Below are 56,882 nucleotides of genomic sequence, written 5' to 3' on the forward strand. Positions count from 1 at the left end.
GAGATTAACCCCTGGAGCTTGGAGTCTGTGAGTCAGTTGGTTCGACACCTGGACCACAGCGGACATGACGGCAGCCGCCTCAGTGGTGCCGATGTCTGACAGACCGTTTCGATGCTCTCGAGGTACTACAAGAGTGTGGCCCTTAGTGGCCTGAGCGATGTTCAAGAAGGCGACCGCGTCATCGTCTTCGTAAATGATCTCTGCGGGCTCGCTTCGTTCGATGATTCTGCAGAAAACGCAAGACTTCGATGTGGTCATGTCAGTCTGCTCGACCGGCTTCAGTTCCCCGAACCTGGAGCCGACGACGAGCACCGGCCTCCCGCGGCGTACTCGCATCCGCAGGCCTATCGTCACCCAGGAGGGCACTCGCCCAGCTTGACCATGGGTTCCGACAGGCTGAACTTCGCTGCGTACTCGCGGGCCATCGCATCGACCTCATCGATTTCCACGGGACGCATGATTGCAGAGGCCGACCCACCGCTGACCTCCCGGCTGCTCACTTCCCGGGACGCAGGGAGATGACGGCCTTGGATCCGTCGGCCGGGTTCGTTCGCCCCTGGTGCGGGGAACCTACGGCGACCCCGTTATGGGTGCAGGTCCGTTCTCGCCTCGCCGGTGGCCGGGTCGTACGGGATCGACAGGTGCTGATGGACCACCACCCACGCACCCTCCTGCCGCCGGAACACCCGGGTTCCCCGTGACCAGGCCTCGATCGTCTCGCCCGTACCCTGCTCGGCGCGCACGTGGTTCAGCCCCCACGCGACGGCGAGATCCTCCCGGGCCAGGATCGTCAGGTCTGGAACGTCCCAGCCGACGGCGCCGGAGGCCGCGTCGAGGCCGCGCTTGCACACCGCTCGTACGGCGTCCAGGCCGACGTACTGAAGGGGCTCCTCGTGCTCGTAGGAGACGATGTCCTCGCCGATGGCGGCCATCAGGCCGTCCAGATCCTTCGCGGCGGTGCGGTCGTACCACTGCTGGTGCAGCAGGCGCACCTCACGCTCGGATGCGACGTCCCCGCCGCCGGCCTCGGTACCCATGTCCGTGTCCGTACCGGTGTAGGGGAACGAGTGGTGTTCGTGCGCGACGACCCATCGGCCGCTCTCCTTGCGCAGGCCGAGCGTGAGCCGCAAACGGTTCTCGGGCCTGTCGGCGAGTTCTTGCGGCGTCCCGCAACGCAGCAGGGCGTGGGCGAAGGCGACGTCGTCACCAGCGGTGACGTCCAGCGATTCGATCTGGAACGACGCACCCTGTTCCTGCCACTCGAAGAACTGCGGCCACGCCTCACGGTAGGCATCGATGCCACGTACGCCGTCGTACGGTGGCGGCACATCGAACATCACGATGTCCTCGGAGTGGTCCGCGAGCACACCGCTCATATCGCCGCTGCGGACCGCCTCGGCCCAGCGCTCGATCAGAGTACGGATCTGTTCTTCGTCAGCAGGCATTCTTCAGCCCAGTCCTTCCGGGTCGTCGCTTCCGTCAGGACTACAACCCGCGCCGGGACGGAAACTCATCGCGCGCCGCGGACCGGTCTCAGCCGGCGAGCTCTACCGGCAGGCCGTACGCCGGAAGCTCGGCGTCCAGGAACGACACCACCTCGGCGACCCTCGTACCGCGCAGCACGAGCAGGTCCAGGCCCGCCGCGACAAAGACGGCCTTGTCGTCGTCCCACAGGTAGGTACCGAAGGCGAGCTGCCCGTTCGCCCGTGTCGGCAGGAAGCGCCAGCGCCGGGCCGACAGCGCCTTGACCAGAAACCCCCGGATGTGGTCAGGGCCCTCATACCAGGCGGTCAACGGTGGCATCGAGTACTTCGCGTCGCCGGTCAGCATCGCCACGATGGCCTCGATGTCCCCGGCCTCCCACGCGGCCATGTACCGCCGCGCCATGTCACGCCGCGCCGCCTCACCCATCGCGTCCAGGGTCGCCTGCTGGGTGGCCTCTGGGAGCAGGCCGTCGAGGACCTTCCGGGCCCGCTGCAGCGCGCTGTTGACCGCCGCGACCGTGGTGTCCAACAGGTCGGCGACCTCGCGGGCCGCGAATCCGAGGACATCGCGCAGCAGCAGGACGGCTCGCTGCAGAGCCGACAGGTGTTGCAGCGAGGCGACGAACGCGAGCTCCACGCTCTCCAGGGTCACGACGCGAGCCTCCGGGCTCAGCTCCGCCGTCCAGCGCAGCCGGTGATCGGGGTACGGCTCGAGCCACACCGTCTCGGCCAGCGGCGCGGCCTCCGGGCTCAGATCAGTGGGGAGCTCACGACGGCCCCTGCCCTCGATCAGCGTCAGGCACCTGTTGGTCGCGATCTTGTACAACCACGGCCGGATCGAACCGCGGTCCTCGAACCGCTCCAGATTGCGCCAGGCTCGTACCAGGGTCTCTTGTACGGCGTCGTCGGCATCGTGAACCGACCCCAGCATCCGGTAGCAGTGCGCGTGCAGCTCGTCCCGCAGCGGACCGACCAGGCGTCCGAAGGCATCGTCGTCGCCGGCCCGGGCGGCGACCAGCAGTTCCGCCGCGGTGGACTCGTCCGTCCAGTCCCGATCGATCCGCACCCAACCGCCCCATCCTGGCCGACCGGAGCCAGGGTACGGCACGACATCCGCGACCCGATCAGAGCTCACAGCCGAGAACCGGGTCGTGTGGGAAGACGATTCGGCCTTGCGGTGGAGTACTGGTGACTGTGGACCACTTCGCCCGGAAGGAAGCTGCATGACGGAGACAGTGTCTTGACCGCCGACGTGGGCGAGCAGGTGACCGACGCCGAGTTCGCCGCCCGGTTCCGGCGAGATCCGGAGACGTTCACCGCCGTCTACGACCGGTACATCCGTGCCATCCACCGGTACGTGGCCGGGCGGCTGGACGCGCAGATGGCCGAGGATCTCGCCGCCGAGACGTTCTGTGTGGCGTTCGACCAGCGTGACCGGTTCGATCCCGAACGCGGGAACCTGCGGCCGTGGCTGTTCGGTATCGCCACCACCCTGGTGGCCCGGCACCGGCGCAAAGAGGCCCGCCACTACCAGGCGCTGGCTCGTGTGGGGGCCGAGCGTGCGGCCGACAGCCACGAGAACCGTGTCGTCGCCTCGGTGGCCGCCGAACGCATGAAACCGCAGCTGGCCAAGGCCCTGGCCGTGCTCTCGAGGGGTGAGCGCGACGTCCTGCTGCTCGTGGCCCTGGGCCAGCTCAATTACGAGGAGGTGGCCGAGGCGCTCGGCATCGCCCCAGGCACGGTGGGTTCCCGGCTCAGCCGTGCCCGTACGAAGCTCCACGAATCGATCGACCAGGAGGCGCTCAATGAATGACGACGACCTGAAGATGCTCGCCACTGCGCTGGCTCCACCGGACATGCCCGATGACGCGATCGACAGCGGCCGGCACCGACTGCAGAAGAGGATGCGTGGCCCGGTGCGCAAGCGCCGTACCGGCTGGCTGGCGGCCGGTCTCAGCCTGACCGCCGCCGCGGCGGCGGCCGCGATCGTGATCGCCTCGGGTGCGACGGCACCCACCGCCACCCCCAACAGCCCTCCCGTGGCGGCCCAGCCGTCCTCCCGGCAGATCCTGCTCGCGGCCGCGGCCACCGCGGAGCGGACGCCGGACGGTTCCGGTACGTACTGGTACGTCAAGACGGTGACCAGGGGGGCCAAGGGCGCTGAGCCGAACCAGTTCGAGACCTGGACCCGGCGCGACGGCCAGACCTGGTTCAGGGGAGCGAAGTCGCAGGGCAAGGTGGTCCGGCTCGCCATGCCCACCCCATCGCGGCTGGGCGGCGCCGAGGTGAGCGTCGCCCAGCTCGAGAAACTGCCGACCGAGCCGGACGCCCTACGGGCCTGGATCGCCGACGCCGTGAAGCGCGGTGACGTCAGGACGAGTGCCGGTCGTCCGAACGCCGCCATGCGAGAGCAACTCGTCTTCCACGGGCTGATCTCGCTGGTCTCTCAGCTGCCGGCCCCGCAGAAGGTCCGCGCCGCCGCCTTCCGCGCGATCGCCTCGTACCCGGACGTCAAGGATCTCGGCACGGTAGAGGGCGGACACGGTCTGTCGATCTCCTACGGCGGCCTCACCCCGGCACGGCTGGTCGTCGATCCGGCGACCTCGCGGGTTCGCGACACCAACGTCCTGGTCACCGCCGATGGAGCACTGATGGGGGTACCGAGCGGCGGAGGTGCGACGGTCGTCACCGAGTGGACGAACCGGCTGCCCGAGTAGGCGGTCCCGGCGACCGGTCATCATCGCCCGCGGAGACCTGTGCGGTCACTCCCACCGCACAGGTCTCCCGGCGTGTCCCGGTGTCATGTCCGGTGCTCGGTGCCTCGCAACATGGCTTGACTCGTCGCAGGTCGAAGAACCACGTGTGGGCGACGACCGCTCTCGTGAGTTGCCTGACCAGTTGTGAGGAATCATCCATCCGCACATCCTGCCCGGCCGCATCCGCCCTCAGAGTCCGGGTTCGCCCTGGCCGCAGTGCGACAGGCGGACGAGATCGGCCCAGGAGAGGGCGTCCGGCAACCGCTCGCCCGGCTCGGCTCGTGCCGTCGGAGGGGCGATTGAGCCGGGTGCGCCGGAGGACGATCCGTCCGCTCCCTCGCGGCCGCGCAGCGAACTCGCCGCCCCGCACTCCAGATACGCCTGCGGGTCGAGGTTGTACCAGCGGACGCCGGTGGCCCGGACGACGCCGGGTGGCCGGGGTACGTTCGCGCCCGAGGCGGGGGTGTCCGCCGGGACCGCGCCGCCCACGCCCGCCTCATCGGCGAGGTCGGCGAGGTCGGCGATCTGTGACAGCACGACCTGCTCCCAGCCGGAATGGTCCGCGGGAACGGGGGTGGACTCGTACGACGCCGTCCGCCATGCCGCGCGCAGCGGTGGCGGGTCGATCACGGTCGCTGCGGTGATCATGGCGGCGACCGCGTCCGGTTCCAGCCGTGGGCGGGCCGCCATCGGCCGCCCGACGAGCCACCAGGCTCGCAGGAACTCATCGAGGGTGCGCCCGGCGGCGACCATGCGCCGGCCCGCGCCGACGAGCCGTACGTACAGGTCGCGATCCGTCCGGCAGACGGGACCGGGCGGGCCGGCCACCCAGTACATCTGCTTGTGCACCGGGCCCGCCTCCAGTGCGAGCACCCGGGCGAGCGCCTCGATCCGATCGTGGTGCACGCTCATCCGGTATTCGTTCCCGCCGTCGTCCTGCCGCCAGATCACCCACTCCGTCACGGTTCGTACGATAACCGGCGGCCGCCCCGGCCACCGTGGAGCACGGCCGGCGGTCCCGGCCTGTGCACTGGGAGTGTCACCTCGGGTCCGGCTGTTCAAGCTATCGCCGAATCGATCAGTACGGCGGCCGAGCGGCCTAGACTGCCGCGCATGGAGCTCAAGGACGCGACGCGCGTGATCCTCATGGAGTCGGCCGCCCAACCGGACCTGCTCAGGCACGCCAGCAATGTCTACGATGAGTTCGCGGCCGATCGGCAAGTGCACTACAGCAGCCTGTCGTGGATGCTCAAGCGGGCGGTCGTCACCAACGTGCTGGCGGGGCTCAAGGAACGCGACAACGCGACCTTCACCGACGTCGTCACGACGTTGACCAGGGAGATCGACCGGCAGGCGCCGGTGCGCCGGTGAGGTGTCCGGGCGGCACCTGATCGGCCGGCTCAGCGCGGACCCGAGAACGGCGGTAGTTCCTTGAACCGCGGGTCGAGCCGGATGGTCGGAGTCAGCGCCAGCTGGGCTCGGCGGGCGCGCGAGAGCGGGTGGCCGGGGAAATGGGCATCCCACTGCGGGTCGTCGGCGGCATTGCGCGGAAGGCCGCCCCGCACTCCGGGGTCGTACGGGTGCCGGGTCCATTCCGCCATGAGCTCCGGTACCCCCATCCCCTGGCGCGAACGCTCGGCCATGAAGTGGTTGAGCACCGTGGAGTCCCGGATGCCCGTGACACCCTGCTCGACGCACTGGACGCGGAGCACGACGCTGCAGTCGGCCCGCGGCACGATGAACGAGGCGATGTAGGCGACTCCCGTCTGCTGATCCGGCATCGGCAGCTTGGCTATCTGGCGGACGGCGGCCAGCCCGTCGACATCGATCACGTCGAGTTCGACGAGTCCGCCGCCGCGGGAGACGGTGTGGGCCGCGGTGCGCCCGCGCAGGGTGTCGAGATCCTCCAGAGGTGCCGGCAGGTCGGGCGGGAGATCGAAGAAGTCCACGATGGCCGGGTCGCCGTCGGCGTTGACCCAGACGTTGTCCTGGACCTGCTTCCAACTCCGGGTATCGAAGATCAAAGGACCCATGTACGGAGACTTTAGGGCAGACGGGTGATCCGCCATCGTCGATATGGCGTCAGTGGTCTCGCGGTGCGGTCTCTAGGTGCGCCGGTTCGCTGAGCCGCGGCGCGCGGTCGCGCCCGCCGGCCGTTCCCCGGGGCGAGCGCACATTCGGCCGGTGACGTGCCGGTACGTGGTGATCTGCGAGAACAGTGGCGAATAACCGTTTGTCTCGCCATTGGTGCGGGAGTCGGCGATAACCTCATCCTTGTTACCGTAACCCGTGATTTGCGGGCCTCGCTGCATTGCGCACGACCATTCGGGCACCTCTCCGCCAAGCTATTTTGATCTTTCTTCCGAGGTGGCGCGCTGTACGATTTGTCGGAGTTAATCTGCTCCTTTTCAGCGGACGGTAATCGCTCTGATGCGAGCTGTTACTCCGCTGAATTCGATGATCCATGAGGTGCCGTCGGAAGGCATTCTTCGCCTGTCCAAGGGGTACTCTGACATCAGGCGCGCTCCAGCGATCTCGAGGCGGGGGCGGCCGGATGCCCCGCTGTGGCGACCGTCACGACGGGGGTCCGGCTCCGCGGAAGAGATCGGTGAGCAGTGCGTTCCCTGAACGGCACAGGCACTGAATGCGGCACTGAATGATGACCGAACAGAGACAAGGGGCCACCGGATTACCGCCATCCCGGTCCTGACAAGGACTGGACGGCCGGGCATTCTGAGCCACTTCAAGGTTGTTGCACAAAGACTCGTCACAAGTTGAGGGCCGTCCCCCTACCGCCGGTTGTTGGCACAGTTGACCGGTAGCGGGACGGCCCTCATCCATAGCGACCAAAGCCCGGTGACCGCTCGCGTTCGCGAGCCCGGTAAAGCCCTATGGGTGGTGCTGATGAACCGCACGATGATCTGCACTGGAGCAACTCCGGTGCAAACTGCTTACGACTATATCTCCGCTCTTCACTGCGGCAAGGTTCTCTCTACCGAGTGCCGTCGTGTCTTTACCATCCGGCTTTCTCGGGCGGCGTTCGGCGACGCCCGAGGCGATGAGCAGGAGCACTGACATGGCCCGGTTGCGCACCGCGGCGACCGCGCTCGTCGCCGCGCCATCATCGGTCGCCGCGGTGACCGCCGTCACGGTGCATTCGGCGGTGGGCCCCGTGCCGGCGTTCCGCCTCGCCGCGCTCGCCGGAGCGCTGACACTGCTCGCGCTGATCGCGGCGCTCTCGCAGGAGACGCTTCGTAGCTGGATCTCCCACCGCGCCGAGCAGCGTCGTGCTGCCGCCGAGGCGCACGCCATCAGGACGCTGTTCATGGCTGCGACCGGCGGGCCGGCCCGGACGGCCGAGGACGCGCGGCAGAAGCGCAGGGACGCCCGCGCGTTCGCCCAGGCCATCGGCCTGACCAACGTCGGGCCGACCAGCCTGGGCGATGCCATGCAGATCACTCGTGGCCGGGCCCCCGAGAGCGCCGCGGCGCCCTCGGGCGGGCCGTGCGCCGGTGGCCCGTGCGCCGGTGGTCAGGGCGGCAGTGGCCCGTGCGCCGGGGGCCAGGGCGCTGGGGGCCAGGGTGCCGGTGGTCAGGGGGACGGTCGCCCGAGGCGGCGAGGAGCGGTGGCCACGGCCACTGGTCTCGACCTGCCCGCGGTCGCCGCCGACAGGCCGGTCAGATCCGTCCCGCCGGTGACCGGCGAGGCGTGACGGGTGCTCGATCACGCCTCGCCGGCCGCCGTCGCTCCGCCGGCCGTGGCTCCGGCGCGTCGCGCGACGGCGTCCGTCACCGGGCGGCCGGCTCCGGCGGCAGGTCGACGTGGCGCACCGTGTAGCCGCCCTTGGTCACCGGGGCGTACGGCGCCGGGGCCATGCAGGTGCCGGCCCGGCCCGGCCCCCATTCACCGGCCTTGTTCTGGTCGGCGTTCACCACGGACCAGGAGAACCCGACCCGCGCCTTGTCACGGCCGCCGCGCCCGTCGTACACGCTGAGGCCGAGCCGCGTGCCGATCTGGTCCGCCACCGGTTCGTCGGCCTTGGTGACGACCGCGGTAAGGGTAGCCACGCCGGGACTGGTCACCAGGCAGTCCACCCGGCCCTCCATCCGCACGGCGACGTTCTCGTCGGCCACCCAATGTGAGATCTTCACCGTGCCCTTCGCGTCGGTGGGCAGGCCGGCGGGCGCGCCGGGCTTCGGGCTGCTGTACGGCGTCGCGCGCGCGTCGAAGGTGAAGGTGCGGACATCGTCGTCCGGCCAGTAGGTCAGGCGCACCTGCGCCGAACCCGTCACGCTCGCCGTCGCCGGCTGGGGCGTCGACGCCGTCGCGGTCGGAACCGTGAGGGTCATCGCGGCGGCCCCCGCCAGTACCGGCACGGCGATCGCATGGCGGATCTGCACTTTCATCGAGTCCTCCTGATGGGAAGGCGAATGGCTCGCCGCCATGCTCTGATCCGCGCCGGGGCGGCCGCTTCCCCCACCGGCGCCAGATCGCGCCGTGCTGCTCCGCCGCGGGGGTCAGGGGGTGCTCACCCGGACGGTGGGGTGGCGCGGTCCGCGGTTCCCGAAGGTTGACGCGGGTGGGCGCGGATGCTGACGTGGATCCATGGCCGTCCATTCCACCGCCGAGGCGGCGGAACTGGTGGAGCGGGCCCGCGCGGACATCGCCGCGCGACCGGCCGCCAACCGGTTCCTCGACCTGCTCGAAAGCCGCGAGGTGCCACCGGAGAGGCTCGGCGCCCTCGCGGGTGAGGAGTACCGGATCGTCGGCAGTGACCGGCGAAGCTTCGCCCTGCTCGCCGCCCGGTTTCCGAATCCGCCCGCCGGGGACCTGTTCCTGTCACTGGCCCAGGGCGAGGCGCGGGCGCTGCGCCTGCTGCTCGACTTCGCCTCGGCGCTCGGCTGGGGCGAACACGAACTGACGACGTACGAACCGCGACCGCAGGCCCAGTCCTATCCCGCCTACCTCGCGTGGAACGCGGTGTACGGCACCAGCAGCGCGGTGGCGCTCGCCATGCTCGCCAACCTCGCCGAGTGGGGGGCCTACTGCGCGCGGGCGGCCGCGGCATTGCGCACCGGTTATGACCTGTCCGACGAGGCCGTCGGGTTCTTCCGGTTCTTCGCCGAGCCGCCGCCCGGCTTCGGCGAGCAGGCCACCGCCCTCATCGCGGCCGGGCTCGGCGCGGGCGAGGATCCGCGCGAGGCGCTGCGGGCGGCCCGCATGCTGCACGCCTACGAGACGGCCTTCTGGGACAGCCTGGCCGAGGGCCTCGGCTGAGGCCGGCCGAGCCCGTACGGCCGGTGGACCCGTACGGCCGATCGGGTCCGTACGGCCGGTCGGGCGGCCGCCGCTCGGGGGCACCTCAGCCGGCGAGCCGTCGCGGCTTGGCCGGGCAGCCGTCGGTGTGATCGTCGACCACGCCGACGGCCTGGAGATACGCGTAGACGATGGTGGTGCCGACGAAGGTGAAGCCGCGGCGCTTGAGGTCCTTGCTGAGCCGGTCGGACAGTTCGGTGCCGGCGGGCAGCGCGTCGGCCGGGCCGGGGTGGTTGACGACGGGGGTGCCGTCGACCCACTCCCACAGGTAGGCGTCGAACGAGCCGTACGTCTCCCGTACGGCGAGGAAGGCACGGGCGTTCTTCACCGTCGACTCGACCTTGAGGCGGTTGCGGACGATACCGGGGTCGGCGAGAAGCGAATCGAGCTTCGGCCGGTCGTATGCGGCGATCTTCTCGGCGGCGAAGCCGTCGAGCGCCCGGCGGTAGTTCTCCCGTTTGTTGAGCACTGTCGACCAGGACAGGCCCGCTTGGGCGCCTTCGAGGAGAAGCAGCTCGAACAGGTAGGTGTCATCGTGGGCCGGGCGGCCCCACTCGGTGTCGTGATAGGCGGTCATCAGCTCGGAGCCCAGCGCCCAGGCGCAGCGCGGGTCGGCGAGGGTGGTCACGTGCGGTCGTCCTTGGGGGTGAGCGGGTAACGGGTATGTCGATCAAAACTTGCCGACTGTTTGTAGTACTACGAGTTGTAGTATTAGACTGGCCCCGCCGAACTCGAAGCGCGAGGAGGCGCTGTGAGATACAAGACGTACTGGGTGGAGGGCCGCCCGGTCAACCTTCGTCGCACCGACCGGGACCAGGACGAGCACTGGACCGACGACGCCGCCTGCCGCGGCTCCGATCCGGAGATCTTCTACCCTGTCGGCTTCGCCGGGCCGGCGCTTCAGCAAGAGGCGGCCGCCAAGTCGATCTGCGCCGGTTGCGTCGTGCGATCGGACTGCCTGACGTGGGCCCTGCGTGCGGGCGAGCCCGCTGGGATCTGGGGCGGCACCACCCCCGAGGAGCGCCGGCTGCTCCGCAGAATGTCCGCCTGACGATCGGCTGATCGGCTGACGATATTCACCGTCATTCTTGTTATACGCTGGCAAGCGGGTGCCGGTGGTATTAAGCGGCCGTTCCCCCCATTTTCAATGCGGTCGAACGACGGTGACGGTTATGAGCGACGGTCTGGTCCCGCAGAGAGCCCGTAGCGAAGGGCTCACCACCCACGCGACTCGAGCGGTGGCCGCGCTCGCGGTCACCGCCTTCATGCTGACCGGCATGTGGGCGCTCGAGGTGGCCGACTACCTGGTCGACCACCGCCTCGACGAGTACGGCATCCGATCCCACGAGGTCTCGGACCTGCCGCAGATATTCAGCGCGCCATTCCTGCACGCGGACTTCGCTCATATCATGGCCAACTCACTGCCATTCCTCGTGCTCGGATTCCTTGCCGCCGCGCGTGGACTGAGCAAGTTCGCCGTGATGAATCTGCTGGTCATCGTGGTCGGCGGTGCCGGAATCTGGCTGACCGCCCCACCGCGGACCGAGACCCTCGGCGCGAGCATCCTGGTGTTCGGCTACTTCGGCTACCTGCTGGGACGCGGGCTCTTCGAGCGGCACGCGGCCGATATCGGCATCGCCGTCGTCGTGGTGCTGCTGTACGGAACGATGATCCTGGGTGTGCTTCCGAGCACCCCCGGAATCTCGTGGCAGGGTCACCTGTTCGGCATGATCGGCGGCGTGCTCGCCGCCTGGACGCTCCGCCGCCGCCTCGGTCAGGGTGCCGGCTGACGGCGGATGACCAGATCGGTGACGACGGCGTCCCGGGGCGTCTCCATCGCGTCGAGCACGAGCCGCGCCACCGTGCCCGGCTGGATATAGGACTCCGCCTCGTATCCCGCGTTCTCCTGCGCCCGGACCTTGCGCTGCATCTCGGTGGCCGTACGCCCCGGATAGACGCTGATCACCCGCAGTTCGGGCTCCTCGGCCCGCAGTGAGTCGGCCAGCGCGCGCAGGCCATGCTTGCTCGCCGCGTAGGCCGCCCACCCGGGGTTGGCGTTCAGCCCGGAGCCGGAGTTGACGAAAACGACCTGTCCCCGGGCCGCGCGCAGTGCGGGCAGCAGCAGCCGGGTCAGTTCGGCCGGCGCGACCAGATTGACCATGAGCTGGTCGATCCACTCGTCCGCTTCCAGATCGGCCACGCGACCGAGTTCGACCACGCCCGCACTGTGCACGACGCCGTCGAGCCGGTCGGGCAGCCCGGCCTCGGCGAGAGCCGCCTCTATCCGGGGCGGCTCGCTCAGGTCGAGCACGAGGGTCCGTACCCGTGACGTCCGCGCGGCGGAGGCGGGGTCGTTCGGATCGAACGTCTGCGTCTTGGCCGCCGCGCCGGAGCCGAGGTCGGTGACCGTCTTGGCGAGCCGGTCGGCGGAGCTTCCGACGAGGATCAGCTCGTGCCCGCGCGCGGCCAGCGACTCCGCGATCGAGGCGCCGATGCCGCCGGTCGCGCCAGTGATCATGTACGTCCCCACGGATTCATCCTCGTCCATGGCCGCGGTGACGGCAAGATCGCCGCAGCGGTGCCGCGTCCGGCGGCCGGGTCAGTTGGGGCGCAGCACCCGGGTGGCGCCGGCGATGAGCGCGGTGGCGAGGATCCAGCCGGCGGCGATCAGGGCGTACGCCAGCCACTGCGTCCACCCAACCGGTTGCCACATGTCCCGCTGGCCGAAGGTCCCGATGGGGATGAGCAGGTCGAGGGTGAAGATGAAGGCGTGCAGCTCCGGTCGCTCGTCCGGCGGCTTGAGCGGCCGCGGCCGCTGCGCCGAGAACACCGTGGTGCCGACGGCCACGAGCAGCGAGAGCCACATCGCCGCCAGCCACGGCCGGTAGCCGTAGCCCACCGTCCAGTCGAGGAGGTGGTTCCAGGCCCGCCCGGTCCACGGCAGGGTCCGGCGGCGCGCCCTCAGCTTGGCCAGCTGGACCTTCCTGGCCAGGTCGTCGAGGCCCGAACCGCGGAACCACGTGGCGAGCTGCTCGTACACCTGCGGGTGGAAGACCTCGTCGCGGCGCACCCAGCCGAGCCGGCTCTTCGGCTCGCCGCCGCGCAACGTGTCGTACGTCAGGCCGTTCAGCTGCAGTACGTCCGGCCAGGTGGCCGGCTGGTCCAGGATCAGCCTGATCCGCGAGTACGACAGCGACACCCACCCCACCACCGGCTCGGCCGGCGTGAAGATGAGCTCGTCGATCTGCGCGTGGCTGGCGTGAACGGCGCCGCGCCCCGGTGACGACCGCAGGATCGCCTGGTCGAACGACAGGGTCCCGTTCACCCGGACGCCGCGCAGCCGCACGGTGCCCTCGGCGGTGAAGCCGTGGCTGAACTCGGCGGCGTCCTCGACGACCATGTTCTGCGCGTCCAGGGCCAGCCGGCCCGGGTTGCGCAGCGTCGTGCCCTCGAAGAACAGGCCGCCGTTCATGCGCGCGCCCACGAGCCGGACCCCGCCGGTCAGCTCGGCCTTGCGGAAGAAGGCACCGACCTCGACCACCATGCCGCCGGTGAACAGCGCCCACTTCTCCGGGTCCGACTCGGTGACCTTCGTGCCGTTCATTCGCAGGCCGCCCATGAGCTGTGCCCGCGGCAGCCGTACCTCGCCCTCGATCACCGAGCCGGACAGGCTCAGGTAGCCGTCGGCGCGCAGCCCGCCGCCGTCGAAGCCCGGCAGCCGGCAGTCGGCGATCCGGATCTGCCGCGACTCGGCATTGGCGAAGGTCGGTCGCTCGGCGAGCCGGCACAGTTCCAGCCGCAGCTCGCAGCCGACCGAGCCGCCCGTCACATTGAGCTCGCCGGAGATGTACGCGCCGCGCAACCGCACCGCCGGCACGAAGCCGGCCCGCTGCTCGCACCGGCCGAGCAGCAGTTGCGCGATCACCTCGGCGCGTACGGTGCGCTCCGGGGTCGCTTCGGACGGGACGTCATCGCCCAGGTCCACCCGTGTCCCCGTGGGGTACGCGTCCCACAGCCGTTCTTCCGGCCCGGTCATATCCGCCGGCCGGTCGTCGGTGCCCTCAGGCACAGGCGTCCTCTCCATCAGGGTTCACTCCGGCCCCACGCCGGATCGCCGGACCGCCGGTCATGCCGCCCGATCAGAAGAAGCCGCGGCGCCGGCCGGCCTGCTGGAGGTAACCGTCGAGCTGCTGCTCCCAGTTGGTCTGCTCCACGGTCGCGTAGTCGACGGTGAACCGGCCGAACGAGTCGCGGCCCTCGGTGAAGACGCCGCCGCGCTTGTCCAGCTCAAGTACGACCTCCATGGAGTGCGGGCCGGCGACGAAGGTGACCTCGATCTGCTTGATCCCGCCGGAGTACTGCGGCGGAGGGTAGAACTCGATCTCCTGGTAGAAGGGCAGCTCCTGGTGCACGCCCCAGATCCGGCCCTTCTCGCAGTCGGCGTTGCGGAAGTGGAAGCCGAGATTCGCGAACGCGGCCAGGACACGCTCCTGCGCGGGCAGCGGGTGAACCGCCACAGGGTCGAGGTCGGTCGCGTCGACCGCGCGGGCGACCTCGAGCTCGGTGGCCAGGCCGACCGTCGTGCCGTGCAGCTGCCTGCCGTACAAGTGCGTCAGCGGCGCCTCCCACGGGACCTGCAAGGAGAAGGGGATGCCGTTGCGCACTCCCGGGCCCAGCTGGAAGCCTCCCGCGATCCGGACCTTGGCGTACTCGATCTTCGCGTTGTACTCGCTGTCGCCCGACTCGACCTCCACCCGGCTGGCCAACGCGATGTTCACGCCGATGATGTCGGTCGGGTGATCGCCGCCGAGGATCGTCACGTCACCGGTGACCGCGCCGCCCGGCCGCACATTGGGGTTGTGCAGCACCGTCTCGACCGACGGGCCGCCCACACCCATCGCGCTCAGCAGCTTTCTGAAGACCATCGTCATCCTCCTGGGGGATTACGCGCATACAGACGCCATCGTCCATTAGTCGATGTTGGTGGGCGATAAGTTCCCCAAGATCGTCGGACATTCGGCCGGATCCCGCCACACTCCGTCCGTCCTGCTCCCGGCCGAGATCGACGATTCCGACCGGGGATGGGGGGTTGTCACCGGTTACCCGCTGGTAGCATCATGTGTGTTACTGACCAGTACGTAAGCAGGGTGCAAACCGTTCGCCGGCCGATCCCGCGGGTGGCGGGGCGTAGCCGGTGGGGGCGAAAGGAAGCATTCCATGGGTCACTACAAGAGCAACGTCCGTGACCTCGAGTTCAACCTCTTCGAGGTGTTCGACCGCCAGAAGGTCCTCGGCACCGGGCCGTACGCCGACCTGGACGAGGAGACCGCGCGGAACATCCTCGAGGAGGTCGACCGGCTGGCCACCGGCGTGCTCGCGGACTCGTTCGAGGAGGGTGACCGCAATCCACCGGTGTTCGACCCGGCGACCGGTCAGGTCACGATGCCGGCGGGCATCAAGAAGTCCTACAAGGCATGGATGGACGCCGAGTGGTTCCGGCTGGACCTGCCGGAGGAGCTGGACGGCACCAACGCGCCCCGCACGCTGGCCTGGGCGGTCGGTGAGCTGGTCCTCGGGGCCAACCCGGCGGTCTGGATGTACAGCGGCGGCCCGGCCTTCGCCCTCGTACTGCACGGCATCGGCACACCCGAGCAGAAGCGCTTCGCCGAGCTGGCCATCGAGCGCCGGTATGGAGCGACGATGGTGCTGACCGAGCCGGACGCCGGCTCCGATGTCGGCGCCGGCCGGGCCAAGGCGGTGCAGCAGCCCGACGGCACCTGGCACATCGAGGGCGTCAAGCGCTTCATCACGAGCGCCGAGCACGACATGGCGGAGAACATCTTCCACCTCGTGCTCGCCCGGCCGGAGGGTCACGGCCCCGGCACCAAGGGCCTGTCGATGTTCCTGGTCCCCAAGTACCACGTGGACCTGGAGACGGGCGAGCTCGGTGAGCGCAACGGCGTGTACGTCACTAACGTCGAGCACAAGATGGGCCTGAAGGCCTCGACCACCTGCGAGCTGACCTTCGGAGCGAAGCACCCGGCCGTCGGCACCCTGGTCGGGGACGTTCACGAGGGCATCAAGCAGATGTTCCTGATCATCGAGAACGCCCGCATGATGGTCGGCACCAAGGCGATCTCCACGCTGTCGACGGGCTACCTCAACGCGCGCGACTACGCCAAGGAGCGGGTGCAGGGCGCCGACCTCACCCAGCTGACCGACAAGACCGCGCCGCGCGTCACCATCACCCACCACCCCGACGTACGTCGCAGCCTCATGACCCAGAAGGCCTACGCCGAGGGCATGCGGGCGCTGGTGCACCTGACCGCCACGTACCAGGACGCCGTGCAGATCGCCAAGCACGAGGGGCGCAAGGACGAACTGGCGGAGAAGCTCAACGACCTGCTGCTGCCGGTGGTCAAGGGCTTCGGCTCCGAGCGGGCGTACGCGCTGCTCGCCGAGTCGCTGCAGACCCTCGGCGGCTCGGGCTTCCTGCAGGACTACCCGATCGAGCAGTACATCCGGGATGCCAAGATCGACACCTTGTACGAGGGCACGACGGCGATCCAGGGCCAGGACCTGTTCTTCCGCAAGGTGCTGCGCGACAACGCGGCCGCGCTGGGCCACCTCACCGGCGAGATCAGGGCGTTCGCCGAGAGCGAGGCCGGCAACGGGCGTCTCAAGAACGAGCGCGTGCTGCTCGGTGAGGCGCTCCAGGACCTCCAGGGCATCCTGGAGGCGATGGCCGGATGGGCCCTCGGCTCCCTGGAGCAGCCGAAGGAGATCTACAAGGTCGGTCTCAACAGCACCCGCTTCCTGCTCGCGCTCGGTGACCTGGTCGTCGGCTGGCTGCTCTGCCGGCAGGCCGAGATCGCACTGGCCAAGCTGGACGGCGAGGGCGTCTCGGACGCGGACCAGGCCTTCTACACGGGGAAGGTCGTGTCGGCCCAGTTCTTCTGCGTCAACGTGCTGCCGAGGCTGACCGCCGACCGCAAGGCGACCGAGGCCACCACGCTCGACCTGATGGAACTCCCCGAAGACGCCTTCTAGACGACCGCAAGAGTCGTTCTGAGCGACCGCAAGAGTCGTTCCCCCCGTGATCATGCACTTATGCGCGGTGGCGCTGCCTCGGGTGGGCGAGTGGTGCGCTTAACTGCATGATCACGGCGGGGAGAGGGTCGCGGCCCTCCGTTTCTGGCGTGGTGTCCCCCGTGATCATGTAGTTGTGTGTCGTCACGACACCCTGGGGGCGGGCTTAACTGCATGATCACGGGGGTGGGTCGCCGCTTGGCCCTCGATTACTCGCGGTGGGGGCTGCCGGTCTTCTGGGTGAGGACGGGGGCAGCGTGAGGACGGGGGCGGCGTGAGGACGGGGGCGGCGTGAGGACGGGGGCGGCGTGAGGACGGGGGCGGCGTGAGGACGGGGGCGGCGTGAGGACGGGGGCGGCGTGAGGACGGGGGGGGGTCAGCAGCAGCTGACCTTGGGGTCGGTGTCGCGGGCGTCGATGTGGCGGCGCCAGAACTCTCGTTCGCTCATCACCGGCTCGCCGGGGTGGGTGCGCTGGTGGTGCTCCACGTAGATCTCGTACGCCCGTTCGCCGGAGAACTCCCGGAAGAGCCGCCACGCCGTGCGCAGCCTTCCACGCGTGTCCATTTCCGCTTCCTCTCCTCCTCCGTCGTGATCATGCAGTTGTTCGCGTGCCGTGGTCGCCGGGGCGCGGCGTCGGCAGGAACAACTGCATGATCACGGCGGGGTCCTATCGGCTGGTCATTGGTCGGCGGCGGCTCCGGTGCCGACCTTCTCGGCTTCCCGGGCTCGCATGATCTCGCGCTCCTCGGGTGTGGCGATGAGTCCGGACGGTGCCCAGATCTTCGACTCGATGTGCGGGTCCTCGGTGGTCGTGAGTCCCCGGTCCCCGGACCTCAGCGCCTTGATCCACACTCGGATCGAGTCCACCAGGATGATCACGACGAGGAGGGCGAAGAACGCCGCGAGAATGCCGTCGACCGTGGTGTTGACCACCACCTGTTCCATCTGCTCCCTGGTCTTGGCGGTGCCGAGTGAGGTCTTGCCCGCGTCGAGGGCGTCCTGGAACTGCGAGCGCTGGGCGAAGAAGCCGACCTTGACGTCGTCGGAGAACACCTTCTGCCACGACGCGGTGAGCGTGACGGTGGCGTCCCAGGCCAGCGGCACGAGCGTCACCCAGGCGTACTTCGCCCGGCCCGACTTGATCAGCAGCGTGGTGCACACGGCGAGCGCGATGGCGGCGAGCAACTGGTTGGCGATGCCGAACAACGGGAAGAGCTGGTTGATGCCGCCCAGCGGGTCGTTGACGCCGGCCCAGAGGAAGTAGCCCCAGGCGCCGACGATCACGGCGCTGGAGACGTACAGCCCGGGCTTCCAGCTGACGTCGCCGGCCTTCTTCCAGACGTTGCCGACCGTGTCCTGCAGCATGAACCGGCCGACCCGGGTGCCCGCGTCGACCGTGGTCAGGATGAACAGCGCCTCGAACATGATGGCGAAGTGGTACCAGAACGCACGGAGCGAGTCGCCGCCGAAGACGTCCGAGAAGATCTGGCTGATCCCGACCGCCAGTGTCGGCGCGCCGCCGCTGCGGGCCACCAGCGTGGCCTCCTCGACCGACTTGGCGGCCGCGGCCAGCTGGTCCGGGGTGATCCCGAAGCCGATGCTCGCGACCGCCTGGGAGGCGGAATCGAGTGTCGGCCCGAGCGCCGGGCCCGGCATGTTCATCGCGTAGTAGAGACCGGGGTCGATGATCGACGCCGCGATCAGCGCCATGACGGCGACGAACGACTCGACGAGCATGGCGCCGTAGCCGATGACCCGGACCTGCGACTCCTTCTCGATCAGCTTCGGCGTGGTGCCGGAGGCGATCAGGGCGTGGAAGCCCGAGAGCGCGCCACAGGCGATGGTGATGAAGACGAAGGGGAACAGCGAGCCCGCGAAGACCGGGCCCTGCCCGTTCGTCGCGAAGTCCGTGACCGCCTCGTTCTGCATGGCGGGCAGCGCGAAGACGATCGCCACCGCGAGCATGACGACGACGCCGACCTTCATGAAGGCGCTGAGGTAGTCACGCGGAGCGAGCAGCATCCAGACGGGCAGTACGGAGGCGACGAAGCCGTACCCGATCAGGGCGAGCGTCAAAGTCTGGGGCGACCACGTGAACGCGTCGGCGAGCCCCGACTCGGCCACCCAGCCGCCGCTCACGATGGCGAGCAGCAGCAGCACGATGCCGATCGCCGAGGTCTCCAGCACCCGTCCCGGCCGCATGTAGCGCATGTAGAAGCCCATGAACAGGGCGATGGGGATCGTCAACGCGATGGAGAAGGTGCCCCAGGGCGAGCCCTTCAGCGCGTTGACGACCACGAGTGCCAGCACCGCCAGCAGGATGACCATGATGGCGAGCACGGCGATCAGCGCGGCGATGCCGCCGATCGGGCCGATCTCGTCGCGCGCCATCTGCCCCAGGCTGCGCCCGCCACGGCGCATGGAGAAGAACAGCGTCACCATGTCCTGTACGGCGCCCGCGAAGATGACGCCGAGGATGATCCAGATGGTGCCGGGCAGATAGCCCATCTGCGCGGCGAGCACCGGGCCGACGAGCGGGCCGGCGCCGGCGATCGCGGCGAAGTGGTGGCCGAAGAGCACCCGGCGGTCGGTCGGGTTGTAGTCGATGCCGTTGTTCACCCGTTCGGCGGGCGTCGCGCGCGTGTCGTCGGTCCGCAGGACCCGGCGGACGATGAAGCGCGCGTAGAAGCGATACGCGATCGCATACGAGGCGAGCGCGGCGAAGACCAGCCAGACTGCGGAGATCTCCTCCCCGCGGGACAATGCGATGATCCCCCAGGCGACCGCGCCCACGAGGCTGACCGCGCTCCAGATCACGATCTGCTTGACTGTCGGCTTGCGCCTACTTGCCACGTCCGTCACGGGCACCTCCAGCGACCGTATGTGTTGTCACATGGTGACAACGCGCGAGGTTCCATTCAAGTGAAGAACGTGACAAATAGGCAATAGAGGTATATCGGTTCGTCTACGGCGTCGTGATCTCGCGAGCGCGCGACGGAGACGCGCCCGCGAGATCACGGCAGGACTGCTCCGATCAGGTCCAGGCGAGCATTCGCAAGGGGTCCTCGAGGAGCGACCCGACGTCGCGTAGAACCATGGAACCGAGCTCACCGTCGACGACGCGATGGTCGAACGACAGCGCGAGCGTCGTCACCTTACGGATCTTGATCTCGCCCTCGTGGACCCAGGGCATGTCCCGCACCTGACCGAAGGCGAGGATCGCGACCTCGCCGGGGCTCAGGATCGGGGTCCCGGTGTCGACGCCGAACACGCCCACATTGGTGATGGTGATCGTGCCGTCGGACATGTCCGCGAGCGGTGTGCGCCCGGAGCGGGCGATCTCGGTCAGCCGGGTCAGCGCCGCCGCCAGCTCGGCCAGTGTCAGGTCCTGGGCGTTCTTGACGTTGGGCACGATCAGGCCGCGTTCGGTGGCGGCCGCGATCCCCAGGTTGACGTAGTGCTTGACCACGACCTCCTGGTCACCCCAGCTCGCGTTGATCCGCGGGTGGCGCCGTGCTGCGAGCACCAGGGCCCGGGCGACCAGCAGCAGCGGTGAGACCTTCACGCCCTCGAACTCCGGCAGGTCGCGCAGCCGCTTCATGGCGGCCATCGTCTCGGTGACGTCGACCTGGAGGAACTCCGTGACGTGCGGGGCCTCGAACGCCGACCTGGTCATCGCGGCGGCCATGTTCTTGAGGACGCCGCGGACCGGGATGCGCTCCTCTCGGCGTTCGCCCGCTGACGTGGCCGGGATCGCGGGAACCTCCCGAAGGCCCGTGGGCCGCGCCGACGAGCTGGCGGCTTGGACGTCCTCGCGGGTGATCGAACCCTGCGGACCCGATCCGGCGATCGTGGTCATGTCGACCCCGAGGTCCCTCGCGAGCTTGCGCACCGGCGGTTTCGCCAGTACGGCCACCCGCCCGGGCGGCATCGGGGCGGCCGGTGCCGCGGGGACGGCCGGCGGCACCGGAGCGGGCGGCGCGGACGGCGCCGCCGAGGTGGTCGCGGCCGCCGCGGCCGCGGAGGACACGGGCGATCCGGCCGGCCGCTTGCGCGGGCGGCGCGTGGTCGTACCGGCCTTGACGCCGTATCCCACCAGGACCGGCTGGCGCTTCTGCCCCCCGGCCGACGGATCGGCCTTCGGCGCCGGGCTGCCGTACGTGCCCGGCTCGACGGCGCCCTCGGCCGGCGGCCGCGGTACGAGGTCCTCCTTGAGCGCGGCGGTCCGTACCGACGGTTCCGCCTCCGGCGGCGCGCCCGGCGCGTCGCCGGACACGTCCACGGAAATGATCGGAACGCCAACGTCCACGGTCTGGCCCTCGGCCACGTGCAACTCGGCGACGATCCCCTCGAAGGGGCAGGGCAGTTCGACGATGGCCTTCGCCGTCTCGATCTCGACGATCGTCTGGTTGACCTCGACCTGGTCGCCCGGGCCGACATGCCATTTGACGATGTCGGCCTCGGTCAGCCCCTCGCCGACGTCGGGCAGCTTGAACTGTTTCAGATCGGCCACGTCACCACTCCAGGCTGCGGTCGACGGCGTCGAGCACACGATCGAGGTCGGGCAGGTAGTGGTCCTCCAGCCGGGACGGCGGATAGGGCGTCGAGGGGCCGCCGACCCGGAGCACCGGGGCCTCGAGGTGGTAGAAGCACTTCTCGGTGATGCGGGCGGCCAGTTCCGCGCCGTACCCGCTGAACACCGGCGCCTCGTGCACGACCATGCAGCGGCCCGTCTTGCGCACCGACTCGACGACCGTGCCGACGTCGAGCGGATTCAGGGACCGCAGGTCGATGACCTCGAGCGACCGGCCCTCCTCCTCGGCGGCCGTGGCCGCCTCCATGCAGGTCTTCACCATCGGACCGTACGCCAGCACGGTCACGTCCGTGCCGGGACGCGCCACACGGGCCTGGTGAAGAGGCGTCCAGTCCGTGCCGTCGACGTCGACCGGGGCCTTGTCCCAGTACCGGCGCTTGGGCTCGAGGAAGATCACCGGGTCGGGCGAGGAGATCGCCTGCTGGATCATCGTGTAGGCGTCGGCCGGGTTGGAGCAGGTCACCACGCGCAGCCCGGCCGTGTGCGTGAAGTACGCCTCGGGCGACTCGCTGTGGTGCTCGACCGCGCCGATGCCGCCACCGGTCGGAATCCGGATCACCACCGGGAGTGACACGGTGCCGAGTGAGCGCATGCGCATCTTCGCGAGCTGCGTGATGATCTGGTCGGCGGCGGGGAACACGAAACCGTCGAACTGGATCTCGCACACGGGGCGGTAACCCCTGAGGGCCAGCCCGATGGCGGTGCCGATGATGCCCGACTCCGCGAGAGGGGTGTCGATGACCCGTTCCTCGCCGAAGTCCTTCTGCAGCCCGTCGGTCACCCGGAACACGCCGCCGAGCTTGCCGACGTCCTCGCCCATGATGAGGACCTTGGGGTCGTTCTCCATGGCCTTGCGCATGCCCTCGCCCAGGGCTCTCGCCAGGCTGAACGTCGTGGTGGCGGTGCCCTGACCGCCCGCGGTCTCGGTCATGACGACGCCTCCTCGAACGACTCGAGGTAGGCCGCGAACTGCTGCTGCTCCTCGGTGATCAGCTCATGCGATTCCGCGTAGACGTTCTCGAACATCGCCAGCGGCTGCGGGTCGGGCAGCTCCAGGCAGGCCTTGCGCAGGTCCTTGCCGATCTGCTTGGCCTCGGCCTCGATCTCCTCGAAATAGTCGGCCGTGGCCAGCTGGTTCTTCACGAGATAGGACTTCACCCGCTCGATCGGATCCTTAAGTTTCCAGGATTCGAGCTCGGCCGCCAGCCGGTAGCGGGTGGGGTCGTCGGTCGTGGTGTGCGCCCCCATCCGGTAGGTGTAGGCCTCGATCAGCGTGGGCCCCTGGCCGCTGCGGGCGGCCTCCAGGGCCTTGCGTGTGACCGCCATGCAGGCGAACACGTCGTTGCCGTCGACCCGGACGCCGGGGAAGCCGAAGCCGTTGGCCCGCTGGTAAAGCGGGACACGGCTCTGCCGCTCCAGCGGCTCGGAGATCGCCCACTGGTTGTTCTGGCAGAAGAAGACGATGGGTGCGTTGAACACCGACGCGAACACGAACGCCTCGTTGACATCGCCCTGCGAGGTCGCGCCGTCGCCGAAGTAGGCGATGGTGGCCGCGGCGTTCGGCGTGCCGAGCACGCCGTCGCGCTGGATGCCCATGGCGTAGCCGGTGGCGTGCAGCGTCTGGCTGCCGATGACGATCGTGTACAGGTGGAAGTTGTGCTCGGCCGGGTCCCAGCCGGCGTGGTTGACGCCGCGGAACAGACCGAGCAACCGGACCGCCTCGACCTGGCGGCACCAGGCGACGCCATGCTCGCGATACGTGGGGAAGACCATGTCGTTGTCGGACAGCGCCCGGCCGGACCCGATCTGCGCCGCCTCCTGTCCGAGCAGGGAGGCCCAGATGCCCAGCTCGCCCTGGCGGGTCAGGGCGACCGCCTCGAGATCGATGCGCCGGACGATGACCAGGTCACGGTAAAGATCGCGGATCTCTTGATCGCCAAGATCCAGCGGATAGTCGGGATGTTCCACGCGCTCGCCCTCGGGGGTGAGCAGTTGGACCAGCTCGGGGGAGACATCCTGGCCGGCGCCGGTCGGCGCGCCGCGCACGGAGTCGATGGTCACGTGCCGCTCCTCTTGCAACTCGGGGCCGGCGAGCGGGATCGCCGTGAGCCGGCCGACGTAAGGCCACCGCCCCTGGTAAGAGGCGTGAGGCTCTCTGGCCATGGTGTCAGACGTCACTTAAGGGGGCGCAAGCCCCAACTTGCCGGATGTCTACCCGCATCGTTGTGCGCGGCACCGAAGCGGAACGCATAGTTTCCGGGATAGCGGCTATCTCAGCAGGATCCGAGGCACTCCCCCCGGGGTGAGGAAGGACCGCTGACATGAGGACCGCCGAGACCACCACGACTGAACCGCAGTTCAGCGTGCCCGGCATGCTGATCGGCGGGGAGTGGACGCCGACCGGCGAGAACGGCCTGAGAGAGGTACGGGCACCGTACGACGGCCGGCTCGTCGCCCGGGTTCCCGCCGGCGGGCCCGCGGACGTGGCCCGTGCCGTCGAGAGCGCCGTGAACGCGTTGAACCGTGACGACTTCGCCCGGGTGGACCGGATCCGGGTACTCGAACAGACCTCGGCCGCCCTGAACGACCGGCGAGATCATTTCGCCCGGGCCATCGCGATGGAGTCGGCGAAGCCGCTCAAGACCGCCAAGGTCGAGGCGGCGCGCGCCGTCGACACCTTCGCCTTCGCGGCCGCCGAGGCCCGCCGGCTGGCCGGCGAGATGGTGCCGATGGACGCGTCGGCGTCCGGAGCAGGCAAGACCGCGTTCACGCTGCGGGTGCCGGTGGGGGTGGTGGCGGCGATCTCGCCGTTCAACTTCCCGCTGAACCTCGTCGCCCACAAGATCGCGCCCGCGTTGGCGGCCGGCTGCCCGGTCGTGCTGAAGCCCGCGTCCCAGACTCCGGTCAGCGCGCTTTTGCTGGCCGAGCTGCTGAACGGCCTGGGTGTGCCCGCGGGCTGGCTGAACGTGGTGACCGGCGGAGGGTCGACCGTCGGAGACGCGCTGGTCACCCACGATGACGTCGCCTACGTGACCTTCACCGGATCGTCCGAGGTCGGCTGGGCCATTGCGGGCAAGGCCCCGCGCAAGAAGGTACGGCTGGAGCTCGGCTCGAACTCACCGCTGATCGTCGACGACCCGGCCGACTGGTCCAGGGCGGCCGCGAAGGCCGTGAACGCCGGATTCGCCCATGCCGGGCAGTCCTGCATCTCCACCCAGCGGATCTACGTTCACGCCGACGTGGCGGAGGACTTCATCGAGGCGCTGGTGCGCCGCGTCGAGAACCTGGTCACCGGCGACCCGCTCGCCGGGGACACGGACGTGTCCTCACTCATCTCCGCGGAGGACACGGAACGGGTCAAGGAGTGGATCGACGAAGCCGTCGCCGCCGGCGGCAAGATGCTCGCCGGCGGCGACGTGATCGACGGGGTGCTCCGGCCCACGGTGATCGAGGGTGCCCCGCCGACCACGAGGCTGCAGCGCGAGGAGGTGTTCGGGCCGGTGGTGACGGTCACCCGGTACGAGTCGTTCGACGAGGCCCTCGCGCTCGCCAACGACACGCGGTACGGCCTGCAGGCCGGGGTCTACACCTCCGACGTCGGCAAGGCGCTGCGGGCGGCGAAGGTCCTGCGGTTCGGCGGCGTGCTGATCAACGACGTGCCCACCACCCGCGCGGACCAGCAGCCGTACGGCGGCGTGAAGGACTCGGGCAACACCCGTGAAGGCCCCGCGTACGCCATCGAGGAGATGACCGAGCGTCGGCTGGTGTCGCTGCAGCCCTGACCGATCGCCCGAGCGTGCGACGGCGGCCGGTTCGCGACGGCGGCCGGCCACCGTCGCGAACCGGTGGTCACGCCGCGGCGAAGCCCAGGATGAACAGGAAGAAGAGAAGCGCGAACGGGACCACGATCAGCGCGATGGTGGCCCCCATGCCGTTCCACGGCTGCGGGCCCGGGCCCATCGCACCCGGCGAGAAGGCGAACAGCGGCGCGCGGTACTCGAGCTCGACCGACTGGCCCTGTTGCAGCGGCACCTGCAGGTCCGCCGGCCCGATCCGCGAGGGGATGAGGTACGGCACGTGGACGTGCACATGGTGCTGGCCGGCCGGCATCGGAATGACGTTGCGGCCCCACTGACCGGGGAACAGGTGTCCATTGATCGCGATCTTCGGCTTGATGAACATGAAGATCCAGGCCAGCGGGAAGTACTTGAGGTCGAGCGCCAGTTGTGCCTGCCCGCCGCCCGGCTGCGCGTGCAGCTGCTGACCGTGCTGCTGCTGGCCGTATTGCTGCTGCCCGTACTGTGGCTGGCCGTACTGCTGCTGAGGGGCGGGTGCCGGGTAGCCGCCCTGTTGGGGGTAGGGCTGCTGTGGTGCCGGATGGCCGCCGTGCTGGGGATACGGCTGCTGCTGACCCGGGTAGCCGCTCTGCTGGGGGTACGGGTTCGGAGCGGGGGCATGGCCGCCGGGTCCGCCCGGATAGGGCTGCTGCCGACCCTGCGCGCCCCAGGGGGTGGGCGCGTTCGGCTGCGGGGGGTATGGGGTGCTCAACGGGGTCCTTCCATGGCTGCGCGGCCCTCACGATACCGGTCTGTAGTCATTCAGATGCGCAAATATCAGCATCATTCGCGGGAAAGCACACGAGTGACGCCCGCGGCCACTGTCAGGCCGAGGACCAGGCCGGCCGCCACCAGCAGATTGGCGACCCATTGATAGACGCCCGCCGGGCTGTAGGCGATCTCCTGGCCGAGTGAGCCTATCGGCAACAGCAGATCGAGCGTGTAGAAGAATGCGTTGAAATGCGGGCGCTGGCCATCGTCGAGAACCGGGGGTCGCCGGAATGAGAACACCACGGTGCCGATGGCCAACAGGACGAGCAACCAGGTGGTGGCACGAAATGGCCGGTAACCGTAACCGACCGTCACGTCCTGGACGAATCCCCACGCCTTGCTGGGAGTGGTGAGACCCGCGCGCCGGTCCCGCTGCTTGGCCAGCAGGACCGTTCGCCCTTCCGCGTCGAGCCCGATAGAGCGGTAGGTCTCGGCGAGCCGCTCATAGGGCTGAGGCTGGTAGCCGTCGGTGTCCCGGCGTAGCCAGTTCAGCCTTTCCTGCGCGCGGAGCGGTGGGTCGATGGCGTCGTAGGACAGCCCGTCGAGCTGCAGTCCGGCCGGCCAGGTCGCCGGATCGTCACGGAGCCGGCTGATCTTCGCGTACGAGTAGTCCACGAGCCCCTCGATGGGCTCGGCCGGCCGCAGCAGCACGTCGTCGGCCTGCAGCCGCTGGCAGCTCAGCGCGATGCCACCGGCGTTGGAGATCCGGCCGCCCCGCAGGCTGAGCTGACCGCCGATCCGGGCGCCGGCGAAGCTCACCAGGCCCTTGGCGTCGAAGCCGTCCGAACAGTAGACGTCGGTCTCGACGGCCAGGTCGTCGGCGTTGAGAGCCGTACGGTCGGGGTGGTTCAGCACCGCCCCCACCAGGGAGAGGTAGCCGCCGACGCGGGCGCCGCGCAGCCGTACCGCCCCGTTGGCCGAGAAGCCGCCGTCACAGAAGACGTTCGCGGCGACGTCCAGCCGGCTGGCGTACAGCGCGGAGCCCGAGGGATTGCGCAGCCGGGCGCCGCGGAAGATCAGCTGGCCGCCGATCCGGGCGCCCGGCAGCCGCACCTCGCCGTCGGCGGTGAAGCCCTGATCGCAGTAGACGTTGGCGTCGACGGCCAGCCGGTCGCCGAGAAGCGCGTCGCCACCCGGATTGAGCAGGTGGACGCCGCTCAGGTTGAGGATTCCGGTGATGTGCGCGCCGTCGAGCCACAGCCCGCCGGAGACGTGGCTGCCCTCGAGCCACAGGTGCCCCTCCACCGTGGTGCCGGAGGCGACCAGCCCGGGCAGCCGGCAGCGCAGGATGTGCATGCTGCGCATGCTCGCCCAGTAGAGATGCGGCGATTCGTCGAACGAGCACCCGGTGAGCGCGAGCGGCACGGTCACCTCGGCATGCCCCAGATTGAGCGTGCCCGTGATCCGCGCACCGGTGAGCCGCACCGCCGCGATCTCGCCCGGCTCGGCGTCCTGGGCGCCCAGGAGCAGCGCGACGATCACTTCGGCCCTGACGACCCGGTCGGCGGTCCACCGGTCGGCGTCCGACGGGTCGTCGAAGACCGGATTGCCGGTGGTCAGGTCGACCGACCCGCCACGAGGGAACGCCTCCCAGAGGGCGCGCTCCGGCGATGACAGTTCCTCGATGCGCATGGACTGCTCCCGGGGGGTGAACGCTCTGTGCCATGTATATCGGGGCGCGTGAACGCGTACGACCATGACGAGGAACGGCTCGCCGCACCACCACGGGTCGCCGTGCCGTACGCTTCGGAGCCGTACGAGAATCCGCAGCTCAGAGAGCGAGTGGCGGGGACCCGGAGCGGTAGCGGCGACCGCGGGGCATCGGCGATTGCCGAGCCCGGCGAAAAGACGGCGTGAACCGCTCTCGGCCCCGGCCATGAGGATCCGACAGAAGGGAGCCGACCGTGGCACGCGTCGTCGTCGACGTCATGCTCAAGCCGGAAATTCTCGATCCCCAGGGCCAGGCGATCGCCAGGAAGTTGCCGCAGATGGGGTTCGAAGGGGTCACCGGGGTACGTCAGGGAAAGCGCTTCGAGGTGGAGCTCGAAGGGCCTGCGGATGAGGCGGCTCTGGAGCAGGTGCGGAAGATCGCCGAGACTCTCCTGGCCAATCCGGTCATCGAGAACTTCGAAGTGTTCGTCGAATAACCGGGCACCGGGGGAGTTGCGGGCGCCTTCCATAAGCCCGAGGTCGTTTGCCGACTCGTAATCGTCCCTGCTCTCGCGGGGTGTGGCCACAGCTCGGCTCCCTGAAAGAAGGCGCTTGTGGCGATTAGGAAGTGCCCGCCGGGGAAGCCTTAGCCTCGTTGAGAGTTTTAAGACCGAGATCGGGGTCGGGCCCCGGTAAGGGGGTCGGCCAACAATGAGGTGGCCGGTGGAAATGAGGTTCTCTCTCGCGCTACCGCGTGAGGCGCTCAGCATCCCGGTGATACGTAGGGCACTGGGAGACGCACTGCGCGGCCTGGGGGTCTCGCAAGAGTGCATCGCGGACATCCTGCTCGCGACTTCCGAGGCATGCACCAACGTCATTGAGCACGCCCAGACGGCGAAGGACTTCGAAGTCGACGCGCACATCGACGAGGGCCACTGTGTGCTGAAGATCGTTGACCAGGGTCGGGGGTTTCGGGACGTGCCGACACGACAGGCCGATCCGGATGACGAGTCCGGACGCGGGATCAACATCATGCGGGCGCTGGTCGACGACGTCGACTTCGACAGCACGCCGGGCCAGGGCACGGTCGTCTCCTTGCACAAGCGGCTGACCTGGCAGGACGAGGCACTGATCAGGCGCCTGGAGCGCGAACTGGTGCACAGCGGCAGGTAGGTTAGATACCGATGCGGGGGGATCCTTGACCTGAGACTGGCCTGCGATTGCGTCTGCCGCCCACCGCTGTGACGAGGAGACGGACACGATGAGCACGGCCCGGGTGGGCGTCATCACATTTCCCGGCTCGCTGGACGACCGGGACGCCGCACGCGCCGTGCGGCTGGCCGGGGCCGAGCCGGTCGCGTTGTGGCATGCGGACAAGGACCTGCGAGGCGTCGACGCGGTGGTCCTGCCGGGAGGATTCTCCTACGGCGACTACCTGAGAGCGGGCGCGATCGCCCGGTTCGCACCGATCATGGAAGAGCTGGTCCCGGCCGCGAAGGCGGGACTCCCCGTGCTCGGCGTGTGCAACGGCTTTCAGATCCTGTGCGAGTCGCATCTGCTGCCCGGGGCGCTGCGGCCCAACGCGAGCCTGCACTTCGTCTGCCGAGACCAGCGGCTGCGCGTCGAGCGCGCCGACACCGCCTGGACCAGCGGCTACACCGAGGGCCAGGAACTCGTGATCCCGGTCAAGAACCAGGACGGCTGCTACGTGGCCGATGCCGAGACCGTCGCCGAACTCGAGGAGAGCGGCCGGGTCGTGGTGCGCTACCTCGACCTGAACCCCAACGGCTCCCTGAACGACATCGCCGGAATCTGCAACGAGGCGGGCAATGTCGTCGGGTTGATGCCGCATCCGGAGCACGCCGTCGAGACCCTGACCGGCCCGACGACCGACGGGCTGGGCTTCTTCACCTCGATCGTCAAGGGATTGGTCAACGCGTGAACAGCGATCCGTCGGACAGGGAGCCGCAGCGGCCCCTGCCGGAGCCGTCCACCGCGCAGGAGCCGCCGGCCGAGGCCGCCCCGTCCCCGGCCCCGCCCGGCCCGGACGAGCCGGCTGAACGCACGGTTGATCAGGTCGAGCCGGTGCTGCCCGCGGGCGGCGATCAGCCCCGTCCCGACGAGCCCGTCCGGCCGGGCCCCGCCGCGGGTGCGGCCGCCGACCCGGTGACCGAGCCGCTCGCCGGCCCGGTGGGCGAGGCGGGGGCCGTCCCCGTGGGTGAGACGGTGGTCGAGCCGGTCGTCGAGCCGGTGGCCGGTCCGGACGCCCGGCCGGTGAGCGAACCGGCCGCCGACGCGGTCGCCGACGCCGAGAGGACTCCCGGGCATCCCCAGCCCTACGAGGAACTGGGCCTGAAGACCGAGGAGTACGAGCGGATCCGCCACATCCTCGGGCGCCGTCCCACGGCCGCCGAGCTGGCGATCTACTCGGTCATGTGGAGCGAGCACTGCTCGTACAAGAGCTCCAAGGTGCACCTGCGGCAGTTCGGCGAGAAGGCCCCGGACAACACCTCCGACGTGCTCCTGGTCGGCATGGGCGAGAACGCCGGGGTCGTCGATGTCGGGCAGGGCTGGGCGGTCACCTTCAAGGTCGAGTCGCACAACCACCCCTCGTATGTCGAGCCCTTCCAGGGCGCCGCCACCGGGGTCGGCGGCATCGTGCGCGACATCATCTCGATGGGCGCCCGGCCGGTGGCGGTCATGGACTCGCTGCGCTTCGGGCAGGCCGACGCCGCCGACACGAGGCGGGTGCTCCCCGGCGTCGTCGCGGGCATCGGCGGCTACGGCAATTCCCTCGGCCTGCCGAACATCGGCGGCGAGGTGGTGTTCGACCCGTGCTACCTCGCCAATCCGCTGGTCAACGCCCTGTGCGTCGGCGTCATGAAGCATGACGACATCAAGCGCGCGGCCGCGCCGGGCCCCGGCAACAAGGTCATCCTCTTCGGCTCCCGTACCGGGCCGGACGGCATCGGCGGCGCCTCGGTGCTGGCGTCGGCGACCTTCGACGAGAAGTCCGCGGCCAAGCGCCCGGCGGTGCAGGTCGGCGACCCCTTCATGGAGAAGCTGCTCATCGAGTGCTGTCTCGAGCTGTTCCGCGAGGACCTCGTCGTCGGCATCCAGGACCTCGGCGCGGCCGGCGTCTCCTGCGCCACCACCGAGCTCGCGGCGGCCGGCACCGGTGGCATGGTCGTCGATCTCGACCTGGTCCCGCTGCGCGATCCCACCCTGCGGCCTGAGGAGATCCTCATGAGCGAGTCGCAGGAACGGATGATGGCGGTCGTCGCACCGGAGAAGGTCGACCGGTTCCTGGCGATCTGCGGCAGGTGGGACGTGCCGGCGACCACGATCGGTGAGGTCACCGACGGCGGCCGTCTGGTGATGACCTGGCGCGGCGAGGTCATCGTCGACATCCCGCCGGGCACGGCCGCCGACGAGGGCCCGGTCTACGACCGTCCGGCCGAGCCGCCCGCCGACCTCGGATCGCTCCAGTCCGATACGCCCGGCCGCCTGAACCGGCCGTCCAACGCCGACGAGCTCCGCAGAACCGTGCTCTGGCTGGCCGGTGCGCCCAACCTCGCCGACAAGAGCTGGGTGACGTCGCAGTACGACAAGTACGTCCTCGGCAACACCGTGCTGGCCATGCCCGAGGACGCCGGCGTCATCCGCCTCGACCAGGCGATGCTCGCGGCACCCGAGAACTCCGCCGCCGGCGAGCCCGGCAAGGCGGGCTCCGAGCCGGCCGACGGACGACTCGGCATCGCGCTCTCCCTGGACGGCAACGGCCGCTACACGCGCCTCGACCCGTACGCCGGCGCTCAGCTGGCCCTGTCGGAGGCCTACCGCAACGTGGCGACCACCGGGGCGCGGCCGCTGGCGGTCACGAACTGCCTCAACTTCGGCTCACCCGAGGACCCCGGGGTGATGTGGCAGTTCGCCCAGGCGACCACGGGCCTCGCCGACGCGTGCCGTGCCCTCGGCACCCCGGTGACCGGGGGGAACGTCAGCTTCTACAACCAGACCGGGTCCACGCCGATCAACCCGACACCGGTCGTCGGGGTCCTCGGCGTCCACGACGACGTCCGCCGCCGCGTTCCGATGGCCTTCGCCGCCGACGGGACCACGCTGGTACTGCTCGGCCAGACCCGCGAGGAGTTCGGCGGGTCCGAGTGGGCCCACGTCGTCTACGGCCACCTGGGCGGGCTGCCTCCGCTGGTCGATCTGGCCGCCGAGCGGGCGCTGGCCTCGGTGCTCATCGCCGGCGCCCGCGACGGGCTCTTCGCCGCCGCGCACGACCTATCCGACGGCGGTCTCTCGCAGGTGCTCGTCGAGTCCTGCCTGCGCGGCGGGCTCGGCTGCCGGGTGACGCTGCCCGGTGACCCGTTCGTGTCGCTGTTCAGCGAGTCGGTGGCCCGCGCCGTCGTGGCCGTACGCCCAGGCCACGAGGCCAGGGTCGCGGCGCTGTGCGAGGCGGCCGGAGTGCCGGCGACCCGGCTCGGCGTGGTCGGCGGCGATTCCCTCACGGTGGAGGGCGTCTTCTCCATCCCGCTGCCCGAACTGCGCGAGGCCCACGAACGCCTGCTCCCGACCTACGCGAGCTGATCTTGCAGTAACCGCCCACGGCCTATTCGGTGATCTTCGGATGCCTCAGCGACGCGACGACCACCCAGACAGTGTGCTTCTCATCGTCGACGAGATAGAAGATTCGCCCCCCTCCGGTCACCTCGATCTCCCACTGCTCCAGTTCGCGACCGTCCATGATCCGTGTGGCGAGGTCATGGCGCAGCCGGGTATGGCGTTTGTCCTCTGGAGGGCGCGGGTTCGACCCCATGAGCTCGAACGCCGCCCGGCAGTTGGTGGTCGCCTGGCGGCAGAACTCCTCCCACCCCTTGGCCGCCTCGTTGGTTCCGAACCTGACGTCCCACTCGTCATCGACGGGCGGTGGGGCGGCGCGGTCCTTGCGCTTGGGGCTCACGGCTCGCGGGGCGCAGAGACGGCTCCATGATCGGCACCGTCGAGAGGCTCGGTGAGTGCCCGGCGCAACTCGGGATCGGCGTAGATCTCGGCGGTATTGCGCCATGCGACGACAACGGGCTCCAGCGGCGCCATGTTCTCCAGTTCGGCACAGGCATGTGCCGTATGGACCAACTCGATCAGGAACTTCTGCACGGCCTCGGCAGGCAGAAAACGGACCCAAGGGAACACGTCAGGGAGGACTTGCAGCAGGGTCCGGGCACCTTCATCGTGCTTCATCAGAGAAACGAAGAGCCGCGTGGTCGTGTTGATCGCTGTGGCCTCGGCGTCGGCGCGCTCGACGGACTCAAGGATGAGATCTTCCCCGTCACGACGAGCCAGACGCAGTCTGCGCCGCGCGGTCTCTTCCAGCTTGCGCACAGTGGCTCTGGGGTGCTGGATGAGTTCCGAGAATGGGACCTGGGTCGTGTTCACACAGCAATCATACTCCGGAACTTTGAACTACCTCAAAGGTAATCGCATAGCGGCACTACTGAGGCGACCCAAACCAAAGGAGAACCCGGAGGCGCCGCGGATGCGTGCGGGCCCCGGTCCCGAGCTGATCATGGCCCTGCTGGGCCGACACCGCGCCAGGACGGGGAGGTCTCGCGGTGACACCGCTGGGTGAGGCAGACTTGACGTGACGAGTTCAGCGGAACGGATCGCACACGCTCAGTGACAGTATGACACTTCTGAGCATGTCGACCGAAGGCGGTGAGGGGCGGTGTCAGCCGCGGTGGCTCACAACGTGGCACTGGAGGCCCGGGCGTTCACCATCCATGACCTCGCGGCCCTCGATGACGGCTACCACACCTTCGAGGTCCTGGACGGGGCGCTGATCGTGAGCCCCTCACCCGTGGACGACCATCAGTGGTTCGCCGACCGGCTCCGGACGCTTCTGGAACGTGCGGCACCATCGGGCGTGCGGGTCATCACCGCCTTCATGCTCCGGCTCCGCGACGACCAGAGCGGGCTGATTCCGGACATCCTCGTGGCCCGTCCCTCGAAGCCGGCCCGCAGACGGCCCTTCTACGAGGCCGACGAGGCTCTCGCCGTCGTTGAGGTGGTCTCGCGGAACAGCCGCCGGCACGATCGGGTGACCAAACCGGTCGCCTATGCCGAGGCGGGCATCCCGTACTTCTGGCGGGTGGAGCTGGAAGGTTTTCCGCAGCAGGGCGACGAGCGGCCACCCGTGATCGTGGTGCACGAGCTCGACGGCGGGTGCTACCGCGAGGTCGAGCGGCTCGCCTCGGGCGGACCCGGACCCCTGACCCGGCCGTTCCCCATCAAGTTCGACCCCGCCGAGCTGCTCGAGGACGACTGGCCCGAACGCTTCTACGGCCGCTGACTCTCGCGCGGCGGACCGACCGGAGACCGGCGAGGCCCCGGCGTGCCACCGCGGGGTGCGGGGCCGCGCCGGGGCCTCAGCGGTCGGGTCAGGCGCCGATGTCCTTGCCCCTGCCGTGCCAGACCGAGACGACGGACGGACGCGCCTGGTCGCCGTCCGGCCAGCGGCTCACGGGGTTGTCGGGGGACGCCCCGGTGACCTCGCCGGGGTGCTGCACCGCCACGAACACCGTCTTCTGGTCCTTGGTGATCAGCGGTCCGCAGGTCTCACCACCGATCGGCACCGTGAGGAAGGCCCGCAGGTGACCGCGCTCTCTCCCGGCCAGCGGCATGGCGTACAGGCCGTCGTTGGCGTTCAGTGCCCGGGCGCTGTCGCTGGAGATCCATAGATTGCCGTCGGAGTCGAAGGCCAGGTTGTCCGGGCTGCTGATCGGGCTGACCCTGGACTTGTCGAAGCCGGCGAAGAAGGTCGACGGGTCCTCGGGGTCCCCGCACACCAGGGGGAGGCTCCACGAGAAGGATGTCGAGGCGGCGTCGTCGTGCCTCTCGACGATCTCCAGAACCTGGCCGTGCTTGTTGTTCGCGCGCGGGTTGGCCTCGTCGGCCTGTGCCGGAGTGCGGTTGACGTTGTTGCTGAGCGCGACGTAGATGGCGCCGTTCACGGGGTTGCGCTCGATGTCCTCGGGCCGGTCCATCTTGGTCGCCCCGACCTTGTCCGCCGCGAGCCGGGTGTGGATCAGCACCTCCGCCGCGGTGAACCCGGGCACGAAGCTCCGGTCGCCGCTGACCAGAGGGATCCACTCGCCGCTGCCGTCGAACGCTCCGTCGGAGGGCGGTTTCCCCGTGCCGTCGATCTCGCTGGGCGGGCTGTCACCCGTGAACCTCCCGACGTAGAGCGTGCCGTCGTCGAGGAGGGTCAGGTTGTGCCGGTGCGAGCCCTTCTTGTAACGCCCGGCCGACACGAACTTGTAGATGTAGTCGAACCGCTCGTCGTCGCCGAGGTAGATCACGGCCCGGCCGTCGCGGGACAACGTGCTGTTGGCCGCTTCGTGCTTGAACCGGCCCAGGTGGGTGCGCTTGCGCGGCACGAAGTCCGGGTCGTACGGGTCGATCTCGACGACCCAGCCGAAGCGGTTGGCCTCGTGAGGGTGCCTGGCGAGGTCGAAGCGCTCCTCGACCCGGTCCCACCGGCGGCTGCCGGACGGGATCGCGGCGGTCGTGCTGACGCCGTAGCGGGCCAGTGCGGGCTTGTCGGCCTCGGGTACCCCGTTGCCGCCGACGAAGTACTGGTTGAAGTTCTCCTCGCCCGTGAGGATCGTGTTCCACGGGGTGACGCCGCCGGAGCAGTTGTTCAGCATGCCGCGCACGTGGTGCCCGGCGGGGTCGGCGGCGGTGCGCAGCAACTCGTGCCCGGCCGCCGGGCCGGTGAACCGCATCTCGGTATGGGCGGTGATGCGCCGGTTGTAGCGCCGCCGGCCCTTCGTGACCAGCCGCCAGCCGCCGGAGCCGCCGATCCGCTCGATCTCCACGATCGAGCCGCCGTGCGCCGCCAACGCGATCTTGATCTGCTCCTCGGTGGCGGTGTCGCCGCCCTTGTAACCGCGGAACATCAGCTCTTCGTTGGTGTACTCGTGGTTGACCCACAGCAGCGCGCGGTCCCGGGTGAGCGGCATGAACATCACGTAGTCGTTGTTGTAGCCGAACTGCCGCTCCTGGGCCGCCGCGGTCTGGCCGTCGAACGAGAACGCCGGAGCACCGGGCACCACGGGGTCGCCCCACCGCACCACGATGGACGACTCGTAACCCGCGGCGACCTTCACCGCGTCCTCGCTGTTCGGAGCCACCGGGGAGAAGCGCAGGCGCGCACCGGGGTCGGCCGGGCCGCCCTTCCCCCCGGTCGCCGCGACAGGGGGACCGGCGATGGCCGCCGAGCTCGGCACGGCCACGGTGGCCCCTATCGCGAGCGCGCCGATCGCCCCGGTGCGGAGCATCCCACGGCGACTCACCTGGGCGGCGACCAGATCACCGAAGTAGGGGTTGTCGCTGGTGTTCGGTACGGGATGCGAGCAGGCGTCGCCACACCGATACCGGCACGTCATCGCACTCCGGCCACCTGCGTGCGCGCTGATCGACAACGGCAGCAGGCGCTTCGAAGGGGGATTGGCCACCGTATTCCTCCTGGTAACAGGTCATTCGCCGTGAAGCTGGTGCAGCCATCAGATCACAGGAAGATCGTCAGGTGAACCAAGTCCGACACCTCTGATTAATCCTTTGTTCACCTTTAGACCATCGAGATGTCCGCGTGATCGTGGGAGTCGGAGTCGACCGCCTGCTCCCGACCTCATCGAGCCTATTCGCCGGGCCTGACCGGGCCGGGCAGGGCATGGCCGGAAAGGCGAAGACCCGGAGCGCCGTGCGGCGCTCCGGGTCCTCTACAGGCGTGGGTCAGGCGCCGATGTCCTTGCCTCTGGTGTGCCAGACCGACACCACGGACGGGCGGGGCTGGTCGCCGTCGGGCCAGCGGCTCGCCGGGTTCTCAGGGGTCGCCCCGGTGACCTCTCCCGGATGCTGCACCGCCACGAACACCGTCTTCTGGTCCTCGGAGATGAGCGGGCCGCAGGTCTCCGCCGCGAACGGCACGGTCAGGAACTGCCGCACCCGGCCTCGCTCGGGGCCCTTCACCGGCATGGCGAACAGCCCGTCGGCGGAACCGAGCGCGTTTCCGTCAGTGGCGATCCACAGGTTGCCGTCACCGTCGAACGCCAGGTTGTCCGGGCAGGAGATCGGGCTCACCTTGGACTTGTCGAAGCCCGCGAAGTACGAGGTCGGGTCGGTCGCGGGGTCGCCGCACACGAGCGGGACGCTCCACGTGAACTTCGTCGCCCCCGCGTCATTGCGGTACTCATTGATCTCCAGCACATGGCCGTGCCGGTTGGTCGGCCGCGGGTTGGCCTCGTCGACCTGCGCCGCCGTACGGTTGGAGTTGTTGGTCAGTGCGACGTAGATGGAGCCGGTCTTGGGGTTGCGCTCGACGTCCTCGGGCCGGTCCATCTTGGTGGCTCCGACCTTGTCGGCGGCGAGGCGGGTGTGGATGAGCACCTCGGCCGCCGTCATCCCGGGCACGTGGCTCTTGTCGCCACTGACCAGGGGGATCCACTCGCCGCTGCCGTCGAACTCGCCGTCGGAGGGCAGCTTCCCTGAGCCGTCGATCTCGGCCTTGGGGCTGTCACCGGTCAACTTCGCGACGTACAACGTGCCCTTGTCGAGCAGCGCCGAGTTGTGCTGGCGCGAGCCGGGCTTGTAACGGTCGGCCGACACGAACTTGTAGATGTAGTCGAACCGCTCGTCGTCGCCCATGTAGGCGGCGACCCTGCCGTCCTTGGTGAGACTGGTGGTCGCACCTTCGTGCTTGAAGCGGCCGAGGGCGGTGTGCTTGCGAGGCACGAACGTCGGGTCGTACGGGTCGATCTCGACGATGTAGCCGAACCGGTTGGCCTCGTTCGGGTGCTTGGCCAGGTCGAAGCGCTCTTCCACCCGGTCCCACCGGCGGCTGTCGGACGGGATCGCGGTGGTCGTGCTGATGCCGTAGCGGGCCAGCGCGGGCTTGGCGGCCTCGGGCACGCCGTTGCCACCGACGAAGTACTGGTTGAAGTTCTCCTCGCCCGTGAGGATCGTGCCCCACGGGGTGGTGCCACCGGCGCAGTTGTTGAGCGTCCCGTGAACGACTCGGCCCGTCGGGTCGGCGGCGGTGCGCAGCAGCTCGTGTCCGGCGGCGGGCCCGGTGAAGACCATCTTTGTGCCGGTCGTGATGCGCCGGTTGTACCGGCGCTTGCCCGTGGTGACCAGCTTCCAGCGGCCGCTGCGGCCCACTCGCTCGATCTCCACGACGGCCCCGCCGTGCGCCGCCATCGCGATCTTGATCTGCTCCGCGGTCGCCGCCCCGCCGGTCGTGTAACCACGGAACATCAGCGCTTCGTCGGTGTACTCGTGGTTGACCCAGAGCAGGGCCCGGTCCTTGTCGAGCGGGAGCATCGCGACGAAGTCGCAGTTGTAGCCGAACTGCTGAGCCTGCGCGGCCGCGGTCTGCCGTTCGAAGTCGAACGCGGGCGCACCGGGCAGCACCGGGTCGCCCCAGCGGACCACCACGGCGGATTCGTACCCGGCCGGAACGGTGATCTTGTCGTCCCTGTTGGGCGGCACCGGCGTGAACTGGAGCCGGTCACCGTCCCAGCCGGGGCCTCCATGTCCACCGTGCTTGCCGTTCTGGGAAGCCGCCACCGCCACACTCGGCACGGCCACCGCCGTGCCGGCGACGATCGCGCCGAGCGCGCTGGTGCGCAGCATGCCGCGCCGGCTGATCTGGGCGGCGATCAGATCACCGAAGTAGGTGTTGTCGCTGGTGTTCGGCACAGGGTGTGAGCATGCGTTGCCGCACCGATATTGGCACGTCATCGCGCTTCGCCCACCCGCGTGGGGCGTGGACAACAACGGCAGAAGACGCTTTGAAGGGGGCTTGGCCACCGAGTCCTCCTGGTAAGTGGTCAGTCGCCGTGAAGCTAGTGACCCCGTCAGATCACAGGGCGAACACCAGGTGAACTCGGCACAACGTTTCCGATTTGTCGGTTTCAGCCGTTCAGAACTTCGAGATTCCAGAGCATCGAGGTGGTTCAGAACATCGAGATGTGCACGTGGTCGAAGTGATTCGCGGTGATCCCCCCACGGTTCCCCATCAGCTTCCACCCGGGGCTGCGCATGTCATAGATCCGCTGCTTCCAGATCACGTACATGATCCCCAGTCGGGAGGCGTTCTGGATGGCGTACTGGGCCACCCGGTCACCGTGCGCCTGCCGCTCGGCGCTGGGCATGCTGCCGCCCGTGCTTTCCATGAAGTCGCACGCCCGGCCGCTGCCGTGCTCGCCCGGATCGCCGGGACGCAGGCAGCCGATCGTGGGGAAGGGGCCGAACTCCCGGTCGAGAGTCGTGCGCATGTTCACCGTACGGCCGGTGAGGCCGGACGCGCCGACCAGCGGGGATTCGGGCTTGTACTTGTTGATCAGCTTCTGGACGTTCGCCTTCTGCCGGTTCAGGTCCGCGATGGTGCGCTCGAGCTTCTCGACCTTGTCCTTGGCCTCTTTGCGGGCCCGCTGCTCCTGCCCGATGAGCGCTTCGATCTGCTTGACGCGGCCGGAGTAGTTGTTCGACAGGTGGTTGGCCATCGTCGCGCCGTCGAGCACGGTCGACGGGTCGTTGGTCGTGAGGATGACCACGGACGGCTCGAGACCGCTGGTCATGTACTGCGATGCCGCGATCTGGGCCACCAGTGAACGGGCGCCGGCCAGTTCGGTCTTGAGCCCGTCTGACTTGCTGAGGGCCCGCTTCGCCGCGAGCCGTGAGTCGCGGAGCTCCTGGAGCTCACCGCGGTACTGCCGCTCCAGCTTCTTGATCTGTGTCGTCAGCCTGTCGACCTTGGCGCTGTCGCCCGGGCTGGCCGCGTTCGGGACGGTGGCTCCCGCCCCGGTGGGCAGCAGGAGAAGCACCCCGCCGATGGCCGACATGACCAGGCCGACCCGCCGCCGAAGGGATCGCCTGGTGGCACGGGCGGGGGGTTCGATGCCCGTGCGCGGCGGAATGGTGGAGTTGGGGGTCTCCACGCGTTCTCCTCTCCTCGAACGCCTACCGGGTTAGCTGACGGGTTCGGGCCGGGAGTATTGCCCTATCGCGGTCGCCCGCGAATTCACCCCAGGTGTTGTGGGTCCCCGGTCCCCGCCGCGACCGCAGTCGCGCCGGGATTCGGCGGTCCGGCCGGCCTCGTCCCCGGGTGGGGGCGTATCACCGGCCGAATCTCCATGAACTGTAAGGAAACATCCTGCACTCGGCCAAGAGTAGCCCCGTAGTTCCCAAAGCCGTCGCGAACGACCCTGCTTCACAGGCGACCCGGGAGCAAACCGGAGCAAAGGATGAGCTTGGAGGTGAGCGGACCGGCCGCACCGGGCGCGAGCCGCCCGGTCGTGCCCTCGGCGGCCCTGGTGCTCGTCCACTCGATGGACGGCGCGGCGGGATCCCGGTGATACCTCACTCAAGAAGGGGTCTCCTTGGCTCGGGGAAGGCCGCTGACCGCCGACCGCAGGGCACTCGCGAAGGAGAAGGTTAGTGGAGTTTTTACTTCGACATGCGGTGAATTTGGACAAACTTGGCATTCGCCCATGTGAGATGGTCGCCGGCCACCCGGCCGCTCTGGGTGGCTATCCGGCGCTGAGCGTGGCGCGGTAGGACAGGCTGGTCCCGCGCTTCGCCCAGACGTAGGCGAGCCGCCCGTCGGCCTGCCGGGTCACGGTGACCGTGCCCCCGTCGGTGCAGGGCGAGTTGATCGCCAGCGCCATCCGCAGGCGGCTCTGGGTGCCCTCGGTGAACGTCAGGGTGCCGTCGCAGCCGGTCGGCGGCGGATAGACGGCCTGCGCGGTCTTCTGCCCCGTGACGAACGTCACCTCGACCTGAAAACGCCCGCCGCGCTGGTTGGTGGCCGTACCTCGCCATGTGCCGTTGAAGGCGGCCGGGACGCTGTCCACCGGATCGTCGCCCGGTGCGGACGACTTCGCGCCGGCGGAGGGGCCGCTCTCCCCCGAGCCGTCGCCCAGCTGCGGGCGCAGCACCAGGACGATCAGCGCCACCCCGATCAGCACGCCGACGACCACGGCGGCGATGACCCCCAGCATGCGGTTGTCGCGGCCGCCGGAGGTCTTCGCGGCGGTCGGCTCGGGCGTGAAGTGCGGCCATGCCTCGTCGGTGTCCCCGCGGCCGACGCCCGGCAGTTCGCCGGGCGGGAAATCCTCGGGCGCCATGAGCAGGAATGCGGTGTCGGAGCGCGCGGGAACCGCCATCTCGGCCGGATGGGAGGCCGGCGGGTGCGCCGCCTGGTCCAGGAGCGTGCCCGCCATGGCGGCCATCGGCCCGGGCAGCCCGGGCAGGTCGAGCAGGTGATCCATGATCTGGAGGGCGCCCGGGCGGTGCGTCATGTCGGTGGAGAGCGCCTGAGCGGCGATGTCGCGTAGCGACTCGGGCAGCTCCCGCAGATCGGGCTCCTCGTGGAGCACCCGCTGCATCACCTCCGCGGCCGAACCCGCACCGAACGCGGCGCGGCCCGTGGCCGCGAAGAGCAGCGTCATCGCCCACGCGAACACGTCGGCCGGCGGCCCCACGTCCGCCCCGGTGAGCTGCTCGGGCGCCATGTAGGCCGGCGTGCCGATCATGTGACCGGTCGCTGTGGTGGTGGAGTCGAGTGCCCGGGCGAGGCCGAAGTCGGTCACGTACGGCCCGTCGGCGCTCAGCAGCACGTTGGCGGGCTTCAGATCACGGTGGACGACACCGGACCGGTGGATCGCGGCCAGCGCGATCGCGGTGCCCAACGCGAGCCGCTCCAGCACGTGCGGTCCGCGTGGCCCCTCGTCGGTGACGAGTTGCCTCAGTGAGGGCCCGTTGACGTACGCGCTCACGACGAACGGGCGGTCACCGGCCACGCCGGCGTCCAGTACCCGGGCCGTGCAGAAGGAGCCGACCCGCCGGGCGGGTTCGAGCTCGCCGATGAAACGCAGCCGCGCCGTCGGCTCGTTCATCAGCCGGGCGTGCAGCAACTTGACCGCGACAGACCCGCCCGTGCCGTCGCCGCCCAGGAAGACCACACCTTGATCGCCCTGGCCGAGCCGTCCCTGGAGCCCATAGTCGCCGAGCCGGTTGGGGTCATCCGGGTTGAGGGGTCGGGCGTCGGTCATCCGTCACTCCTCATGCACTGTGATCTTCATGCACCGTGATCCTTGCTCCCCGATCGCGCTGACACCTTACTTTCAACCGGGCCCGGTGCCGGTACCGTCGGTTCGGATGTCTCGGACTCAGCTCACCCGTGCCGTACTAGACGCGCAGCTCGCCGCGCTCGGCCGGCCGCCGTACGCCGGCCCCGACGATCCCGCGGCGCTGCGCCGCGGCTGCCTCGACGCCGTCCTGGCCGCCCGCGAGGCCGGTACGGAGCCGCAGGGGGCCGTGCTCAAGGGCGCTGTGCGCCACCTGCTGGACCGGCTGGTCGCGATCGCGCCGGGCAGGTCGGTGGAGGTACGGATCCCTCCGTACGCCGCCGCGCAGTGCGTTGAGGGGCCGCGTCACACCCGGGGCACGCCGCCCAACGTGGTCGAGATGGGCGCGGCCACCTGGATCGGGCTCGCCACCGGAGCGGTCTCGTGGGCGGACGCCGTCGAGAACGGCGAGGTGCGCGCCAGCGGCGCACGCGCCGACCTGCGGGAATACCTCCCCCTACATTCCTGACCCGGGGTGGCCGCTGCTCCGCACGAACGGGAACTCCCGCTCGATGCAGCGGTCGCGTGATCGGGCGTCGGGGTAGTCGGTGCTGTTGCCGCACTTCGCTGCCTGGCTCACCAGCCACACCAGCACCGTCGTGCCCAGGACCAAGGCCACGGCCGAGGCCACGACGCCGGCGATGGCGAGGTCGCGCTCCGTGCCCTTGATCAGGGCGGTGACGCCCAGGATCAGCCCGGCGATGCCCAAGAGCAGCCCGAGCCCGCAGATCGCCAGCGCGGGGATCCCGGCCAGCCCCAGGGCCAGCGAGGCCACGGCCAGCCCACGCCCCCGCGGGGGTGCGGCCTCGTGTGTCCGGTAGCCGGGCAACGTCATACGGGACCTCCTGCGGGCGCGACCTTGAGCGGGTCATCCCATAGGTTTTCGCGCCCATGGCGCCCGCGACGGCATCCGTAGGCAAAAGTCGGTTAATGAAGCACCAGGTAGTGCGCCTAGACTGGGGTGGTGCTTCTCGGGGATGGCCGGCTGAGCCACGACATCGACCCCACCGACCGCGGCCCGCAAGACGCGTGCGGGGTCTTCGGCGTGTGGGTTCCGGCGGATGACGCGGGTGAGGCCGAGGTGAGCAAGCTCACCTACTACGGTCTCTACGCTCTGCAGCACCGTGGCCAGGAGTCCGCGGGCATCGCGGTGAGCGACGGCGCCCGCATCGTGGTCTTCAAGGACATGGGGCTGGTCGCGCAGGTCTTCGACGAGTCAGTGCTGAACACCCTTCGCGGCCACATCGCCGTCGGGCACTGCCGCTACTCGACGACCGGCTCTCCGACGTGGGAGAACGCGCAGCCGACCTTCCGTTCCACCGACGGCGGCAGCCTCGCGCTGGTGCACAACGGCAACCTGATCAACACCCCCGAGCTCGCCGCCCGGCTCGAGCCGGGGCGGCTCACCGCGACCACCGACACCGAGGTGCTCACCGCGCTGCTGGCCGGGCGCCCCGGTCAGGGATCGGCCGAGTCCCCCGCACGCGGCGGGATGTCGATCGACGCCGCGATGGAGATCCTTCCGGTCACCCGCGGCGCCTTCTCGTTGGTCTTCATGGACGAACGGACCCTCTACGCGGCCCGTGACCCGGAAGGCGTCCGGCCCCTCGTGCTGGGCCGGCTCGAACGCGGCTGGGTGGTCGCCTCCGAGACCGCAGCGCTCGACATCGTCGGCGCCGCCTTCGTCCGCGAGGTCGAGCCCGGCGAGCTGCTCGCGATCGACGAGGACGGCGTACGTTCCCAGCGGTTCGCCGAGCCTCGCCCCAAGGGCTGCCTCTTCGAGTACGTCTACCTCGCCCGGCCCGACACCACGATCTCGGGCCGCAGCGTGCAGGCCACCCGGGTCGAGGTGGGCCGCAGGCTCGCCCGCGAGCACCCGGCCGAGGCCGACCTGGTGATCCCCACTCCCGAGTCGGGCACCCCCGCGGCGATCGGCTACGCCGAGGCCTCCGGCATCCCCTACGGCCAGGGGCTGGTCAAGAACTCCTACGTGGGCCGTACGTTCATCCAGCCCTCACAGACGATCCGGCAGCTCGGCATCCGGCTGAAGCTGAACCCGCTGCGTGAGGCCATCGAGGGCAAGCGGCTGGTCGTCGTCGACGACTCGATCGTGCGCGGCAACACGCAGCGGGCGATCGTACGGATGTTGCGCGAGGCGGGCGCCGCCGAGGTGCACGTGCGGATCTCCAGCCCGCCCGTGGCCTGGCCCTGCTTCTACGGCATCGACTTCGCGACCCGGGCCGAGCTGATCGCCGGAAACCTGTCCGTCGAAGAGATCCGTACGTCGCTCGGGGCCGACTCGCTCGGCTTCATCTCGCTCGACGAGCTGATCGCGGCCAGCCAGATCGCCAAGGACCGGCTGTGCCGCGCCTGCTTCGACGGCGTCTACCCGATCCGGGTCGACGAGGCCTCCCGTGGCAAGCACCTTCTCGAAGTGGCCCAGACGCGCTCATGAGCACCTCCTACGAGGCGGCCGGGGTGGACATCGCGGCGGGCGAGCGCGCGGTCGAACTCATGAAGTCGCGGGTGGCCGTGTCCCGTCGGCCCGAGGTCGTCGACGACGCGAGCGGCTTCGCCGGGCTCTTCGACATGTCCGCCTTCGCCCGCTACCGGCGTCCGCTGCTCGCCACCTCGACCGATGGCGTGGGAACCAAGGTCGATCTCGCCCGCCGCCTCGGGGTCTACGACACCATCGGCCACGACCTCGTCGGCATGGTGATCGACGATCTCGCGGTCTGCGGGGCCGAGCCGCTGTTCATGACCGACTACATAGCCTGCGGCAAGGTCGTCCCGGAACGCATCGCCGCCGTCGTCGGCGGCGTCGCCGAGGCGTGCGCGCTGGCCGGCTGCGCTCTGGTGGGCGGTGAGACCGCGGAGCACCCGGGCCTGCTGGCGCCGGACGAGTTCGACCTCGCCGGTGCGGGCACCGGGGTGGTCGAGGCCGACGAGCTGCTGGGGCCGGGTCGCGTGGTCGCCGGTGACATCGTGATCGCGATGGCGTCGTCGGGCGTCCACGCCAACGGATACTCACTGGTCCGCCATGTGCTGAAGGAGTCCGGCCTCGATCTCGACGCCGAACCGCCGGAGCTGTCCCGGCCGCTGGGCGCGGAACTGCTCACCCCGACCCGCATCTACGCGCTCGACTGCCTGGCGCTGGCCCGCTCCGGCGCCGTACACGCCTTCGCGCACATCACCGGCGGGGGGATCACCGCCAACCTGGCCCGCTCGCTGCCCGCCACCGTGGACGCCGTGCTGGAGCGCTCGTCCTGGGCACCGCCCGAGATCTTCGCGCTGCTTCAGCGGCACGGGAACATCCCGCAGGCCGAGATGGACAAGACCTTCAATCTCGGCGTCGGCATGGCGGCCATCGTTCCGGCCGACCGTGCGGACGACGCTCTGCGGCTCCTCGCCGACCGCGACGTGCCCGCCTGGATTCTGGGCGAGGTGGTCCCCGGGAAAGGCACCGCCCGATACGCCTGAACCGAGAGGTTCGACGCCTATCGCGGTGCACGCCGCATGATCTACCGGACCGTCGGACACCGCCGGACCGTCACTGCCGGATCGTGCTCGACGGTGGCCGCGAACGTCGCCGAGCGCCCGTACGGGCGCAGAAACGCCACAGCCCTGGCCTCACGGCCAGGGCGGCGGCGATCAGGCGGACGGGCTAACGACCGGACGTACCGTCTTTGCGGTCGTCCTCGCTGCCGTACTCGTCCGAGTAGTCGGAGTACTTATCGGCCACTTCGTCATAGGAGTCGTCATAGGGGTCATTGGGTGACTCAGCGACTCCCAGCTCCTCCTTAAGGCGGTCGAGATCCGTGCCGCCGCTGTTGTACTTCAGCTGGCGTGCAACCTTCACCTGCTTGGCCTTGGCTCGGCCGCGCCCCATTGGCTCGACCCCCTCGATGGTCAGGGCTTCATGACCCCATCAACGCTCGCGTACGCTACGTGAACTGACGTCTACCGAGCCGTACGTCAGTTCCGGATACAACCGTACCCGTTTTGCGTCTGGCTCGGTACGCCGTCTGCACGGTGGCGCTTCGCTCGCAGCGGAGAACCCGATTGTATCCACTACTTCGAGGCGTTGCCCACCCGCGATCAGCTGCCCAGCCAGAGGCCGCGCAACCGCCCCACCTCGGACATCCTCTGCTCGGCGAGCCTGTCGGCCGCGGCGGCCGGCGGAACGCCCTCGGCGGCGGCCATGGCGAAGATCCGCCGGGTGGTCTCGAAGATCCCGGTGGCGCGTGCCTTGGCGCGGTCGAAGTCGAAGCCCTCGATCTCGTCCGCCACCTGGATCACGCCGCCGGAATTGACGACGTAGTCGGGGGCGTAGAGGATCCCGCGGTCGGCCAGCTGCTTCTCGATGCCGACGTGGGCGAGCTGGTTGTTGGCCCCGCCGCACACGATCTTGGCGCCCAGGGCCGACGCCATCCGGTCGTCGAGGGAGCCGCCGAGCGCGCAGGGAGCGTAGACGTCGATGTCGGCGGCGATCAGCGCGTCACGGTCGGCGACGACCGCCACCTCGGGGTGCTTGGCGCGCATCCGCTCGACCGCGGTGTCGTTGACGTCACAGATCACGACGTCCGCGCCGTCCTCTAGCAGGTGCTCCACGAGGCGGTGGCCCACCTTGCCGATGCCCTCGACGCCGACCCGGCGGCCGCGGAGCGTCGGCTCGCCCCAGGCGGCCTCGGCGGACGCGCGCATGCCCTGGAAGACGCCGAACGCGGTCAGGATCGAGGAGTCACCCGCCCCGCCGTGCGCGATCGTCCGGCCCGTCACGAAGGAGCACTCCCGGGCGATGACGTCCATGTCCTCGCTGTAGGTGCCGACATCGCAGGCGGTGTAGTACCGGCCGTTCAGCGACTGGACGAACCGTCCGTACGCCCGCAGCAGGGCCTCCGACTTGTCGGTCGCCGGATCCCCGATGATCACGGCCTTGCCGCCGCCGAGGTCGAGCCCGGCCAGCGCGTTCTTGTACGCCATGGCACGGGAGAGGTTGAGGACGTCGGCGAGCGCGGCGTCCTCGGAGTCGTAGGGATAGAAACGGGTTCCGCCGAGTGCGGGACCCAGCGCGGTGGAGTAGATCGCGATGATCGCGCGCAGCCCGGTCGCCTCGTCCTGGCAGAAGACGACCTGTTCATGCCGGGGTCCTGTGCCTTTGTGAGGCGACCCGAAGACATTGGTCACGGTAGTGACTCCTCTCAGTCTCGGGCCAAGCCTAGGGCCGTTGACCAGGACAGGGACATGGCCACGCTGATCTGGTGAGATTTCCCCGCCCGTCCCAGGTAACACGGGCATCTCGGCGGTGCCGACCTCATGTCAGTCCGGTCAGTCGCATGTCACCATGCGAACGTGTTGCCTTACGCCGCGTACCTACGGGTATACGAGCCGCTGACCGCGTTTGCGGAACCGGAGCGGTCCGCGTGGGCGCAGTACGCGGACTCGAGGGACCGGCCGCGCAGGGCGACCGCCCTCCAGGTCGAGCACGCCCAAGCGCTGAGGCGCCTGCTGGCCGCACCTCCGGTGGTGGTCCCGGGGCAGGAGAGCCGGGACGCCTACGTCCGGCGGTCCGGGGGGATGACCTACGTCAGCCCCTGGCAGACCCGCCTGCGGTCCTGGGTGGCCTTCACGAGGTTTCGGGACAGCCTGCCGGCCGCGGTGGCGGACGCCTTCGTCCCGGCCCCGCTCGCCGACCAGGTCACCGGCGAGTTCGAACGGTGGAAGCGCCAGAGCCGCACTGTACGGCCGCACATCCTGTCGAGCACCTGGCACATCCCGATCGCTTGGTTCGTCCCGTTCGTCCCTGCTGAGCGCTGGCTCGTGCTGACCTCGGGGCCGAAGACCGACGATCACGCAGCCGGTGGCGGACGTGTTCATGAAGGTGACAGTCCGGTCACTCCGGCACCAGTGCGCACACTCGTTTACGTGACATCCATGGCCGAGGCCAGGCGCAGGGTGGAGCGTGCGGTCGCCGTCGTCCGGAGCGGCCTCGGCGAGGACCGGGCCTGGAGCGAGGTCCAGACGGTGGGCTGGTGGCTGGCGGAGTTCCATGCGGAGGCCTTGGTCGAGCTCGACTACGGCGGACTGGTGCAGCTCTTCGATGACCAGGCGCTCAGTACGGACCAGTCGGTCGCCGAGGCGTCAGTGGCGCTCGCCGGGCTGGAGCAGGGCAAGGTCGAGCTCACCCTGGCGATGTACCGGCGTCTGCTCACCAGGTGGCGTTTCGTGCGCGCCCTCGAGGCCGCGAACTGAACAAACTTCCCGAATCTGCGCGCGATGCGACCATACGTGTCGCTAGAATCACGCAGCGTGATTCAGCCATCGCGAAACACGCAGTTACAGCCAGGGACTTGCTTGTTGCGTTGAGTGGTGGCATGGTTACACCTTGTGATGTCATAGTGGCTCTTTCGGGCCATAGGGGACATCGGGAACCGCGCGAGGATCAATCGCAGGATCGCTGTCATCGGTCCATGGAGGAGAGGCCGCACACATGTCAGCACGTACGCCAGAGGCCGAGCCCCTGCTGACTCCGGCAGAGGTGGCGACGATGTTCCGCGTCGACCCCAAGACCGTCACGCGGTGGGCGAAAGCCGGCAAGTTGACGTCCATCCGCACCCTGGGGGGACACCGGCGCTACCGCGAGGCTGAGGTGCGGGCGCTGCTGGCGGGTATCCCGCAGCAGCGTTCGGAGTAATCCGTCAACGCCTCGCCTGATGCACCGTCCACGGTCGGATCTCGACCGCGGGCGAGCGGGCGGGGCTTGCGGAGCTCACACCGAGTTTTGGGGGGCGTCAAGCCACAGGGTTCAGGGTCACGGCCGCAGGGTCGGGCCTGGGCTCACACGGTCGTCTCGTCCGTGCCGTCGCCAAGACGGCGCGGACGAGACTCGTGACTTGGTGCTTTCGACCCGTCGGGCGCGGGGGGCCCGGCGGCCGATGAGATCCTCGGCCGGATCAGGGATCTTCAGCCCTGATCAAGTCTTCGCCCGGGATCAGGTTCTCAGCCGGGATCAGGTTCTCAGCCGGGGTCTTCGTGTGCCACCTGCTCGAACAGCGCGGCGAGCGCCGGATCGTGCCGTCCTGCGACATGCAGCAGCACCACGTACTGATCCACGAGCAGCCGTTCCAGCTGTGCGCGGGGCACATCGCGCCGCTCCAGCCAGTCCAGAGCGGCCGTCTCGACCAGCGCCATCCAGCAACGCAGCGTGATGCGGAGGATCGGGCCGGGGTCGTCGCCGCCGAGCGCGAGCAGAATCCGGTCGAGCAGCAGCTGCCGGACCCCATCGATGATCTCGCCGACCTCGTCGGACCGGTTCGCCGGGCCGCCCCGTAGCAGCGTGGTGTAGCCCGCCGCGTGGTCTTCGACGAAGTCGAAATAACGGCTCAGAGAGATGCGCAGCCGGTCGATCGGCCGGCCCTCCGTCGGTGGCTCGAGCAGGTCCGAGAGTTGCCCGGCCGCGCTTCTGAGCGCGGCGATGTACAGCTCCTGCTTGCCGCCGAAGTAGTGATAGACGAGTGCCCGCGACGCCCCGGCCGCCACCGCGACATCGTCGATGGACACGTTCTCCGGCGACCGGTGACTGAACAGCTGCAACGAGGCTTCGATCAGCTCGTCCCGCCGCTCGGCGACACTGAGCCGGCGTCTGCCCCGTCCGCCCCCCGGCCCGCGCGTCACGGGGACGGTTCGATGACCGGCCTGCCCCTTATCGGTCACTGTCCGATCTGCCACGCTGCGAAGGGTATCCGAGGGCGGCGGATGGGCGAGCGACCGGGCGAATCGGAAGGTACAGGCCCGAACTCGCTTGCCGGACTGGCCGTTAACCGCTGTTGCGCCGGTTTGGGGCAAGAACGGGGCATCATGGCATCTTCTCCCTTAGGCGGCACGTCCTGCAGCCTCTCGACAGGAGCGCCATGTCAGTTGGTGAAGGCACAGTCCCGGGTCCAGATCGTGAAGACACGCCACCTGCCCCCGTCAGACCGGACATCGTGGCGGGGCCGTCGACGCCGAAACCGACGATCCGGAACGTGGCCGACCGCGCCGGGGTGTCGAAGTCCCTGGTGTCGCTGGTGATGCGGGGATCGCCACATGTCAGTGAGCGCCGCCGGAAGGCGGTCCTGAAGGCCGCCCGCGAGCTCGGCTACCGGCCCAACGCCGTGGCCCGAAGCCTGGTCGAGGGCCGCACCCGGCTCATCGGCGCGCTGGTGGCCGATCTGCACAACCCCTTCTTCGCGGAGTTCCTCGACGGGCTTCAGGAGACGTTGCACGGCGAGAACCTCCGCATGCTGGTCGGCAGTGGCCGCTGGGATCCGCTCTTCGAGGCAGAGGCGGTCGAGGCCTTCCTGGAGATGCGGGTCGACGGCCTCGTCCTGCTCAGCGTGGTTCCGGATTCGCTCAAGGAGGCGGCCGCCAGCGTCCCGGTCGTGGTGGTCGGCGAACGAGACGTCGAGGGAGTCGACATCGTCGTCGACGACGACGAACTCGGCGCCAGCCTGGCCGTGGACCACCTGGTCGAGCATGGTCACCGGCGAATCGCCCATATCGAGGGCGCGCGCTCGACCACGGCCCGTTACCGCCGTGCGGGCTACGAGGCCGCGATGGCCCGGCATGGCCTGTCCGGCGAGGTCATCGTCGAGACGGGTGACTTCACCGAGGAGGGTGGTTACCGCGCGGCGCGGGTCCTGCTGTCCGGGGAACGCCGGCCGACAGCGATCTTCGCACCGAACGATCTCGTCGCCACGGGTGCGCTCTCGGCCGCCGACGAGCTGGAACTCCGCGTCCCCGAAGACGTATCGATCATCGGTTACGACAACACCCACCTCGCGGCGATCAGGCACATCTCGCTGACCAGCGTCGACCAGCCCCGGCGCGACATGGGCCGGGTCGCCGCGGAACTGCTCTGCGCCCGGATCGAGGATCCGGGCCGGGAACCACGCCAGACGCTCGTCGTGCCTCACCTCGTGGTGCGTGCCACCACTGGTCCGGCGCGAGCTCTTTGAGGCTTTGAACCGGATCCGGTCGAGCCGAGGTCGATCGTCTCGCCGGCCGGGTATCGGGCTCGCCAAGCCTGGCGCAATCACCGGGCCGCGGGGGACCCGTGGGGGGTTAATGGTCCACTGAACCAGCCGTTCGGCCGGTCGGCGCAAGGATCATGTCCACCCAGGGGGTAAATCGTGCGTGGTCCGGAGATGGTGTCGTGCGCTCAGCGCGCGGCGAGTGAATTGGAGCGCGCGTGGTCGGAGTGGCGCCACGCGCATGGACTGACCGAGCAACTGGCGGAGTCCGTGGCCAGCTACGTGGCCCATTCGATCGATCACCCATGGGGGCGACCCCGCGTGGTCCTGGGCCTCGACGCGGATGAGGCGCGGGCCCTCGCGGCCCTGCTGGGCGCGGACGACACCGTTCGATCGGTCTGATCGATGGCGTGGCCGCCGCCATGATCCCCAAGAGGCGGCGGCCACTTGATCATGCCTTTTTCGTGCAGTGATTTGACGTATGGCCACCCGTGTGCAGACTTGCAGGGTTGGTAACGGCCATATTACGAAGGGCTGCGTTTCTTGAGGATCCGGCGTCAGAGACCCCTGGCGGCAGCCGTGCTGATCGCATTCCTGCCCGCCCTCGCCGCATGTGGGTTCGCGTCCGGCTCGCCTGTCGGCTCATCGGTCGGCTCGGGCGACGCGGCCGCCGCGTCGACCGGCGGCGGCCCGGCGGCGTCCGCCGAAGGGCCGGCCGACGGCCTTCCCCGGAGGTCTCTCGCCGGCAAGGTCATCGTCATCGATCCCGGACACAACGGCGGCAATGCCACGCATGCCTCCGAGGTGAACAAGCTGGTCAACGTGATCACGGAGCGCAAGGCATGCGACACCACCGGCACCGAGACCACACGCGGCTACGCCGAGCACGCCTTCACATGGGACGTCTCCAACCGGGTCGCCAAGATCTTGAAGGCCCAGGGCGCCAAGGTCGTGCTCACGCGCAGTAGTGACACCGGTGTGGGTCCCTGCGTCACCGAGCGCGCGGCCATCGGCAATCGCAACAAGGCGGACGCCGCGCTGTCGGTGCACGCCGACGGCGCGCCCAAGGGCGATCGGGGCTTCCACATCATCGAGCCCAAGGCGGTCAAGGGTTACAACGACAAGATCGTGCCCGACTCCCACAAGCTCGGCCTCGCGCTTCGCGACGCCTACCGCGAGGGGACGGGCATCCCCTACTCCAACTACCGCGGCAAGAAGGCCATCGACGCACGGGACGATCTCGGCGGGCTGAACCTGTCCACGCGGCCGAAGGTCTTCATCGAGTGCGGCAACATGCAGGACCCCGGTGACGCCGCCAAGCTGTCCGACCCCAAGTTCCGCCAGCGCATCGCCGAGGCCCTCGCGGACGGCCTCACCGACTACCTCACCTGATCCAAGCGCCATCAATCCGTTCCGACGCCTGCCCCGCCCGGGTAAGGCGACCGGAGGGGGTTGGGAGGATGGGCGGGTGATCGATGCCCTGGGTCGTGTGCGCGACCATTTTCACCAGGCCGGATACACGGTGGCCGCAGCTCGGGAGCTACTCGGACCCGTGGCCGGCGGCGCCCTGGCGCGCGATGAGATCGTTCCCGCACTGAGGGCCACTGGTGGCGGGTCGCCGCTCGAGGCGATCATCAGGCTGTTCTGGTTGCAGGTCGCGACGCCCGAGTACGGATCTCTCACCGATGACCTGGTCGCCGCGGGCCTGGCCGAGCGGTCGGCCGGTGAGGTCCGCGCGACCGTGCACATCGAGCCGTTGGAGTCGGTCAGCGGTGGGTCCGGAATCGGTCATGTCGTCTCTGACCTCAAGGTCCGGCCCGGCGGCGACGTGCCGCTGCGGCTCGACCACGTGGTGGGCGCGGGAGGCGCGTCGGCCAATCTGGCACAGCTGGTCGTCCACAGGCCTGTGGAAAACATGCTCGACCTCGGAACCGGCTCGGGTGTGCAGGCTCTGCACTTGGCCGGCCGGGCCGGGAAGATCTGTGCGACCGATGTGAACCCCCGCGCGCTCGCACTCGCTCAGATCGGCTTCACGCTCTCCGGACTGCGCGACGTCGAGTTGCTGAAGGGGTCGCTGTTCGAGCCGGTGCCCGATCGGACCTTCGACCTGATCGTTTCCAACCCCCCTTTCGTGATCTCTCCGGACGGCCGTTTCTCCTACCGTGAGGCCGGTCTGCCCGGCGATGAGGTCGGCCGGCGGCTGGTGGCCGAAGCACCGTCCCACCTGGTGGACGGCGGTTGGTGCCACCTGCTCGCCAACTGGCTGCACGTCGGTGGACGGCCGTGGGAGGAGCGGGTCGGCGAGTGGCTCACGGCGACCGGGTGTGACGCGTGGGTCGTGCAGCGTGACGTCCAGGACCCCGCCGAATACGCCGAACTGTGGTTGCGCGACTCCTGCGAGACCGGCACCCCGGAGTACCGCCGCCGCTACGACACGTGGCTGGCTCACTTCGAGCGCGAGGACGTCACGGGTATCGGCTTCGGCTGGATCTCTCTGCGCAAGGGCGGCACGACCGTACGGATCGAGGAGTTGCGGCAGGGGGTCGAGCAGCCGGTCGGCGCGTATGTGGAAAAGATCTTTGACGGGATGGTCGACGGACGGAGGTTTTCCACAGGCCGCCTGCGTACCGCAGCCGGGGTCGCGCAAGAACAGATCGGGCCACCGGGAGCCGGGGATCCCGAGCGGATCGTGCTCCGGCAGACGCGCGGGCTGCGCCGCGCCGCCGGGGTGGGGACGGTCGAGGCGGCCCTCGCGGGCGTCTGCGACGGGTCGCTGCCGCTGGAGCCGTTGCTCGACGCGATCGCCGAGCTCTTGGGGCTGCCGGAGGACGACGTGCGGGCCCACGCTTTGGCAGTGCTGCCGGAACTGATCGCGGATGGATTCTTCGAATTCGCCGCTGAGTGACCCCCGGAACTCGTGACGATCAAGGATCGGGGTACGCGGGGAGTGGGTGCCCGGATCCTTGATCGACAGTGTCGGTGCCTTAGCTGCCGGCGGCACCCGCCGCGTCGGTGATGGTGGCGTGGCCGCTCTCGCGGAGGCGTGCGGCGAGTCCCTTGTGGACCTCATACGGCCAGAGCGGGCCCCGGTAGATGAGTGCTGTGTAGCCCTGGACGAGCGTGGCGCCGGCGAGGATCCGCTCCCAGGCGTCGTCCGCAGTCTCGATGCCGCCGACCGAGATGAGTACGAGGCGGCCGCCGACCCGCCGCCGCAGGCGCCGCAGCACCTCCAGGGAGCGTTCCCTGAGCGGTGCCCCCGACAGCCCTCCGGTCTCCTGGACCAGCCGGTCCTCGCTGACCAGCCCGCTGCGGCCGATGGTGGTGTTGGTGGCGATGATGCCGTCCAGCCCGATGTCGAGCGCGAGGTCGGCGATCGCGTCGATGTCCGCGTCGGACAGATCAGGTGCGATCTTGACGAGCAGCGGAACCCTGCGGTCGCACGTCCGATCCGCGGCCTCGCGCACGGCCGTCAGCAGCGGCCTGAGGCGCTCCACTGCCTGAAGGTTCCGTAGCCCCGGCGTGTTGGGCGAACTGACGTTGACGACCAGATAGTCGGCGACGGGCGCGAGCCGCTCGGTGCTCTCCACGTAGTCGCCGACGGCTTCCTCCTCCGGCACCACCTTGGTCTTGCCGATGTTGACCCCGACGATGACCCTGCTCTTCCGGCGGCGGAGCCGCCGTTCGGCGGCCTCGGCCCCGTGGTTGTTGAACCCCATCCGGTTGACGATCGCCCGGTCGGCGGGGAGCCGGAAGAGCCGTGGCCTGGGATTGCCCGGCTGAGCCCGCGCGGTGACGGTGCCGACCTCGACGAAGCCGAAGCCGAAGCCCGCCAGCGCCTCGCAGGCCTCCGCGTCCTTGTCGAAGCCGGCCGCCAGACCGAGCGGACCGGGGAAGGTGAGGCCAAGCGCCGTGACCGTGAGCGCGGGATCCCGTGGGCCGAGCCGGCGACGGACGAGCGCGGCGAGACCGGGCACCGCGCCGATCAGCCGGAGGCCCGTCATCGTGAGGCGATGGACGGTCTCGGCTGGAATCCGCGCGATGAGCAGGGTGAAGAGGAGTCGATACATTGCCGTCGATTCTGTCAGATAGGTCATCGGCGGTGTCACCTGCGTCGCCCCGACCTGAAGCAATTCCCCGCTATGTCGTCTGGAGTGCGTTTTTCGGTGCGATGCGGATTTCGTGCTTATGGCGATGCCGACCATCCTTGTTTGTGATGTCATCGGGACGTCTCAAACATAAAGAGACGGTAATTATCTCCGCTTGTGTTATCGGCGTCGCTATCAACCCTAGGTCGAGGGGTATGCCAGCCGACATCCTTGCTATCTGGCCTGGACGGAGTTGCATGCACCGAAGTGGCCGGTAATGGCAGAGGCACCGAAGGGACGATTCTCAATATGAAAAGAGAAAACTCTATGAGCAAGATCAACTACACGCGCAGCCTTGCTCTCGCCGCAGCTTCGGCTGCTTTGGCCGGAGGTGTCGTGTCGCTGTCGGTGAGCGCGAACGCGGGGCTCGATCCGCGGGGCGACACGGCGACCCCCGTGGCCACCGACGTCCCGGACCCGGCAACGAGCGCCGGCAGCGCCAGCGGCGCCAGTAGCCGGAAGGCCGGCGGTGACCGGGCCGACGGGCGAAGGGTGCCGACCGACGACCCCGACGCCGAGGACATGCGGGCCATCGGAAGGGACGCCCTGGCACAGAAGGCACTCGAGGCCTCCGGGAAGCCCGAGCCGGCCCCTGCGGCTCCGCAGCCGCCCGCCCCGGCCGCTCAGCCGGCACCGGGTGGCCAGGCCGCTAAGCCGGGACCTGCCGGACAGGAAGCGCCCAGTGCCGCAGCACCGCAGGGACCGAGTGCCGCCGCGCAGGCGCCCAGCGCCGGGCCCGCCGCCCAGCAGGCGCCCAGCGCCAGGCCGGCCTCCCAGCAGGGGCCCGGTGACCAGCCGGAATCCAGCGAGAACCCGCAGGCTCAGCCCGCCGCACAGGGAGCGTCGAAGGCGAACCAGCAGAACCGCCGGCCGAAGGCCGCGCCCAACCCGGGCATCCAGGGCCGTACGCGCGAGACCGCGCCGCGGGGCGCCGCGCGCCGCGCCAAGCACGCTCAGAGTCACCGGAGCCAGGCCGCCCAGCGAGTCCAGGCCCGCCGGCCCGGTGCGGCCCGCGTTTCCAATACCGAGAAGGCCTGGCGGGGGCTGCTCGCCGATTCCCCGAACCAGAGTGAATCGGCGTGGAACGAGCCGTGGTGAATGCCTAGAAATCGGCAGAACACACCAATCAAATAACGCAGGCGAAGCGCCCCGAGCGACGTCGCTCGGGGCGCTTTACCTGGTAAGCGGAGATTGCTGGATGGGCCCATGGCGGAATGGGTCAGTGGTTGCCCGGTTTGATCCAGTCGAAGGTGCGCTCGACCGCGCGCTGCCAATTGTCGTATTCGGTGGCGCGCCGCTGCGGGTCCATGCTGGGCACCCATCGGGCCGCGCGGTGCCAGTTGCGCCGGAGCCCTTCCAGATCCGCCCAGTAGCCGACGGCCAGTCCCGCGGCGTAGGCCGCGCCGAGCGAGACCGTCTCGATCACCATGGGCCGTACGACGGGCACGTTGAGCACGTCGGCGACGAGCTGCATGAGCAGGTGATCGGCCGTCATACCGCCGTCGACGTTGAGCTCCTTCAGGCTGAGGCCGGAGTCGCGGTTCATCGCGTCCACGACCTCGCGGGTCTGCCAGCCGGTCGCCTCGAGCACCGCCCGCGCCAGGTGACCTTTGGTGATGTACGAGGTCAGACCGACGATGACGCCGCGCGCCTCACTGCGCCAGTGCGGTGCGAACAGGCCGGAGAAGGCCGGGACGATGTAACAGCCGCCGTTGTCCTCGACGGTGCGGGCCAAGGTCTCGATCTCGGGTGCGCTGCTGATCAGCCCGAGCCCGTCACGGAACCACTGGACCAGGGCGCCGGTGATGGCGATGGATCCCTCGAGGGCGTAGACGGCGGGTTCGCCCGCGATCTTGTAGCCGACGGTGGTCAGCAGCCCGTTCGAGGAGCGCACCGGCTCGTTCCCGGTGTTCATGAGCAGGAAGCCGCCGGTGCCGTAGGTGCACTTCGCCTCGCCCGGCGCGAAGCAGGTCTGCCCGAACAGCGCCGCCTGCTGGTCACCGAGCGCGGCGCCGATGTGCACGCCGGGGA

55 protein-coding genes and 1 riboswitch (2 of these 56 running past the window's edge) are annotated in these 56,882 nt (G+C 69.4%); of the genes, 26 read left to right on the plus strand and 29 right to left on the minus strand.

The features are described from left to right. From HKK74_RS15670 to HKK74_RS15680, 3 genes are all read right to left on the minus strand, one after another. On the minus strand, positions 1-312 hold the 5' portion of the coding sequence (locus tag HKK74_RS15670; RefSeq protein WP_187243941.1) for an HIT family protein. The gene continues 162 nt to the left of window position 1, outside the view; the window shows 312 of its 474 coding nt (coding positions 1-312); the start codon lies at positions 310-312; its stop codon lies off the left edge, out of view. A 272-nt stretch (positions 313-584) separates the two neighbouring features. Beyond that, positions 585-1,445 (minus strand): YybH family protein, encoded by an 861-nt coding sequence (locus HKK74_RS15675; RefSeq protein ID WP_187243942.1) that lies wholly within the window; start codon positions 1,443-1,445, stop codon positions 585-587. An 88-nt stretch (positions 1,446-1,533) separates the two neighbouring features. Next, a complete protein-coding gene (locus HKK74_RS15680) occupies positions 1,534-2,550 on the minus strand; it encodes a sigma-70 family RNA polymerase sigma factor (RefSeq protein WP_312881508.1) in 1,017 nt (338 codons plus the stop codon). A gap of 174 nt (positions 2,551-2,724) precedes the next feature. Here HKK74_RS15680 and HKK74_RS15685 point away from each other — a divergent pair, with 174 nt between their 5' ends. Continuing rightward, positions 2,725-3,297, plus strand: coding sequence for an RNA polymerase sigma factor (locus HKK74_RS15685; protein ID WP_187243944.1), 573 nt, complete (start codon positions 2,725-2,727; stop codon positions 3,295-3,297). After that, on the plus strand, positions 3,290-4,201 hold the full coding sequence (locus HKK74_RS15690) for a CU044_5270 family protein (RefSeq protein ID WP_187243945.1): 912 nt from the start codon (positions 3,290-3,292) through the stop codon (positions 4,199-4,201). The genes HKK74_RS15685 and HKK74_RS15690 overlap by 8 nt, the downstream gene beginning before the upstream one ends. Positions 4,202-4,429: 228 nt before the next feature. On the opposite strand, the gene HKK74_RS15695 is transcribed toward HKK74_RS15690, so the two are convergent. Then, on the minus strand, positions 4,430-5,203 hold the full coding sequence (locus HKK74_RS15695; RefSeq protein WP_187243946.1) for a hypothetical protein: 774 nt from the start codon (positions 5,201-5,203) through the stop codon (positions 4,430-4,432). Positions 5,204-5,353: 150 nt separating this feature from the next. On the opposite strand from HKK74_RS15695, the gene HKK74_RS15700 reads away from it, so the two are divergent. Beyond that, positions 5,354-5,611: a hypothetical protein gene (locus HKK74_RS15700; RefSeq protein WP_187243947.1), complete on the plus strand. Its 258-nt coding sequence runs from the start codon at positions 5,354-5,356 to the stop codon at positions 5,609-5,611. A 29-nt stretch (positions 5,612-5,640) separates the two neighbouring features. On the opposite strand, the gene HKK74_RS15705 is transcribed toward HKK74_RS15700, so the two are convergent. Further along, positions 5,641-6,273, minus strand: a complete 633-nt coding sequence (locus HKK74_RS15705; protein WP_187243948.1) for a hypothetical protein — start codon at positions 6,271-6,273, stop codon at positions 5,641-5,643. Positions 6,274-7,042: 769 nt separating this feature from the next. Between HKK74_RS15705 and HKK74_RS15710 the strand changes: the two genes are divergently transcribed. After that, positions 7,043-7,315: a hypothetical protein gene (locus tag HKK74_RS15710; RefSeq protein WP_187243949.1), complete on the plus strand. Its 273-nt coding sequence runs from the start codon at positions 7,043-7,045 to the stop codon at positions 7,313-7,315. Beyond that, a complete protein-coding gene (locus HKK74_RS15715; protein WP_187243950.1) occupies positions 7,299-7,952 on the plus strand; it encodes a hypothetical protein in 654 nt (217 codons plus the stop codon). The genes HKK74_RS15710 and HKK74_RS15715 overlap by 17 nt, the downstream gene beginning before the upstream one ends. A 76-nt stretch (positions 7,953-8,028) precedes the next feature. On the opposite strand, the gene HKK74_RS15720 is transcribed toward HKK74_RS15715, so the two are convergent. Next, complete coding sequence (locus HKK74_RS15720; RefSeq protein WP_187243951.1) at positions 8,029-8,646, minus strand: hypothetical protein; 618 nt, start codon at positions 8,644-8,646, stop codon at positions 8,029-8,031. A 199-nt stretch (positions 8,647-8,845) separates the two neighbouring features. Here HKK74_RS15720 and HKK74_RS15725 point away from each other — a divergent pair, with 199 nt between their 5' ends. Further along, positions 8,846-9,517, plus strand: a complete 672-nt coding sequence (locus tag HKK74_RS15725; RefSeq protein ID WP_187243952.1) for a thiaminase II/PqqC family protein — start codon at positions 8,846-8,848, stop codon at positions 9,515-9,517. Between the two features lie 85 nt (positions 9,518-9,602). On the opposite strand, the gene HKK74_RS15730 is transcribed toward HKK74_RS15725, so the two are convergent. Beyond that, positions 9,603-10,184 carry a DNA-3-methyladenine glycosylase I gene (locus tag HKK74_RS15730; protein WP_187243953.1) on the minus strand — a complete coding sequence of 194 codons (582 nt, stop codon included), beginning with the start codon at positions 10,182-10,184 and terminating at the stop codon, positions 9,603-9,605. Positions 10,185-10,307: 123 nt separating this feature from the next. Between HKK74_RS15730 and HKK74_RS15735 the strand changes: the two genes are divergently transcribed. Continuing rightward, the gene (locus tag HKK74_RS15735; RefSeq protein ID WP_376771529.1) at positions 10,308-10,607 is read left to right on the plus strand and encodes a WhiB family transcriptional regulator; all 300 of its coding nucleotides are present in this window, start codon (positions 10,308-10,310) and stop codon (positions 10,605-10,607) included. A gap of 121 nt (positions 10,608-10,728) precedes the next feature. Next, positions 10,729-11,346 carry a rhomboid family protein gene (locus HKK74_RS15740; RefSeq protein ID WP_187243954.1) on the plus strand — a complete coding sequence of 206 codons (618 nt, stop codon included), beginning with the start codon at positions 10,729-10,731 and terminating at the stop codon, positions 11,344-11,346. On the opposite strand, the gene HKK74_RS15745 is transcribed toward HKK74_RS15740, so the two are convergent. The 3 genes from HKK74_RS15745 to HKK74_RS15755 form a co-directional block, all read right to left on the minus strand. Further along, positions 11,331-12,086: an SDR family oxidoreductase gene (locus tag HKK74_RS15745; RefSeq protein WP_187243955.1), complete on the minus strand. Its 756-nt coding sequence runs from the start codon at positions 12,084-12,086 to the stop codon at positions 11,331-11,333. The genes HKK74_RS15740 and HKK74_RS15745 overlap by 16 nt on opposite strands. A gap of 69 nt (positions 12,087-12,155) precedes the next feature. Continuing rightward, complete coding sequence (locus HKK74_RS15750; protein ID WP_312881510.1) at positions 12,156-13,625, minus strand: hypothetical protein; 1,470 nt, start codon at positions 13,623-13,625, stop codon at positions 12,156-12,158. Between the two features lie 70 nt (positions 13,626-13,695). Further along, entirely contained in the window at positions 13,696-14,481 is a 786-nt protein-coding gene (locus tag HKK74_RS15755) for a sporulation protein (RefSeq protein ID WP_187243956.1), read from the minus strand. 292 nt (positions 14,482-14,773) lie between these two features. Between HKK74_RS15755 and HKK74_RS15760 the strand changes: the two genes are divergently transcribed. Then, entirely contained in the window at positions 14,774-16,606 is a 1,833-nt protein-coding gene (locus HKK74_RS15760) for an acyl-CoA dehydrogenase (RefSeq protein ID WP_187243957.1), read from the plus strand. Between the two features lie 415 nt (positions 16,607-17,021). On the opposite strand, the gene HKK74_RS15765 is transcribed toward HKK74_RS15760, so the two are convergent. The 5 genes from HKK74_RS15765 to pdhA all read right to left on the minus strand — a co-directional run bounded on the left by HKK74_RS15765 (position 17,022) and on the right by pdhA (position 23,301). Continuing rightward, on the minus strand, positions 17,022-17,210 hold the full coding sequence (locus HKK74_RS15765; protein ID WP_187243958.1) for a YbdD/YjiX family protein: 189 nt from the start codon (positions 17,208-17,210) through the stop codon (positions 17,022-17,024). 114 nt (positions 17,211-17,324) lie between these two features. Next, positions 17,325-19,499, minus strand: a complete 2,175-nt coding sequence (locus HKK74_RS15770; RefSeq protein ID WP_312881511.1) for a carbon starvation CstA family protein — start codon at positions 19,497-19,499, stop codon at positions 17,325-17,327. A 181-nt stretch (positions 19,500-19,680) separates the two neighbouring features. After that, a complete protein-coding gene (locus HKK74_RS15775; protein WP_187244015.1) occupies positions 19,681-21,150 on the minus strand; it encodes a dihydrolipoamide acetyltransferase family protein in 1,470 nt (489 codons plus the stop codon). 10 nt (positions 21,151-21,160) lie between these two features. After that, entirely contained in the window at positions 21,161-22,171 is a 1,011-nt protein-coding gene (locus tag HKK74_RS15780; RefSeq protein ID WP_187243959.1) for an alpha-ketoacid dehydrogenase subunit beta, read from the minus strand. Continuing rightward, entirely contained in the window at positions 22,168-23,301 is a 1,134-nt protein-coding gene (gene pdhA / locus HKK74_RS15785; protein WP_312881512.1) for a pyruvate dehydrogenase (acetyl-transferring) E1 component subunit alpha, read from the minus strand. The genes HKK74_RS15780 and pdhA overlap by 4 nt, the downstream gene beginning before the upstream one ends. 260 nt (positions 23,302-23,561) lie before the next feature. On the opposite strand from pdhA, the gene HKK74_RS15790 reads away from it, so the two are divergent. Further along, positions 23,562-25,022 (plus strand): aldehyde dehydrogenase family protein, encoded by a 1,461-nt coding sequence (locus HKK74_RS15790; RefSeq protein WP_187243961.1) that lies wholly within the window; start codon positions 23,562-23,564, stop codon positions 25,020-25,022. Positions 25,023-25,089: 67 nt separating this feature from the next. On the opposite strand, the gene HKK74_RS39055 is transcribed toward HKK74_RS15790, so the two are convergent. Both HKK74_RS39055 and HKK74_RS15800 read right to left on the minus strand, forming a co-directional pair. Then, entirely contained in the window at positions 25,090-25,788 is a 699-nt protein-coding gene (locus HKK74_RS39055) for a hypothetical protein (protein WP_222722348.1), read from the minus strand. A 71-nt stretch (positions 25,789-25,859) separates the two neighbouring features. Continuing rightward, positions 25,860-27,479: a hypothetical protein gene (locus tag HKK74_RS15800; protein ID WP_187243962.1), complete on the minus strand. Its 1,620-nt coding sequence runs from the start codon at positions 27,477-27,479 to the stop codon at positions 25,860-25,862. Between the two features lie 48 nt (positions 27,480-27,527). Here HKK74_RS15800 and HKK74_RS15805 point away from each other — a divergent pair, with 48 nt between their 5' ends. The 5 genes from HKK74_RS15805 (at position 27,528) to purL (ending at position 32,096) form a co-directional block, all read left to right on the plus strand. Continuing rightward, positions 27,528-27,704: a hypothetical protein gene (locus tag HKK74_RS15805; protein WP_187243963.1), complete on the plus strand. Its 177-nt coding sequence runs from the start codon at positions 27,528-27,530 to the stop codon at positions 27,702-27,704. Positions 27,705-27,751: 47 nt separating this feature from the next. After that, entirely contained in the window at positions 27,752-27,994 is a 243-nt protein-coding gene (gene purS, locus HKK74_RS15810) for a phosphoribosylformylglycinamidine synthase subunit PurS (protein ID WP_187243964.1), read from the plus strand. Positions 27,995-28,226: 232 nt separating this feature from the next. Next, positions 28,227-28,670 (plus strand): ATP-binding protein, encoded by a 444-nt coding sequence (locus HKK74_RS15815; protein ID WP_187243965.1) that lies wholly within the window; start codon positions 28,227-28,229, stop codon positions 28,668-28,670. Positions 28,671-28,758: 88 nt separating this feature from the next. Then, positions 28,759-29,439, plus strand: a complete 681-nt coding sequence (gene purQ, locus HKK74_RS15820) for a phosphoribosylformylglycinamidine synthase subunit PurQ (protein ID WP_187243966.1) — start codon at positions 28,759-28,761, stop codon at positions 29,437-29,439. Positions 29,440-29,771: 332 nt separating this feature from the next. Next, on the plus strand, positions 29,772-32,096 hold the full coding sequence (gene purL / locus HKK74_RS15825; RefSeq protein WP_187244017.1) for a phosphoribosylformylglycinamidine synthase subunit PurL: 2,325 nt from the start codon (positions 29,772-29,774) through the stop codon (positions 32,094-32,096). A gap of 22 nt (positions 32,097-32,118) precedes the next feature. On the opposite strand, the gene HKK74_RS15830 is transcribed toward purL, so the two are convergent. Both HKK74_RS15830 and HKK74_RS15835 read right to left on the minus strand, forming a co-directional pair. Continuing rightward, positions 32,119-32,469 (minus strand): type II toxin-antitoxin system RelE family toxin, encoded by a 351-nt coding sequence (locus tag HKK74_RS15830; protein ID WP_187243967.1) that lies wholly within the window; start codon positions 32,467-32,469, stop codon positions 32,119-32,121. After that, positions 32,466-32,942 carry a hypothetical protein gene (locus HKK74_RS15835; RefSeq protein WP_222722300.1) on the minus strand — a complete coding sequence of 159 codons (477 nt, stop codon included), beginning with the start codon at positions 32,940-32,942 and terminating at the stop codon, positions 32,466-32,468. Before HKK74_RS15835 ends, HKK74_RS15830 begins: the two co-directional genes overlap by 4 nt. A 289-nt stretch (positions 32,943-33,231) precedes the next feature. Here HKK74_RS15835 and HKK74_RS15840 point away from each other — a divergent pair, with 289 nt between their 5' ends. Continuing rightward, on the plus strand, positions 33,232-33,855 hold the full coding sequence (locus HKK74_RS15840; protein ID WP_187243968.1) for a Uma2 family endonuclease: 624 nt from the start codon (positions 33,232-33,234) through the stop codon (positions 33,853-33,855). An 88-nt stretch (positions 33,856-33,943) separates the two neighbouring features. Here the strand turns inward: HKK74_RS15840 and HKK74_RS15845 are convergent, their stop codons facing one another. The 4 genes from HKK74_RS15845 to HKK74_RS15860 all read right to left on the minus strand — a co-directional run bounded on the left by HKK74_RS15845 (position 33,944) and on the right by HKK74_RS15860 (position 41,620). Next, positions 33,944-35,953: a PhoX family protein gene (locus tag HKK74_RS15845; RefSeq protein WP_222722342.1), complete on the minus strand. Its 2,010-nt coding sequence runs from the start codon at positions 35,951-35,953 to the stop codon at positions 33,944-33,946. A gap of 346 nt (positions 35,954-36,299) precedes the next feature. Continuing rightward, positions 36,300-38,306 carry a PhoX family protein gene (locus HKK74_RS15850; RefSeq protein WP_187243970.1) on the minus strand — a complete coding sequence of 669 codons (2,007 nt, stop codon included), beginning with the start codon at positions 38,304-38,306 and terminating at the stop codon, positions 36,300-36,302. A 215-nt stretch (positions 38,307-38,521) separates the two neighbouring features. Next, positions 38,522-39,505, minus strand: a complete 984-nt coding sequence (locus HKK74_RS15855; protein WP_312881514.1) for a coiled-coil domain-containing protein — start codon at positions 39,503-39,505, stop codon at positions 38,522-38,524. Between the two features lie 3 nt (positions 39,506-39,508). Further along, positions 39,509-39,660: riboswitch (cyclic di-AMP (ydaO/yuaA leader) on the minus strand. A 436-nt stretch (positions 39,661-40,096) separates the two neighbouring features. Then, positions 40,097-41,620: a serine/threonine-protein kinase gene (locus tag HKK74_RS15860; protein WP_187243971.1), complete on the minus strand. Its 1,524-nt coding sequence runs from the start codon at positions 41,618-41,620 to the stop codon at positions 40,097-40,099. A 106-nt stretch (positions 41,621-41,726) separates the two neighbouring features. Between HKK74_RS15860 and HKK74_RS15865 the strand changes: the two genes are divergently transcribed. After that, a complete protein-coding gene (locus HKK74_RS15865; protein ID WP_187243972.1) occupies positions 41,727-42,164 on the plus strand; it encodes a sterol carrier family protein in 438 nt (145 codons plus the stop codon). Here HKK74_RS15865 and HKK74_RS15870 read toward each other — a convergent pair. After that, positions 42,153-42,530 (minus strand): hypothetical protein, encoded by a 378-nt coding sequence (locus tag HKK74_RS15870; RefSeq protein WP_187243973.1) that lies wholly within the window; start codon positions 42,528-42,530, stop codon positions 42,153-42,155. The genes HKK74_RS15865 and HKK74_RS15870 overlap by 12 nt on opposite strands. Positions 42,531-42,659: 129 nt before the next feature. Between HKK74_RS15870 and purF the strand changes: the two genes are divergently transcribed. Further along, positions 42,660-44,150, plus strand: a complete 1,491-nt coding sequence (purF, locus tag HKK74_RS15875; RefSeq protein ID WP_187243974.1) for an amidophosphoribosyltransferase — start codon at positions 42,660-42,662, stop codon at positions 44,148-44,150. Beyond that, a complete protein-coding gene (gene purM, locus HKK74_RS15880) occupies positions 44,147-45,175 on the plus strand; it encodes a phosphoribosylformylglycinamidine cyclo-ligase (protein WP_187243975.1) in 1,029 nt (342 codons plus the stop codon). The genes purF and purM overlap by 4 nt, the downstream gene beginning before the upstream one ends. 184 nt (positions 45,176-45,359) lie before the next feature. Here purM and HKK74_RS15885 read toward each other — a convergent pair whose 3' ends face one another. Then, entirely contained in the window at positions 45,360-45,584 is a 225-nt protein-coding gene (locus HKK74_RS15885; protein WP_187233212.1) for a DUF3073 domain-containing protein, read from the minus strand. 209 nt (positions 45,585-45,793) lie between these two features. Then, positions 45,794-46,882 (minus strand): Glu/Leu/Phe/Val family dehydrogenase, encoded by a 1,089-nt coding sequence (locus tag HKK74_RS15890; protein WP_312881515.1) that lies wholly within the window; start codon positions 46,880-46,882, stop codon positions 45,794-45,796. A 165-nt stretch (positions 46,883-47,047) separates the two neighbouring features. Between HKK74_RS15890 and HKK74_RS15895 the strand changes: the two genes are divergently transcribed. Continuing rightward, entirely contained in the window at positions 47,048-47,947 is a 900-nt protein-coding gene (locus tag HKK74_RS15895) for a DUF8083 family protein (protein ID WP_187243977.1), read from the plus strand. Positions 47,948-48,185: 238 nt separating this feature from the next. Further along, positions 48,186-48,389 (plus strand): developmental transcriptional regulator BldC, encoded by a 204-nt coding sequence (bldC, locus tag HKK74_RS15900; RefSeq protein WP_012850682.1) that lies wholly within the window; start codon positions 48,186-48,188, stop codon positions 48,387-48,389. A gap of 323 nt (positions 48,390-48,712) precedes the next feature. On the opposite strand, the gene HKK74_RS15905 is transcribed toward bldC, so the two are convergent. Beyond that, positions 48,713-49,423: a TetR/AcrR family transcriptional regulator gene (locus HKK74_RS15905; RefSeq protein ID WP_312881517.1), complete on the minus strand. Its 711-nt coding sequence runs from the start codon at positions 49,421-49,423 to the stop codon at positions 48,713-48,715. 296 nt (positions 49,424-49,719) lie between these two features. On the opposite strand from HKK74_RS15905, the gene HKK74_RS15910 reads away from it, so the two are divergent. The 4 genes from HKK74_RS15910 (at position 49,720) to HKK74_RS15925 (ending at position 53,611) form a co-directional block, all read left to right on the plus strand. Beyond that, a complete protein-coding gene (locus tag HKK74_RS15910) occupies positions 49,720-50,691 on the plus strand; it encodes a LacI family DNA-binding transcriptional regulator (protein ID WP_312881518.1) in 972 nt (323 codons plus the stop codon). Positions 50,692-50,865: 174 nt separating this feature from the next. Further along, on the plus strand, positions 50,866-51,108 hold the full coding sequence (locus HKK74_RS15915) for a hypothetical protein (RefSeq protein WP_312881519.1): 243 nt from the start codon (positions 50,866-50,868) through the stop codon (positions 51,106-51,108). A 177-nt stretch (positions 51,109-51,285) separates the two neighbouring features. Next, on the plus strand, positions 51,286-52,098 hold the full coding sequence (locus HKK74_RS15920; RefSeq protein ID WP_312881520.1) for an N-acetylmuramoyl-L-alanine amidase: 813 nt from the start codon (positions 51,286-51,288) through the stop codon (positions 52,096-52,098). A gap of 76 nt (positions 52,099-52,174) precedes the next feature. Next, on the plus strand, positions 52,175-53,611 hold the full coding sequence (locus HKK74_RS15925; protein ID WP_187243979.1) for a DUF7059 domain-containing protein: 1,437 nt from the start codon (positions 52,175-52,177) through the stop codon (positions 53,609-53,611). A gap of 79 nt (positions 53,612-53,690) precedes the next feature. Here the strand turns inward: HKK74_RS15925 and HKK74_RS15930 are convergent, their stop codons facing one another. Next, the gene (locus HKK74_RS15930) at positions 53,691-54,773 is read right to left on the minus strand and encodes a quinone-dependent dihydroorotate dehydrogenase (RefSeq protein WP_187243980.1); all 1,083 of its coding nucleotides are present in this window, start codon (positions 54,771-54,773) and stop codon (positions 53,691-53,693) included. Positions 54,774-55,118: 345 nt separating this feature from the next. Here HKK74_RS15930 and HKK74_RS15935 point away from each other — a divergent pair, with 345 nt between their 5' ends. Then, the gene (locus HKK74_RS15935) at positions 55,119-55,949 is read left to right on the plus strand and encodes a hypothetical protein (RefSeq protein ID WP_187243981.1); all 831 of its coding nucleotides are present in this window, start codon (positions 55,119-55,121) and stop codon (positions 55,947-55,949) included. A 121-nt stretch (positions 55,950-56,070) separates the two neighbouring features. On the opposite strand, the gene glpK is transcribed toward HKK74_RS15935, so the two are convergent. Next, a protein-coding gene (glpK, locus tag HKK74_RS15940; RefSeq protein ID WP_187243982.1) for a glycerol kinase GlpK crosses the window boundary here: on the minus strand, positions 56,071-56,882 show its 3' portion. 700 nt of this gene lie beyond the right edge of the window; 812 of the gene's 1,512 nt are visible here — the last part of the coding sequence; the start codon falls outside the window, past its right edge — the gene reads right to left on this strand; the stop codon is at positions 56,071-56,073.

The sequence above is a fragment of the Actinomadura alba genome, assembly GCF_014323705.1.
Lineage (GTDB): Bacteria > Actinomycetota > Actinomycetes > Streptosporangiales > Streptosporangiaceae > Actinomadura_C > Actinomadura_C alba.

What these genes read in the sequence shown, in the direction of transcription:
- HKK74_RS15675 (WP_187243942.1), bottom strand. Translation starts at nt 1,445, where the DNA reads ATGCCTGCTGACGAAGAACAGATCCGTACTCTGATCGAGCGCTGGGCC.
- HKK74_RS15815 (WP_187243965.1), top strand. Translation starts at nt 28,227, where the DNA reads ATGAGGTTCTCTCTCGCGCTACCGCGTGAGGCGCTCAGCATCCCGGTG.
- HKK74_RS15690 (WP_187243945.1), top strand. Translation starts at nt 3,290, where the DNA reads ATGAATGACGACGACCTGAAGATGCTCGCCACTGCGCTGGCTCCACCG.
- HKK74_RS15740 (WP_187243954.1), top strand. Translation starts at nt 10,729, where the DNA reads ATGAGCGACGGTCTGGTCCCGCAGAGAGCCCGTAGCGAAGGGCTCACC.
- HKK74_RS15860 (WP_187243971.1), bottom strand. Translation starts at nt 41,620, where the DNA reads ATGACCGACGCCCGACCCCTCAACCCGGATGACCCCAACCGGCTCGGC.
- HKK74_RS15845 (WP_222722342.1), bottom strand. Translation starts at nt 35,953, where the DNA reads ATGACGTGCCGGTATCGGTGTGGCGACGCCTGCTCGCATCCCGTACCG.
- HKK74_RS15725 (WP_187243952.1), top strand. Translation starts at nt 8,846, where the DNA reads ATGGCCGTCCATTCCACCGCCGAGGCGGCGGAACTGGTGGAGCGGGCC.
- HKK74_RS15800 (WP_187243962.1), bottom strand. Translation starts at nt 27,479, where the DNA reads ATGCGCATCGAGGAACTGTCATCGCCGGAGCGCGCCCTCTGGGAGGCG.
- purM (WP_187243975.1), top strand. Translation starts at nt 44,147, where the DNA reads ATGAGCACCTCCTACGAGGCGGCCGGGGTGGACATCGCGGCGGGCGAG.
- HKK74_RS15790 (WP_187243961.1), top strand. Translation starts at nt 23,562, where the DNA reads ATGAGGACCGCCGAGACCACCACGACTGAACCGCAGTTCAGCGTGCCC.
- HKK74_RS15715 (WP_187243950.1), top strand. Translation starts at nt 7,299, where the DNA reads ATGAGCAGGAGCACTGACATGGCCCGGTTGCGCACCGCGGCGACCGCG.
- HKK74_RS15705 (WP_187243948.1), bottom strand. Translation starts at nt 6,273, where the DNA reads ATGGGTCCTTTGATCTTCGATACCCGGAGTTGGAAGCAGGTCCAGGAC.
- purQ (WP_187243966.1), top strand. Translation starts at nt 28,759, where the DNA reads ATGAGCACGGCCCGGGTGGGCGTCATCACATTTCCCGGCTCGCTGGAC.
- HKK74_RS15935 (WP_187243981.1), top strand. Translation starts at nt 55,119, where the DNA reads ATGAGCAAGATCAACTACACGCGCAGCCTTGCTCTCGCCGCAGCTTCG.
- HKK74_RS15755 (WP_187243956.1), bottom strand. Translation starts at nt 14,481, where the DNA reads ATGGTCTTCAGAAAGCTGCTGAGCGCGATGGGTGTGGGCGGCCCGTCG.
- HKK74_RS15870 (WP_187243973.1), bottom strand. Translation starts at nt 42,530, where the DNA reads ATGACGTTGCCCGGCTACCGGACACACGAGGCCGCACCCCCGCGGGGG.
- HKK74_RS15765 (WP_187243958.1), bottom strand. Translation starts at nt 17,210, where the DNA reads ATGGACACGCGTGGAAGGCTGCGCACGGCGTGGCGGCTCTTCCGGGAG.
- HKK74_RS15885 (WP_187233212.1), bottom strand. Translation starts at nt 45,584, where the DNA reads ATGGGGCGCGGCCGAGCCAAGGCCAAGCAGGTGAAGGTTGCACGCCAG.
- bldC (WP_012850682.1), top strand. Translation starts at nt 48,186, where the DNA reads ATGTCAGCACGTACGCCAGAGGCCGAGCCCCTGCTGACTCCGGCAGAG.
- HKK74_RS15930 (WP_187243980.1), bottom strand. Translation starts at nt 54,773, where the DNA reads ATGTATCGACTCCTCTTCACCCTGCTCATCGCGCGGATTCCAGCCGAG.
- HKK74_RS15700 (WP_187243947.1), top strand. Translation starts at nt 5,354, where the DNA reads ATGGAGCTCAAGGACGCGACGCGCGTGATCCTCATGGAGTCGGCCGCC.
- HKK74_RS15720 (WP_187243951.1), bottom strand. Translation starts at nt 8,646, where the DNA reads ATGAAAGTGCAGATCCGCCATGCGATCGCCGTGCCGGTACTGGCGGGG.
- HKK74_RS15865 (WP_187243972.1), top strand. Translation starts at nt 41,727, where the DNA reads ATGTCTCGGACTCAGCTCACCCGTGCCGTACTAGACGCGCAGCTCGCC.
- HKK74_RS15780 (WP_187243959.1), bottom strand. Translation starts at nt 22,171, where the DNA reads ATGACCGAGACCGCGGGCGGTCAGGGCACCGCCACCACGACGTTCAGC.
- HKK74_RS15850 (WP_187243970.1), bottom strand. Translation starts at nt 38,306, where the DNA reads ATGACGTGCCAATATCGGTGCGGCAACGCATGCTCACACCCTGTGCCG.
- HKK74_RS15760 (WP_187243957.1), top strand. Translation starts at nt 14,774, where the DNA reads ATGGGTCACTACAAGAGCAACGTCCGTGACCTCGAGTTCAACCTCTTC.